Here is a 55,658-nt window from a genome sequence, read left to right as displayed (position 1 = left end):
GGCTGTGACGCCAATGACACCAGACTTGGCAAAACTCGGCAATTGCCAAATTCTCACCCGGCTCATAACATGGCGTTATGCCCGAGCTGCGCCGGATGCTCCCCTCAAGTAACGCCCTGTTCGTCTTCGACGCAGCGGCGCGCAATGGCAGCTTCACGGCGGCGGCCGCCGAACTGAACGTCACCCAGCCTGCGGTGAGCCGGATGCTCGGTCAGTTCGAGGACCATCTCGGCGTCCGCCTGTTCGATCGCAAGGCAGGACGCGCGGTGCTCACCGAGGAAGGCGAACTGTTGTATCGCCGCGTGCTCGAAGGCTTTCGCAGCATCGAGAGCGGGCTGGTCGAGATCGAGCGGCGCCGCAAGGGCACCGAGACTGTGACGCTGTCGGTCTCCTCCGCCTTCACCACGCATTGGCTGATGCCGCGCATCGACAAGCTGCAGAAGCAATTTCCTCAGGTCGATTTGCGCTTTCAGCTGATCTCCGGCGCGCTGCGCGGACCGGTGGAAAATGTCGATCTCGGCATGCGCTTCCGCGATCGCGAGGAGCCGTCATCCGGCGGCACGCTGGTGATGAAGGAAGTCATGCTGCCGATGTGCAGCCCTGCCTATCTCGGCGAAACCGATCCCGCCGAAGGCAACACCATCATTCGGCTCGCCGAGACGCCGGGCGACTGGGCCGCGGATTACGCATCGCTTCTCACGGGGCGCCGCGGTGCGGCCAAAGCGCTGAGCTTCACGGACTATGCCGTCGTGATGCAGGCCGCCCTGCTCGGCCAGGGCATCGCGCTCGGTTGGCTGACGGTCGCCTCGCACTGGATGCTGACCGGTGCGCTGGTGCCGGCCTCCGACACGCTCACCACCACACGGCGCATCTGCGAATTCCTGCCACCGCGCAACCGGCCGATGCGCCCCATCGCCGCCGAGATTCGCGACTGGATCACCGCGCAGATGAAAAGCGAGATCGCCGCGATCGACCGGCTCTATCCGAAGCTCGGCGCGATGGCGGCTTGCTACTAGAGCGATTTCGAGCGACCTGGATACCGGTTCGCGTGAAGAAAACGCGTCAAAACCGGGGTCTAGGCGGGTGTCAGCGCGGCACAGTAACGATCGGGCAGGTGATCGCCGATCCCCGCCGGCAGCAGCACCGTGAGCCTGCCGACGACATCCGACCGCGTATTCTCGGATACGCCGCTGAGGAGATTGCGGACCTGCTCACCAATTCCAGCATTCGCCATCGGCTCATCCGAACCAACATTCGTCGTGAGCTGGCTGGCGCTGAATTTGGCGCCGCGTGCACAGGCGAGATAACGGCCGACGTGATGAAAGCCGAGCCCGGGCGGAGGCACGGTAGGGACGATGTCGGTGCCGTGCACGAGACGATAGGTCGTCCTGCCGAACGTGCCGTTGTAGAGGGCGACGAAATCGTCGCGGGCCACGCGCGGACAACCGTAAAGATAGATCTGCGCATCCGCGAGCTGGAGCTGCTCCCGCGCGAAGTCCGCCGTTGCCACCGCGATCGCGGCGCCGAGGCTGTGCCCAGTGATGAATATCGGTGATTTTCGCGCCAGCGCTGCCGCCAGTGCGCTCTTCACGTCGTCCCACACGGCCGCCGCCGCATCGACGAACCCCTGGTGCACGGGCGCCTTCGGTCGGCCAAGCGTGAAATCGCTGACCCAGTTCAGGAGATGAAGCGGGTCGGTGCCGGCGAAGGCGACAATGGTTGCGTTGCCCTTGCTCGCGATGATCCCGCGCGTGTCGGTCAGCGGCAGCGTCGAATGCGCCGGCTGGCTCAGCAGCTTGACGCCGGACAGATCCCAGAACGGAGAGACCCTGTTGATCGTGTCCGGCACATGGGTCTCGTACGCGAGTTGCGACATCCACATCATCGCGCGAGCGATGTCGAGATCGAAGCCGGTTGATGTCTCGTTGAATTTTGCAAATGCCCGCCGGTCATATTGATCGGGAGGAAGTTCGACCAGAATGCTCACATCAAGCTCCTAAATGGCTTATTGCTGCAATGCGTCGATCGAAAACGGAATGGCGCTACCTTCGCATACGGCTGGAACCTTGACAATCTGTGCGCGTGCCCGGGACGTATTCTGCCTTCCCGCTTAAGAGGACAAGGTTGAGACGAGGCACCTCTCCCTCCGCGTCATTGCGAGCGTAGCGAAGCAATCCAGAGTCTTTCCGCGGAGGGATTCTGGATTGCTTCGCTGCGCTCGCAATGACGGTGTGGGTAGAGTTTTGGCCTCTATCGATGCTCGATCGCGCGGATTGCGCCGCGGAGCTCGGCGAGACCGCGGAGGCGACCGATCGCGGTGTAGCCCGGATTGGTGCGCTTGGTCGCCGCGAGATCATCGAGCATGCGATGGCCGTGATCGGGCCGGAACACGATTCTTGCGTCGGGCGAACGCCGCGCGTTCTCCTTCAGCAGCACCTTCAGCACCGCGACCATGTCGACGTCACCGTCGAGATGATCGGACTCGTAGAACGACAGGCCATCCGCCTCGCGTTTGGTCGCGCGCAGATGCGCAAAGGCGATGCGCGGACCGAAACGCTCGGCCATCGCGGGGAGATCGTTCTCGGCGCGCACGCCGAGCGACCCCGTGCACAGGCAGATACCATTCGCCTTTGACGGCACCGCATCGAACAACGCCTGATAGTCATCGGCGCTGGACGCGACGCGCGGCAGGCCGAACAGCGGGCGCGGCGGGTCGTCCGGATGCAGTGTCAATGAGACCCCAAGCTGCTCGGCGACGGGTGTGACGCGCCCCAGAAACTCGGCGAGATGCTGCCGCAGGATTTTCGGCGTGATGTCGCGATACGTTTCGAGCCGATCGCGGAATTGCGGGATCGTCATCGGCTCGGTGGTCGAGCCCGGCAGCGCGCTGGCGATGACCATGACGAGATAGTCGATATCGGCCTGGCTCATCCGGTCGAACAGCTTTTTCGCACGCGCCTGCTGCTCCGGCGAATACTCGGCGGCGGCGGCCGGCCGCTTCAGGATATGCAGCTCGAAGGCTGCGAAACGGTCCTGGTCGAAGCGCATGGCACGGGCGCCGTTCGGCAGCTCCCATTCGAGATCGGTGCGGCACCAATCCACGACGGGCATGAAGTTGTAGCAGATGATCTTGATGCCGGCGGCGGCGACCGCCTCCAGGCTGGCGATCCATGTCTCGATCGAGCGCGTTGCCTTGGCCCCGAGACGCTTGACGTCGTCGGGGATCGGAATCGATTCCACCACCGACCAGGTCAGCTGCGAACGGCCGGGTTGGCCGTTCTCGATAAAGTTCTTGCGCTCCTCGACCGCCTTGCGCGTCCAGGCTTCCCCGATCGGCACCTGATGCAGCGCCGAGACGATATCGCTCGCCCCGGCCTGCCTGACATCGTCGAGCGAGACCGGATCATCGGGCCCGTACCAGCGCCATCCCTCGAGCATCATCAAAATTCTCCCGGATCAGTTCGCGGTCAGCACGACCTTGACGCTCTGCGAGCGGTCGAGCGCCAGCCGCAGGGCGTCCGGCGCGGTGGACAGCGGCCGCTCGGCGGTGACCAGCGACAGCACGTCGACGCTGCCGTCCGCAATCAGCTCCACCGCCGTCATGAATTCGAGCCCGAAGCGGAACGAGCCGCGCAGGTCGATCTCCTTGGCCATCACCGCATTGGCCGGCACTGGAATCTGGCCACCCGGCAAATTGCCGATCTGCACCACAACACCGCCGCGCCTGATGATACCGATCGCACTGGCAAGGCCCGCAGCCGTGCCCGAGACTTCGAACGCGACATCGTAGGGGCGCGACGCGGCCTGCGCCTTCAGGCCTTCCTCGCCGGCTGCGACATTCTCGACGTGAGAGGCGCCGAGCCGGGTCGCAAAGGCCAGCGGAGCCGGCGCGATGTCGGCCACCGTGATGTCGGTCATGCCGGCGCGGCGCGCGGCGAGCATGGTCAGAAGCCCGATCGGACCGGCACCGAAAATGATGCCGCGCTTGCCTTCGATGTTGCCGGCACGCGCCACCGCATGCAGGCAGACCGCGAGCGGCTCGGCCAGCGCCGCGGCCTGATAGGAGACGTGATCGGGGATCTTCACGCACTGCGCCGGGATCGCATCGAAGTAATTGGCGAAGCCGCCCTGCATGTGCGGCGTCTTCGAGGCGGAGCCCATGAAGTAGATATTTTCGCAGAGGTTTTGCCGGCCTTCGCGGCAAGCGACGCAATGGCCGCACCAGCGCGACGGGTTGACGGCGACACGATCGCCGAGCTTCAGGTTCGCCGCGGAGCCCGCGATCTCCACCACCTCGCCGGAGATCTCGTGGCCGAGCACCAGCGGCGATTTCACCACGAAATCGCCGGTCCGGGCATGACGGAAATAATGCATGTCCGAGCCGCAGATGCCGCCGGCGCCGAAGCGGAGGCGCACCATGCCTTCGGCGAGCTTGTCGAGCGGATGCTCGATCATGCGCAGATCTTCGGGACCGAACAGGGTTGCGGCGAGAGCTGTGGATGTCATTTGGAAAGTCCCATGTATTTCGGCAGCCAGAGGGTCAATTCGGGGATGTAGGTAATTGCGATCAGCGCAATCATCAGCGGCACCAGCCACGGCAGGATCGCAATCGTCGTGCGCTCGACCGAGAGTTTTGCGACGCGCGCGAGCACGAACAAGACCATGCCGAGCGGCGGATGCAACAGGCCGATCATCAGGTTCAGCGTCATGATCAGACCGAAATGGATCGGGTCGATGCCGAGCTTGAGCACGATCGGCAACAGGATCGGCACCAGAATGGTGATCGCCGCCGTGGTGTCGATGAAGCAGCCGACGAACAGGATCAGGACGTTGGCAAGCGCGAGGAACACCCATTTGTTGTGGGTGATGCTGAGCATCCAGTCCGACAGCATCTGAGCTGCCTGCGACACCGTCAGCAGCCAGGCGAAGATCGACGCTGCGGTGACGATGAAAAGAACCGACGCCGTGGTCTCGATGGTGTCGAACGTCGCTTTCGCGACCGTTTTCATCGTCATGGTGCGGTAGCGTACCAGGCCGAGGAATAGCGACCAGATCACGGCGGCGACCGCGGCTTCCGTCGGGGTGAACCAGCCGAGCGTCATGCCGCCGATCAGGATCACCGGCGCCATCAGCGCCATCACCGCGGAGAAGTCGAAGTACCAGTCGATCGCGAGCAGCGCGAACAGGCCGAGACCAACCGCCCAATTGGTGGAGAGACCGGCGACCGTCAGAAGCCAGACGGCCATCGGGAAGCTCAATACGACGATGATCTCGAGCCCGGCCGATCCCAATTGCGGCCAGGAGAACGGCGTATCGCTGCCCCATTTGTTCTTGTGCGCGAAGTAGGTGACGGTGGCCATCATGAGCAGCGTCAGCACGACGCCTGGAATGACGCCCCCAAGAAACAGCGCGCCGATCGAGACGTTCGCCATCATGCCATAGATCACGAAAGGCAGCGACGGCGGGATGATGGGCCCGAGCGTGGCGGAGGCCGCGGTGACGCCGACGGAGAATTCCGTGGAGTAGCCGTGGTCCTTCATCGCCTTGATCTCGATGGTACCGAGACCCGCGGCATCCGCGATCGCGGTGCCGGACATGCCGGAGAAGATCACCGAGCCGATGATATTGACGTGGCCGAGGCCGCCGCGCATCCAGCCGACCAGCGCGACGGCGAACTTGTAGATGCGCCCGGTGACGCCCGCGATGTTCATGAGATTGCCGGCCAGAATGAAGAACGGCACGGCGAGCAGCGGAAAGCTCTCGACGCCCGCGATCATGCGCTGCGCCAGCGTGACGTCGGGCGTCACGCCGCTGACCAGGATGTAGAGCAGCGACGACGCGGCCATGGCGATCGCCACGGGAACGCCGAGCAGCATCAGGATGAGAAAGCCTCCAAGCAACAGCAGCATGACCTTACCCTTCAAAACCGTCGTAGGCGCCGGGACGTTCGAGGATCGAATAGCCCTGTCGCAAATGTTGTATTGCCACCTGCACCGAGCGCACGAACATCAGCACGAAGCCGGCCAGCACGGCGTAGTAGACGTAGTCCTTGGGCAGATTGATTGTGGTCATGGACTCGTCGCCGATGATCTGGATGTAGACCCAGACCAGCTTGATGGCGTAGCCGAAGAATGCGATCCGGATCAGGTCGATCACCGTCGACAGCGCGCGCGCCACGAGGTGCGGCAGATAGCGGTAGATGAGATCGACCTGGATGTGCCGCGACAGCCGCACGCACATCGAGGAGCCGATGAAGACCACGCCGATCAGGCAGTAGGTCGCGATCTCCTCGGTCCAGGCATAACTGTCGTTGAGCACGTAGCGGGTGAAGAACTGGAGGAAGACGGCGAGCGCCATCACCCAAAAGATCGCCAGCGCGACCCAGTCCTCGAAAGCGTAGATGCCGAGATCGACCTTGGGTGTCGCCTCCTCCTCGAAGGTGTGGGCGATCTCGTCCGCGGTGATCTGCCGGTGCGTTTCGGCGGTGGACATGGGGTTACTCCTCAAACTGGTCACGTCGTTCCGGGATGGTGCGTTAGCACCAGACCCGGAACCTCGAGATTCTCAGGTGCGCAATTGCGCACCGTAGCTCGGTCCTACGGACCGCCCCGGGATGACGACTACGTCGTCACTTCACCGCCTGGATCCGTTCCCAGTCGGCCTTGCGATAGCCGAAGGTCTCGAACGCGACGTTCTTCAGCACGGTGTCGCGGAACTCGTTCTTGTCGACCTCGGTCACGGTCAGGCCCTTCTCCTTGAAGAAAGCGACCAGCTTGGCCTCGTTCTGCTTGATCTCCGCGGTCGCCTTGGCGGCGGCCTCCTGCGCGACGTCGGTGAAGATCTTCTTGTCCTCGTCGCTGAGCTTCTTCCAGAGCGCACCGGCCACCACCGTGTTGAGGTGGTCGACGATGTGGCCGGTCAGCACGATGTGCTTCTGCACCTCGTAGAACTTCTTGGCCTCGATTGTGGTGAGCGGATTCTCCTGGGCCTCGACGGTCCCGTTCTGGAGCGCGAGATAGACTTCGGCGAACGCGATCGGCGCGGTGTTGGCGCCGCAGGCGCGCGGCATCGCCAGATAAGCGGGAACGTCGGGCACGCGCATCTTCAGGCCCTTGAGGTCGGCACAGGTCTTGATCGGCTTGTTCGACGAAGTCTGGCGCACCCCGTAATAGGTCACCGCGACGATGTGATGGCCGCTCTTGTCCTCGTAACCCTTGGTGAGCTCCTTGAAGATGTCGCTCTTGGTGTAGGCGAGCAGATGATCGGCATCGCGGAAGGTGTAGGGATAATAGGTCACGCCGATCGGCGGGAAGCTCTTGGCCGCGAAGCTCGAGCCGGAGATGATGATGTCGACCGAACCGAGGGAAAGGCCCTGGTTGATGTCGGCCTCCTTGCCGAGCTGCGACGCCGGATAGACGTCGATCGCATAGCGCCCGTTGGTGCGCTTGCCGATTTCCTGCGCGGCCCAGACCGAAGCAGTGTGGAACGGCTCGGAGGTCTCGTAGACGTGGGCCCATTTGAGCTTGGTCTGCGCCATGCCGGAACCGGTCGCCGCACACATTGCCGCGGCCGAGACCGCCAGCACCATTGTCATCTTTTTCAACACTGACTTTTCCTCCATTTTTCAAGTCTGCTTCTTTTAAATCTGCGTCTTGTCCGCCCGCCCCCGACGCGGGTGCGGGCCGCACGATCTCATCACCGTCGAGCGCTGCTGCTCGCAGCTCCCTTCTTCTTCGGCGCGCGTTCCGGCTTTAAAGGCTTTGCCGTCGATCGCGTCGCGCGCCCGGAAGACGGGCCTGCCGCCTTCTCGGCGCCGAAGTTCTGCGCAAAGCGCTCCTGGGATCTCGCGAGATGATCGCGCATCGCATCGCGCGCGGCCCCGGCATCGTGCGCCGCGATCGCGTCGCGCACCGCGCGATGCTCGTCGAGCGCAGTGCGCCAGGTGCCCGGGCTCTCGAAATAATGCGCAAGCTGCGCGAAATAGGGATTGAGGCGCTGGTCGAACAACTCGCCGACCACGCGCACCAGAACGGCATTGCCCAGGCTTCCAGCGATCGCGACGTGGAAGGCGCGGTCGTGGACCATTGAGGCTTCACCGGGGTGTTCTACATTCTCCATCGCGACAAGGGACGCATCGATGTGGGCAACGTCGTCCTTCGTCGCCACGCGCGCGGCTTCTTCGGCGATGGCACTTTCCAGGAACTCGCGGGCGCGCAGCAGCTCGAACGGGCCTTCGATGACCGAAGCTGGCGCGGTCGTCGCAACCGCCGCGGGCTCGATCACATAGATGCCGGAACCGACGCGGATGCGGAGGCGGCCCTCGACTTCGAGCGCGATCAGGGCTTCGCGCACCGTCGGCCTGGAAATCTTGAGCTGCTCGGCGAGCTCGCGTTCGGTCGGCAAGCGGCTGCCGACCGCGTACTCGCCGCTGTCGATCAGGTTTCGCAATTGATCGGCGACCTGGCGATAAAGCCGTCTCGCCTCCACAGCTTCCAGCGGCACGCTGGTCCTCCCGAAAGGGTCATGCCGGCAGCTCTTGCCGCCAGCGGCCCGCCAATTTTGGAAAATTGGTCTTACCAATTGACCGCAGCATTGACCGAGGACAGGTGCCATGTCAAGCAGCGGCAAAGCAAAGGGAGACGTCCATGCGCCCTGGTTCGACGCGCCTTGGCCGCGCCAATCTCGACCGGCTGCCACCCGGCATCCGCCGCCCCGCCTACGACCGTTCGCGCGTCACCTCCGGCATCGTGCATCTCGGCCTTGGCGCGTTTCATCGCGCCCACCAGGCCGTCGTCATCGACGATTGCCTTGCCGCCGGCGCCACATCCTGGGGCATCATCGGCGCCAGCCTGCGCAGCCCGGACACGCGCGACGCCCTCGCCCCGCAGGATCATCTCTATACGGTTGCCATTCGTGCGGCCGAAGGCACCGAGCACCGCATCCTCGGCGCGCTGCTCGACAGCGTGGTCGCGCGTGAGAACCCGGCACGATTGGTCGAGCGGATGGCCGATCCTGCCATTCGCATCGTCTCCCTCACCGTCACCGAGAAGGGCTATTGCCATACGCCGCAGACCGGCGATCTCGACGAGCGCCATCCTGACGTCGTGCACGATCTCAACAATTTCGACGCGCCGCGCTCGGCACCCGGTTTCATCGTGGCTGCGCTGGCGAGGCGGCGGGCGCAGGGTCTTGCCCCCTTCACCGTGCTGAGCTGCGACAACCTCGCCGCCAACGGCCACACCGTGCAGCGGATCGTGACGCAATTCGCCGCGCTGCGGTCGAAGGATCTCGGCAAGTGGATCGCGGATACGGTGGCCTTCCCCTCGACCATGGTCGACCGCATCGTGCCGGAGACGACGGATGGAGACCGCGCTGCGGTTTCATCGGCGCTCGGTTTGCGCGACGCATGGCCCGTCATGACCGAGCCGTTCACGCAATGCGTGGTCGAGGATCGCTTTACGGCGGGCCGGCCCGACCTTGCCGCCGCCGGCGTCGAACTGGTGAACGACGTCAAGCCGTTCGAGCTGATGAAGCTGCGGCTGCTCAACGCCAGCCATTCGGCGCTGGCCTATCTCGGCTATCTCGCCGGCTACGAGACCATCGCCGACACCATGCGGGATCCGCATTTCGCGCGCCTCGCCGCGCAGGTGATGGAAGAGGCCGCGGTGACGCTGACGATGCCTGCCGGCGCAGATCTGGCTGCCTATCGCGCCTCGCTGCTCAAGCGCTTCGCGAATCCGGCACTGCATCACCGCACTTGGCAGATCGCGATGGACGGTTCGCAAAAGCTGCCGCAGCGCCTGCTTGGCGCGACCCAGGATCGTCTCGCCAGGAACCTGCCGATCGCGACGCATGCGCTCGCGGTGGCCGGCTGGATGCGCTACGTCACCGGCCTCGACGAGAAGGGCCGCACCATCGACGTGCGCGATCCGCTCGCCGCCGAGTTCGCTGCGCTGGCGCGCGAGGCGGGTCCCGTCGCCGAACGATTGGCGCCCGCGCTGCTCGGCGTCGGAAAAGTGTTCGGGCCGCTGGGCGCCGAGCCGCGCCTGTGCGAGGCCGTGACCGCGGCGCTCGGCCGGCTCTACAAGGATGGCGCGCGGCGTGCGGTGGAGACGCTGGTCTCGGCTTGACCACAAAACGGGCAGCAATGCTGCATTGCGGTCCAGGTCGAACGGAAAGTCGACGGAAGTCGCGCTTGATTTTTTCGTGTCATTGCCCCACCCGAGAGGCATGGCAAAGGACAGCAAGGTGATCGCCGCGAACGCAGCGTTCTACGCCGCCTTTTCGACCGGCGATTTCGACGGAATGGAGCGGATGTGGGCGGACGATGACGCCATTTCCTGCATCCATCCCGGCTGGCCGGCCATCATCGGCCGGGCCACGGTGATCGGAAGCTGGCGCGACATCCTGCAGAGTCCGGAACGGCCGCAGATCGTCTGCGCGGAACCGCAGGCCATCGTCGATGGCGACAGCGCCCGCGTGCTCTGCATCGAGATCGTCGACGGCACGGCATTGGCCGCTGCCAACCATTTTCGGCGCGTCGGCGACGACTGGCGCCTGGTGCACCACCAGTCGAGCCCGATCGCGCAGATTGTCGAGCAAGCTGAGGATGATAGAGCGAGCCACCGCGTCCATTGAGGCCGGCCGGCCCGCAGCCACATTCTACTGTGCATGGGGTTGTTTTTCAGTTTTTTTGTTTTGCCGCCTCATCCGAGCCCCGACAGATCATCCAGCACGACCCGCGCCCGGCTAAAATCATCATCCCGGAAAAATATGCTTCTGGTGATGAGCACGGGAATGTTCGCCCGTGAGGCTGCGATCAGGCCGTTGGCGGAATCCTCGATCGCGACGCAGTCGGACGCGTTGAGCTTCAGCCGCGCCAGGATCTCGAAATAGACATCCGGCGCAGGCTTTTTATGCCGCACGTCATCCCCGGCGGCGATCGCATCAAAATCCGCGGCCCAGCGCTTTCCCAGAGCCCGCGACAGCAGCGCATCGATATTGCCGTGCGACGTGGTCGTCGCGATCGCGAGCCGCTGGCCGCGCGCCTTGGCGGCGACGAGGAGATCCGCCACCCCGGGCCGTAAGGGACAGCAGCCGGTCTCGACCAGTTCGGCATAATGCGCAGTCTTGATGCGGTGCAGTTCCGCGATGTCCACATCCGACAGTGGCGGAGCGACCCGCAGCCTTTCATGGTGGGCGCGGATCCGTTCCTTGCCACCTGTGACCCGAAGTAGCTCCTTGTAGACGGCCCGGTCCCACTGCCAGTCGAGACCGTGGCGGGTGAAGGCATGGTTGAAGGCCTGCCTATGCAGCTCCTCGGTCTCGGCCAAGGTGCCGTCGACATCGAAAATCAGCGCGGCGGCGCGGCGGACCAGCTGAGCCGCGTCAGACAGCATGATGGCGGGCGCTTCTGCCTGCATGATTGATGCGTCCCTCCCGACGAGCGACCATCGCCTGCACAGGCGGGCGAGACAAATCGCAATATCTTTTGCCGGACCCAAAAATTGCTTATGAGCGGAGGACGCGCCGCGGCGCGAACGGGAACTCCGACCTGCAAGGAAGACGTATGCGGCTCTTTATCCTTGGCCTCGGCTACAGTGCCCGGCATTTCGTCCGCCTATTCGGTGGCGGCTTCTCGCATATCGCCGGCACGGTGCGCGATCCCGCGCAGCGGGGCGATCTCGCCGGCGTCGAGGTACACGCCTTCTTCGGAAACAGTCCTGCACGCGAGACGGTCGAACGCATCAGAGACGCGGATGTCCTTCTCGTCTCGATCCCGCCCGGCAGCGCCGGCGATCCCGTCATCACGGCCTTCTCTGGCCTGCTGGCGGCGGGCGGGGGCCGCAAGACCGTCTATTTGTCCACGATCGGCGTGTATGGTGATCACGCCGGCGGCTGGGTCGACGAGAGCACGCTGCCGCAGGCCGGCCTCGACCGCACACGCTTGCGGGTCGCGGCGGAACAGGCCTGGACCGACACGACCGGCGGCAACGCCGCGATCCTGCGGCTTGCAGGTATCTACGGCCCCGGCCGTAACGCGCTGGTGACGCTGCGCGCTGGAACGGCCCGGCGCATCATCAAGCCGGGACAGGTGTTCAACCGCATCCACGTCGACGACATTGCGAGCGCGATCATGGCCGCGGTGAATCGCCGGAGCGGCGGCATCTGGAATGTCTGCGACGACGAACCGGCACCGCCGCAGGATGTGATTGCTTACGCGGCGAAGCTGATGAATGTGGCACCGCCGCCCGAAGAGGCGTTCGAGACCGCGGAGATGTCGGCGATGGCCCGCAGCTTCTATGCCAGCAGCGCCCGTGTTTCCAACGCGAAACTGAAGCGCGAGCTCGGCGTCACGCTTGCTTATCCTACCTACCGTCACGCCCTGGATGCGTTGTGGCAAGCTGGAGAAGGGCGATAGGGTTCCGGCATTCCCGGCGTTGCAGACATGCCCTGCCCGCGCTTGACTTCCCGCCGGTGCGGTCGTGATCTAACCACCGAGCGGGCCACTGCATAACGAGCTCGCGCTTGGGAGGATTCAATGAAGAAGATCGCCACGATCGCGGCGGCGGCTGCCGTCATCACGTTCGGCGTAGCGCGCGCCGCGCCGCTGCCCGAAACCAATCCCGACGATGTGGGCTTCTCCAGACAAGGCCTTGTCCGGCTCGACGATTTCTTCGCCCGCGAGATCGCCGCCAAGCGCGTGCCCGGCGCCGTCGTGGCGGTGGCGCGGGACGGCAAGCTCGTGCACTACAAGGCCTATGGCATGCTCGATCCGGACAAGGGCACGCCGATGCCTGTTGACGCGATCTTCGCATTGGCCTCGATGACCAAGCCGATGGCCGCGGTCGCGGGCCTGACGTTGATGGAACAGGGCAAGCTGCCGCTCCAGGCCAAACTGTCCGACTATTATCCCGGCTTTGCCGACATGAAAGTGGGCGTTCAGCAGGGCGACGGTTCATTGAAACTCGAACCGCAGGCATCGCCGATCTTCATTCACGATCTGTATCGACACACGTCCGGCCTGATGTATGGCGGTCGCCCGGACAGCGCGAGCCCGGTGGCACGGCAATATCCGGAAGGCACCGCGCCGGCGATCGAAGGCGACACCCAGGCCTTCATCGATCGCATCACCAAACTGCCGCTGGCGCATCAGCCCTCGACGGAGTTCGAATACGGCTTCTCGATCGACGTGCTCGGCGCCGTCGTCGAGAAGGTGAGCGAGCAGAAGCTAGGCGACTATCTCGCTGCCAATGTCTGGCAGCCGCTCGGCATGAATGACGCGACCTTCCATCCGACCGACGCACAGCGCCCTCGCCTCGCCCGCCCGTTCGCCAATGATCCGCTGACCGGCAAGCCGCAAGCCATCAAGCTGTTGGACACGCCGACAAAATCCGACTGCGGCGGCGCCTGCTCGTTTGCGACCGTCGGCGACTATATCCGCTTCGGGCAGATGCTGCTCAACGGCGGCGAGCTCGATGGCCAGCGCATCCTCGGTCCCAAGACCGTGCATCACATGACGACCAATCATCTCGGCCCGGAGATCAAGAACAACGTGGCGAACATCGAGCCGCATCGCGCCGGCTTCGGCTTTGGCCTCTCGGTCGCGGTCCGCACCAGCGAGGGATTGTCGTCGGTCCCCGGCAATCCCGGCGAGTTCACCTGGAACGGCGCCTACGGGACGCAGTTCTTCTGCGACCCCAAGGAGCGTCTCGTGGTGGTGGTGGGAACGGCCGCGCCGGGCGACCTGCGCAAATATTATCGCGAGCAGGTGCAGGACATCGTCTATGGCGCGATGGTGAAGTGAGATCGACGCCGTGGAATAAAAAGGGCGGCCGCTCGGGCCGCCCTTCTAAATCAGCGTCAGCTCAACACGCCATACATCTTGAACCAGGCTTGGGCTTGCTTCCAGGCATCTTCTGCGGCGTCCTTGCGATAGCTGCCGCGGTAGTCGGCATGGAAGCCGTGCGGCGCTTCCGGATAAATCTTGAATTCGGCCGTCTTCTTGTTCTGCTCGAGCGCGGCTTTCATCTGCTCGACCTGAGTGACGGGAATACCAGTATCGGCGCCGCCATAGAGGCCGAGCACCGGCGCCTTCATCTCGGGCGCGAGCTGCATCGGGCTCTTCGGCCACAGCGGATTGGCGGGATCGACCACTGTGCCGTAGAACGCAACACCAGCCTTGAGGCTGCCGCTATGAGCGGCATATTCCCAGACGGTGCGTCCGCCGCGGCAGAAGCCGATGATGCCGAGCTTCGCGGTGTCTCCGCCCTGCGATCCCGCCCAAGCCACCGTCGCATCCAGATCGGACAGCAGTTCGCCGTCCGGCTTGGCATTGACGATCGGCAGCAGGTCCTTGATCTCGGCGACCTTGGTCAAATCGACGCCCTTGCGGAAATAATAGTCGGGCGCGATCGCGAATGCGCCGAGCTTGGCGAGGCGCCGCGTCACGTCCTTGATGTATTCGTGCAGGCCGAAAATCTCCATCGCCACGATGATCACCGGCGCCTTGGTGTTGCCGGCGGGGCGAGCGAAATACGCAGGCATCTCCTCGGAGCCGACCTTGATCTTGACGTCGCCGGTCTGGAGGCCGCCGGTATCAGTGGTGATCGCCTCGGCGCGCACGGGCCCTGCCGCAAGCGTGTAGCCGGCCGCAACCGCCGCGGTGGCGCTCATGAATCCGCGGCGCGAGACCGGGGCGACCTTGGTCAGCCCGACGACGTCGGATGTCATGGTGGTTTCGATACTCATCGGTTCGTCCTTCCTGATGCGCGCCCCTGATCCTTCAGGCGACGCATTCGCCAACAATTGCCGGTGAAACGCAAATCACCAGCCTGCGAGCGCGCCGCTTTCAGGCCTTGCTTTCAGGTCTTGTTCTGACGCTGTTTCACCGGCGCGGTTTCGGGCATCAGGCTCATCGCGACAAGTCCGACGATCGCCGCAAGCAGCAGGTACCAGGCCGGCGCCAGCGGATTGCCGGTGACGTGGAGGAGCCAGGTCACCACGAGCTGCGCCGTCCCGCCGAAGCTGGCGATCGCGACCGCATAGACGGTCGCGAACACACCGCCGCGGATGTTCTGGGGCAGCGCCTCGGTGAAGGTCGCGTAGAACGCAGTGAACGGCAGCGAACCGATGACGGACAGGACGCCGAAACCAACCAGGAGCGACAACGCGCCGGGCGCACGGACGATCCACAGGAAGGTCGGGTAGGTCAGCAGCAGCGTTGCGAGCTGCGGCCAGATCATCACCGGCTTGCGACCGAGACGATCTGCCAGCCAGCCCCCGACCAGCGCGCCGAGAAACTGGATGCCGTTGCTGACCAACGACACGGTGAAAGCCAGGGTCGACGACACATGCAGCGTGTTCTGCGCATAGGTCGTCATATACTGGGTGACGTAGGTCGAGATCGTGCCGCTTGCCAGGATCATCAGCGCAAGTCCGATGATGCCAAGGTGCCGTCTCGCCTGCGAAAAATGACTGGTGTGCTCGGCTGTGCGGGCACCGGCTTCGGCCTGCGGGATCGTCTCGGGCAGCGTTCGACGCATCCAGAAGCCGAACGGCAGGCACACCGCCCCGATCAGGAACGCCACCCGCCAGCCATAGGCGTCGAGCATCTCCGGCGCCATCGTCCTGCTCAGGATGACGCCAACGAGCGCGCCCGCGGTCGCGGCGATCTCCTGGCTCGCCGGTTGCCAGGCCACCACCAGCGCGCGATGCTCGGGCGGAGCGATCTCGATCAGATAGGCGGTGGTCGGTCCAACCTCCCCGCCCAAGGCAAAGCCTTGCGCCATACGCGCCGCGATCACGATGACGGGCGCGGCAAGGCCGATCGATTGATAGGACGGCGTGAGCGCGATGGTCAGGATCGATAGCCCCATGAGCGCAAAGCTCAGCAGCATGGCAGGCCGCCGGCCGATCCGATCGGAATAGATCCCGAGCATGATTCCGCCGATCGGCCGCGTCACGAAACCCGCGCCGAAGGTCGCCAGCGACAGCATCAGGCTGCGGTACTCGCTCCCCGTCGGGAAGAAGGTATGGCCGATCTGGATGGCGAAGAAGCTGTAGGTGATGAAGTCGTAGAACTCGAGCATGTTGCCGACGGTGGCGGCCAATGCTGCGCGCCTGACGCTGAACGGCTTCACTTGCTCGATCACGGACGACACTCTGGCATTCCCGGGCTCGATCCTATTTCGATTTAACCGCCTGGCCGCATTGCAACGCAACATCCATTAACCGAAAACGGCGGTTCCTCCGTCTCCCTTTCCGCTGCCACGAGTTGCGGCCGATCCGCCTGCTCGCCCAATTCCGAGCGCATGACGCAACAAATGGGCTTTGCGGTGGTCGCAACGACACATCATGTTGCACGCACATCCCGCGCTATCGGAATTTGCGCGTACACCGCGGTCATTTGACTGAAATTTTCAGAAGAGTTGAGCCGGGCGATTTACTCGAACTTTCTTCGTGACGCTCTAGTTCCACGGCCGGAAGGTTCCACCTCCTTCGGGATCTTCATTATCACCCGCCCGGATTGCGCTACCAAAAGCTCAATTGAATTAAGATTTACCGACCTGGAATTGAAATGAACTTGGCTCGCGAATCGATTGAACTGCTGGAACAGGTCGCCCGGATCCTGTGGTTCGAAGGCGCCAAGCACGGCTTGCGCGACCGCGAGTGGATGGCGCTGCGTTTCCTTTCCCGCGCCAACCGGTTTTCCCGGACGCCGTCGGCCCTCGCGAGTTACGTCGGCACCACGCGCGGCACAGCCTCGTTCATCATCGGCGAGCTGGAGCGGCTCGGCTATCTCGAGCGAAAGCGCTCGGCCCAGGACAAGCGGTCCGTGATGCTGAGCGTGACACAACAGGGTAAGAAGTTCCTGGTGCGCGACCCCGTCAACGTCCTCGTCGAGGCCATCACCGTCCTCGAGGACGAGGCGAAGGTCAGCTTCCGCGACGCGCTCCGCCACGTTCTGGATCAGTCGGACGCAGCCGAACAGCGGCACCATACCGACGTCTGCAAGCGATGCATCTTCCTCCGCGAAGATCGCGGCACCACGGACAGCAGGACGACGGCCGAGTTCAGCTGCCGCCTGTTTCGGGCGCCGATCGCGGAGGCGGAGGTCGATCTGCTATGCACCAGCTTCGAGCATCACCGCAAATAGAAGGCGGCCCTCGATCAGGGCGTTGCCTTGCGCGACGAATAGATGACGCCCCCGCTGGACTCAACCACCAGACGTCCGTTCTCGTTTCTGATCTCCTCGATGCGGCCAAGGCCGGGCACCTGTTGTCCCAGCACCGCCTCGACGACGCCGTTGGGGCCTTGCAGGATCGCAATCCCCTCGTAAGCCTGGCGGACCGACCAGCCCTTGACCGTCTTGCGCAACGCCGAAATGCGCTCGGACGGAGCTACGGATCCCGTGATCTCGGGCGTAGCGGCCGAAGCCATCATCGGCATTGGCTGTGAGACGACGGGCGCCGGAGCCTGCGTCTGCGCCTGGGCAAGCTTGTCGAGCTTCACCGTCGAGGACGAGCTCACCCGTTCGATGCGGTCCAGATTCTCGCCAAAACGGCCAAAACGGTCATTGGTCGCCTTGCTCGATTGATCGACCGCGGTGCGCAGGCCGTCGAGATTATCGGACACGCCCGACACCTGCCTGCGCAGTTGCGCCACCGTCTCGCGCAGATTCCTGATCTCAGTATTGGCCGCGACGTTGCTCTGGGCGGGCTGCGTGGTGAGATAGGCGATCACGCCGGTGCAGGCGCAGACCACCAGGATCGCAGCGACCGCCAATGTCGCGAGCGGCGCGACCCATGTCGGACGCGGCGGCGGCGGCTTGGCCACGATCACGGCCGGCTTGATTACGGTCGGCGTAAGCTTGGGGATTGCCATCTTGTCGAGGCGCGCCTTGGCGCGAATGCGCTTCAAACCCTCGAGCGCCTCTTTCGCCAGAGCTTCATCGCTCGCTGCTGCCGACGCAGGCTTGGTGTTCGCAGCAGGCTTGGTAGTCGCAGAAGGCTTGGCAGTCGCAGAAGGATTGGCGGTCGGCGCCGAATTGTCCCTGGCATCGCGCGTCTCCGCAGCCGGCTTCGCCGCTGCGGAAACATCGGCGGTCGCGTTGGGACGAGCTTGTCCATCGGACAACATGCGAGAATGCTCCGTTCGGTTCGATCTGTCGAACGGTGACATTATTTGTCGAAGCTTGTCTGGAACGTGCGCGTCGAAAACTTTTCATCGGGCACGATGCGACGTCACATGAGTCAAACGCGTCACGCACGTGGCGAGAGTGCGACTCGAAAGACACACCCTCGCCAAGATTTCGCCAAGCTGGAGTCGCCTCGCCATACATGAGTCGAATTGTCGCATGTGGAAACTCGCCGAGGAGAGTCAATCCCGGGTTGAAAACCCCTCAATGTGCATGAAGCGCAGCACCACCCAAAATAGCTGTAATCATACGGGGATGCGGAACTTTAGAACCGCCACGGTGCAAAACTAGTTCGAATTCCAAATCAACTGTTGCGATTGAACATACAAAGAAACAACTCGAAACAAACCAACAGCATCAAGCACGTGTAGCAATCGCTTAGTTGCGGACGCTTGATCGGAAATCGGCAATTGTTACGGTCCTACTCAAGTGATTCTCGCCACTTGGCGAGGGGATCGACACAGTACAGCAGCGTTCGGACGCGATGAGCAACTTGGCGCAACTGTTCTAGGTCGCTTTCTCAATCCGCTCCGCGAGGTGATCCGTAAGACACCCGCCGAGCCTCACGCAGTAAGCGTTCAGTATCGAGTCGAAGTAGCAGGCCTGCGAGACGCAGGCACTGAATGCGTAGGGCTGCCCGCGAATATCGAAACCATAACAACGGTTCGCGGGAAGGAATATCGTCAAACAGCACAGTTGCCGAGCCGGGCATCACAACAACGAACCGGCCGCAACAAGTGCGAAACAGGGGCGAAAAACTGATGTATATTATCGTTGATGATCGCGAGAGCGTCACGAACAGCTATGTCGGAGGGCTCGTTCGCGAAGGTGTATCGTCGATCGGCTTCTCCTCCGGAGAATTCTGGGACTGGCTGCAGTCTGCGAGTGAATCGGATCTGGCGGCGGTGGACGCCTTCCTCCTCGGGGATTGCGACACCCGCGGAAGCCTGCCGCGGGCGATGCGCAAACGCTCCTCGGCTCCCATCATCGCCATGAGCGGCCAGAAGATGCTCAAGAACACGCTGGAGCTCTTCGAGTCGGGCGTCGATGACGTCGTCCACGTGCCGATTCATCTCCGCGAGATCCTCGCCCGAACGGCCGCAATTGCGCGCCGCCGGGTCGGGGAACTGCCGAGGCCCTGCGAGACCAGGATCCAGGTCTTCTTCAACGGACGTGACCCCGAGATCGCTGGCCACGCTCTCACCCTGCCCCGCCGCGAACTGCGCATTCTCGAATATATGGTCAGCAACCACGGCAAGTGGGTCACCAAGACGCAGATCTTCAACGCGGTCTACGGCATCTTCGAAGCGACATTCGACGAGAGTGTAATCGAGAGCCACGTCAGCAAGCTGCGCAAGAAACTCCGCGACCGCCTCGGCTTCGATGCGATCGTGGCCCGGCGTTATGTCGGGTACCGCCTCGACATCCCGGCCGGCGAAACCATCGACGTGCCGATGCAGGAACTCGACGAGGTCGGCATCCTGTTGAACAGGGCGCATGCCGCTCCGACGGCGTATCCGGCCGGAAACTGATCGGCAGCGCGCTGCCACGAAACCGACAACGGCCTCTGCGAACCACCTTCGCAGAGGCCGTTGTACTTTCAGCGACGTCAACGGCGAACAGAGGCGCGGCAGTACCGACGCTGCGGCTCGCGTCCAAATATGATTCTAGCGCTGCGCTTCTGATCCAATCAGAAGCGGTAATAGCCTAGGGCTTCTGCTGGAATTCTTCCTTCGACACGTAATTGAAGTCCTCGACAAGGACATCCTGGACAACTTCGGCCTGCATTCGCTCGTTGACACGCTGCTTGATGGCCGTCGTGAGGATGGAGAGGTCGTAACGGGCGAGTTTTCTGAAATCGAGTCGGTCGTCGGCATAGATCCTGCGGAAGGCTTCATCGACGACGAACGGCTCGGGCGGAACGTTGAGCTGGTGCATGGTCCGCGCCTCCACGGTGTAGACGAAGCGAGCGACGATGTAGCCCTGCACGTTGCCACTCTCGACCATGGGTACGCTCAGGGCGCGCGTCTTCTGGTACTGCAGCCCGTCGAGATATTCGTCCTTTGCAGGCAGCAGGCTGCCATTTTCCTTCCAATAGGCCACGGCATAACTCGTTCCCGCGGTGAGGATGCATACCCAGAGCCCGGCCAGCACGAGTCTGATCATTTTCCGTCCTGTGCTGCGCGACCGGTATAGGTGCCGTCCGACTCGGCGTCCTTGATGGCCTTGACGATGATGGTCGCGACCTCGCGCACCGCATCGTAATGCATTTCGAGGATGGCACGGTTACGCTCGAGCTTCTCGCGCAGCCGCTGGATCTCCTCGGTGATCTCGACCTCGCCGCCGAGATGCATTCGTGCCCGCATCAGGCGGACGAATTCCAGCATGCTCCGGCTCTTCCGGGCGCTGAACTCGTCGAAGTCGATCTTCTTGCCCGTCGCGAGTGCGGCCGTCTCCTCTTCGACGATGCCTTCGAGCCGGCGGATCGCAGCCAGCAGGCCGCGTACCTCGTCCGATCTCGCCGCGTCCGCGCCGTCGTTCGTCACCTGGCCACCGACATTCGGCAGCAGCACCGGCAACAGGGCATCCCCCGACACGGCCGCCGTCGTCATCGCCTCGGTGTCCACGGCCGGCTGTTCCATCACCATGGCCGCCGCGCCTTCTTGTGCCTGCATAGGAAATTCACCCTTCAACTTCTGTCATCCATTCCCGAATCGTCATCCGGCCTTGCCCGTAGCGTCCGGCCCCGCCGGATGCGCGGCAGCGAGCTGCTTGGCAATGCCAATGCCCTTGCCCTTCGCCAGCTGAGCACCAAGTTGCTCCGCCAGCATCGACTTCCAGACGCCGCCGGCCGTGCCTTTTCCAAAGACCTCCTCCGACTCCTTCGGCAACATCGTCTCGACGAAGGTCTGGAGGATGAAGGCCTCGAACTTGCGGTACACTTCGCCGGATGCCGGCGCCTTGATCACCTGCACCGGCGCCCCGTTCACCGCACCCGACTGCGGTTCCGAGACCTTCGTGGCGGATTGATCGGCAGCCGCCGCCTTGGCCTTGCCGGCCTCCGCATCCATCGTGGCGGCGAAATCCGTGTCCGATGATTTCAGCGCGTCGAGCTTCGCGGTGGCCGCGCGCTGCGTCACGGGATCGGCGGCGTCGAGGACGTCGAGAACGAGGTCGGGTGTCGCTGTCACGATCATGTCTTGTTCCGGTTGGCTGGCCGAGGCGTCCACTCGCGCACGGTGAGGCTTGTTCCCGTCATCTCCTCGAGCGATCGCTTCTCGGCGTCGCGAAGCTTGTCGGCGAGCGCCGCCTTCGCGACCTGCTCGAATTGCTTTACACGCCGGCTCTCCGCGCGAACCTGGTCGAGCTGTTGCGAAGCCTGTGCCTGAATCGCGCGCGCCCCGACGCTGGTGCTAGTCAGGCGTCGCGCGATCGATTCGCTCGATGACCCCGCCGGCGGCTTCCCCTCGTTGAGAGTTCCGACCAGCCATTCCTGCTCGTCCTGCAAGCTGCGCTCCTGCTGCCGCAGATGCGCGAGCTGCCACTCGGACAGCCGGAGCTGGAGCTTCACGAGCGAGACCATCCGGCCGAGCTTGTTCGCGCGCGACGTCATGACCGATCACTCCGCCAGCCACGACGAGACGCCGAGCATGAATTGCGTCAAGAGTTCGTCGCTGGTGAGGTAGAGCAGCAGGAAGCCGCCGAACAGCACGAAGGGAACCGAGATGAAATAGACAGGAATCGCCGGCGTCAGCTTGTTGATCAGGCCGACCGCCAGGTTGACGATGACCGAATAGACGATGAAAGGGCTGGCGATCCGCAGCGTCAGCACGAATGCCTCCGACAGCCGGCCGACGAGCTGGTCGAGCGGCATGCTGCCGCCGAGCCGGTCGCCCGGATGCCAGACGTCGTAGGAATTCATCAGCCCGCGCAGGACCTGCCAATGCTGGTCGGTCATGAAGAACAGCGTGGTGACGGATGTCATGATCAGCGGCACCAGGGCCGGCGCCGGATCGGTGTCGCCGACCGGCGTCCCCGGGATGTTGCTCAGCCCGATGGCACTCGCCATCACGGTGGCCATGGTCTGGAGTGCGAGGAAGAACACGCGACCGCCGAGCCCGATGACGCTGCCGACCACGAGCTCGGAGCAGATCAGGAGCGCGAGCGTCAGCGGCGCCGCGTTATCCGTGAGAGGTTTCAGGACGGCGATCAGGATCGGCGTCAGCGCAAACGTCGTGACGAGCGCGACGAATAAGCGGACCTGGGCCGGAACGTTGATGCTGGAATAGCCGGGCACCAGCATCAGGCAGGCACCAATGCGGCAGAACACGATGAACGTCACCAGCACACTGTCGGTGAGGCCGCTGATCACGATATGGCTCCGAGTGCCCTGATCTCGGTGCTGCGCGCGACTTCGACATGCGACAGGATCGGCAGTGTCGGAAATACCCGCTCCAGGATCATCCGGACGTAGGGCCGCGCTTCCGGGGTCACCGCCAGCACCACGCTGGTGCCGTTCTCGGTGAATTTGCGGATCGCGGCGCTGGCTTCGGTCGCAAACTGCTCGATCAGGCGCGGATCGGCGTCGAATTCGACGACGTCGCCCTTGCCATCGCGCTTCAGGCTCTGGTGGAACGCCAGGTCCCAACGGTTACCGAGACGGACGACGTTGAGCACGCCATTGTCGGAGAGATCGCCGCAAATCTGCTGGGCAAGACGCGTCCGCACATGCTCTGCCACCTGCTCGGAGCGCCGCACGTGGGGCGCGATCTCGGCGATGGCTTCGAGGATCAGATGGAGGTTGCGGATCGACACGCGCTCGGCCAGCAGGATCTTCAGGATCGCCAGCAGCCCCGAATACGATATCTGCGACGGGCAGAGATCCTCGACCAGCCGCTTGTACTCGGGATCGAGCCGGTCAAGCAGGCCGCGCATGTCCTTGTAGGAGAGGAGCTGGGCCAGGTTGGCCCTGATCACTTCGCTCAGATGCGTGAGCAGCACCGACAGATTGTCGACCGGCTTGCAGCCCTGACGCTTGACCTCGTCGGTGAACGCGTCCGTCACCCACAGCGCCTTCATGCCGAAGGCCGGCTCGATCACCTCTTCGCCGGGAACGTCGGGCTTGCCGTCCTTGTCGACGAGCACCAGCACTTCGCCGAGCCTGAGCTCGCCCTGGGCGACGCGGGTGTCGTGGATCCGGATCTGGTATCCCTTGGGATCGATCGACAGATTGTCGGTGAGCTTGATCTCGGGAACCACGAAGCCGTACTGCTTGGCGAACTTCTTGCGGATCTTGGCCACGCGGTGCGCCAGCTCGGTGCGCGACCCCAGCAGATGGACCGAGAGGTGGCCGCCGAGCGCCAGCTCGATTTCCGCGGTCTTGAGCGATTCCTTCACGGATTCCTTGGCTTCGACCTGGGCGCGTTCGTCGGCGTTGCGCGCATCTTCCTTCTTCCTCAGGGCTGCCTGCCGCCTCGGCAGCGAGTACCCGACGAAGGCCATGACGCCGCCGAGCAGCAGGAAAGGCGCCGTCGGCAGCCCCGGCATCAAGGCAAGCACGAACATCATCAGCGCAGCCGCCGACACCGCGCGCGGATAGCCGCCGAGCTGCCGCAACACCGCCTGCTCGGCGGACCCCCTGGTGCCGCCCTTCGAGACGAGCAGGCCCGCCGACAGCGACACGATCAGCGCCGGCATCTGCGTTACCAGACCATCGCCAACGGAGAGCTTGGTGTAGACGTCGGCGGCGCGCGCCAGCGTCAATCCGTGATGTGTCACGCCGATGATGATACCGCCGAAAATATTGATCGCGGTGATGATCAGGCCGGCGACGGCGTCGCCGCGGACGAATTTCGAGGCACCGTCCATGGCGCCGAAGAACGCGCTCTCCTCTTCCAGCTCGCGGCGCCGGCGCTGGGCTTCCTTGTCGTCGATCAGGCCCGCGGACAGATCCGCGTCGATCGCCATCTGCTTGCCGGGGATGGCATCCAGGGTGAAGCGGGCGCCGACTTCGGCGATACGCGTTGCGCCCTTGGTGATCACGACGAAGTTCACCGTGACCAGAATGGCGAAGATGATCAGGCCGATGACGAAGTCACCGCCCATGACGAACTTCGAGAAACCGGCGACGACATGGCCCGCGGCGTTTTCCCCCTCCCCGCCGCGCGACAGGATCAGACGGGTCGTTGCAACGTTGAGCGCAAGCCGCAGGATCGTCGCGATCAGGAGCACGGTCGGGAAGGCCGAGAAATCGAGCGGCCGCTGGATCCACAGCGCGACCATCAGAATCAGCGCCGACAGCGCGATCGAGAATGCGAGGCCGAGATCGATCAGGATCGGCGGTATGGGCAGGAACAGGATCGTGAGCATGGCCACGATGCCGCCTGCGAAAAAGGCGTCGGCGCCCAATCGTCGCGGGGTCGGCAGGCTAGCAGCTAACGTATCGGCCATGGGTCACCGGCAGAGGATCCGGCCCGTAATCTGCCGTGCAAAGCTTACGCGGGGGTGGTGGCAGGGGTGGCAGAGGTGGCCGGGACCGTCCGGATCAGAAGCCGCGCTCGATGTGCGAATAGACCATCTCGGTGAAGGTGGAGAGATGGGCTCCGATGAAGGAGCCGGAGACGGCAACGACCAGGAGAATGACGATGATCTTCGGAACGAAGGTCAGCGTCACCTCCTGGATCTGGGTCAGCGCCTGGATCAGCGCGATGAGGGTGCCGACCAGCATCGCGGCACCGACGGCGGGCCCGGAGGCAACGATGATGGTCCAGATCGCCGCCTGGACGATGTCGAGAGCATCCCGTTCGTTCATGACTGGCTGATCGTGAGACCGGGGCCGATCGCAACTTTCGTACCGTTCTCGAGTGTTGCGACGGAGCCGTCGCTGTTGATGGAAACCGAAGCGACCTTGCCGCTGAAGCTCGCTCCGGTCGAGTCCGTGAAGCTGACGGTCTTTCCGATCAGCCCATTGGCCTGCGACAGCGACTGCGAAGACAGCAGAGCGTCGAGCTTGTTATTGGTCTGCATTGCCTGCTCGACCGACGAGAGCTGCGCAAACTGGCTCATATATTGCGAGGTATCCATCGGATTGGTCGGATCCTGATTCTTCATCTCCGCAATGAGGAGCCGAAGAAACGTGTTGTAGTCGACGCCGGTGCTCGACGTCGACGTCGTCGAGTTGGTCGAACTGGACGACTTGCTGGTGCTGTCGGTCGCGCTGGTGACGTTCATGTATCTCTCCGCTGTCAGGCAGCCTCGAATGGGGACTCGATCTTGGCGCCGGCCAGGATGGCCTGCTCCACTGGAAACAGTGCCCGGATCCGTTTGAGCGCCTCGAAGTAACGGGTCGCTCCGACCAGGTTGTCCACCGCGCCAAGCCCAACCAGCATCTCCTGGCTCTCGCACACCGCGAGCAGGGCCGCGTGATGCTGCCCGTAGAGAGCCGAAGCATCCCGAACGTCGGTCGGATTCATCAGCATGAGCTGGACGATGAAATAGAGCTGCCGCAGCGCCGTGGTGGCGTCGGAGGCCTGCATGATCTGCCCTTCGAGCAGGAACATCACGTCGTTGACGAGCTCGAGGGAGACCTTGCGGTCCACGCGCAACACCGCGCCGTTGATGTAGACTCGTTCGCCCGCTCGCAAGGATATCTTCATCAAAGAGCGTCTCGGATCAGGCGGTTGATTTCGATGAGCTGCATCACGTCATTCGACCTTTCTTCGCGAAGGCGGTCGGCTTCCTTGACGACCCACAGGCCGATCGAGATGATGTCGGCGCGCAGCTTTTCCGGAAGCCCGTTTTCCGGATGCGCGAGATCCTCGATGAAGATCGTCCACAGCCGCCGCACATAGAGCAGGCTCTCGACCAGATCCTCGAGGCTGAAGCGGTCCTTCTGGATCCGCTCGAGCCGGTCGATGCCGAGGCTGAGCGCCTGCCGCTCGCGGCCCCGCGCCTCATAGCCGCTCTCATCGACGACCGATTCATAGGCTTCAAACGTCATCAGGACAACTCTGCGCAGGAGACCGAACAACAAGACAAGGGTTACGAACCTTACGAAGGAGCTGGACTCAGAGATAGTTGATGAGGCTGATCTTCTGGAGCTGCGAGGTGAGTGCAAGTGCCGTCTGGATCTGCGTCTGCAAGGTGTTGACCCTGACCGACGCCTCCGTCGGATCCACCTTCTCTATACCGACGATCTGATTGTTCAGAATGTCCTGCTGTGTCTTGAGCTTGTCGGTTGCCGAGGTGATCCGCTGCTGGACCGTACCGATGTTGCCGCCGAGGGTCGCAAGGTCACTGATTGCGTTTCCGACAAGGCCGATGGCCTTGTCCACGACGACCTGGAACGTCGCTTGATCCAGGCTGGCGTTTCCGAGATCCGCCATCATGGTGTAGGCCTCGGCGAGCTTGCGGAAGCCTGTTTGATTGGCGCTAACGGAAGTATCGGCGATCTCGGTCGTGGAGATACGGCTTTGCATGACCTGGTCGGTCGCCGATGACCAATTGGTGTTCCAGGCCGGGCTCGCGAACTCGGCATCGAAGGTGGTGTCGAGAAAGGTCTGCATCTGGGCCGGAGTGATGCTGCTCACGCTGGGCGATGATTGCGAAAAGCCGAAGGTCGCAAGAAAGTCGGCATCGACCTGGTTCTTGCTGGCCGAGCCCGCGGTGTAGGCCGTGATCGGTGTGTTCTGCGTGTTGATGCCCGAGAAGAGAGACGAGCCGTTATAGGAAACGTTCAGCGCGCCGATCAGATCCTGGAGATTGGAGGACGCAGGCGGCAGGATGATCCGGCCGCCGCCGTCGGTACTGCGAGCCGCGATCAGATCTTTGAGGAAGTCCGCTGCGGTCGAACCAAGCTGGGTGATCCGGCTCTGGGTGATGTCCAGGCGCCCCGAGACCAGCCCGTTGGTATCGACGAGCTGATCGGCGAAGCTCATGTCCGCCCGCAGGCTGACGTCGCTTCCCGTCGTGGCGCCAAGCTCGAGGCCGACATCGGCAAAGCGGCCGGTGGTGGCTTCCTTCGAAGCCTTGGCCAGCGCGGCCTGATTGTTCGTGATCGAGGACCTCAACGACGAAGACAGCATCAAGGTCGAGATGTAGTTCGCGCTCATCATGACTTAATTTCCCACGGCAGCCAGCAGGCTCTGCAGCATTTCGTCGACGGTCGAGATGATCTTCGACGAGGCCGAATAGGTGCGTTCGACCTGGAGCATCAACGACATCTCGTCGTCCATGTTGACGCCGCTGACGTTCGACAGCGCCGCGGTGCTGCGGTCGAGCAGCGTTTTCTGGTAGGTGACGTTGGAGTCCGCGGTCTTGCGCTGGTTTTCGATCCAGCTCGTCGACGACGACGCGAAGTCGATCAAGCTGCCGCTCGGCTTGCCTTGCGTGGTTGCATCGAACGGCTGCGACGCATCCATGGCGCCGATGAGTTGCTGCAGCCGGACCGAGTAACCGCCGTTGCCGGCGGTATTGTATTGGTATGCAACGTTGCCGCTGATCGCGCCGTCGCGCAGCAGATTGGGATTGCCGCCCTGGGCCGGATCGACCGATACAGCAACCGAAATCGTACCAGCGAGGCCCACCAAGACGGTGGCGCTCGCCGGCATCGCCGGCGCGCCGGGATAGGTGAAGAGACCGGGGACGTCGGGCAACGTCGGAACAGGCGACTGGTCACTTTCCTTGAAGGCATTGACTAGGCCGCGCGCGATTTCGTCGAGCTGGCTCTGATAGGTGACTGTGTCCTGGTCACGCAGTTGAGCGAGGCCCGCGAGCTTGCCTGATTTCAGCGGCATCACTGAATTGGCGCCGGTCACCGGCACGCCGTCGACATAGACCGCATTGCCGGTCGTACCGGCTGTATAAGCGTTGGTGGGCGCGAAACTCACCGTACGCGCCGACTTGTCGAACAGGACGGCGCCGCTGTCAGTATAGAGCGCCGCGTCTCCGTTGGGACGGGTCGACATCGTGACGCCGAGCTCTTGCGATAGCTGCGAGACGATGCTGTCGCGCTGGTCGAGGTAGTCGGTGATGTCGTCGCCGGAGATCGTCCCCTTCACGATCGCGGTGTTCACGGTCTGGAACTGAGAGAGCAACCGATTGATGTTTTGAACCGACGTATTCATGTCGGCGTCCGCGCCCTCCCGGACCGACTGCACGGTCTGGGTCGCCTGGTTGAGCGTGACCGCCATGTCCTTGGCGGAGGTCACCGCCGCCTGCGCCAGCGTGGTGTTGTCCGGGGCGTTGGCATATTGCTGCAGCGCCTTCTTCAGCGCATTGAGCTGCGCCGTCGGCGACTGGTCGAGCTCCGGATCGTCCACCGTGGCAGATGCGATCTTCTGGAGACCGTCAAGGATCGCGCTCTGCTTGGCCGACGTCGAGGTTGCGGTCAGCACGTTGGTGTAGAGACCCGAGCTCGCGGCGCGCTGGATCGCCGCCACGTAGACGCCGGTTCCCGGGAGGTTGTCCAGCACGGCAATCTTGCGCGAATAACCCGCGGAGCTGGCACCGGCTATGTTGCGCGAGATGACCGACGACTGGATGCCCGACGCCATTAACGAGGAGCGGGCGGATTCGAGAGCGGCGGTAAGGTTCATGATCTGCTCTTGCCGGGGACGAGCGCTGAAGAAATCAGCGCTTCAGGTTGACGACGACGTCCAGCAGATCGGCGCCGGTCTGGAATGATTTCGAGTTTGCGGTGAAACCTCGCTGCGCCTCGATCATCGAGGTCAACTCGTCCGCGAGATCGACGTTGGAATCTTCCAGGGCACCCGACTGGATGGTGCCGAGCCCGCCCTGGCCGGCGAGGCCGACCTGCACGTTTCCGGAATCCAGGTTCGGCGAGTAGACGTTGCCGACTTCGGGCGTCAGATGGTCCGGGCTCGGAACGGTCGCGAGCGCGATCTGAAAGCTCGGCAGCTCGGTGCCGTTCTTGAGCACCGCGGTGACCACGCCCTTGTCGTTGATGTTCACCTTCTCGACCGCGGATGGAGCGTTACCATCGACCGTCGCCTTGAAGTCGAAGCTGGAGGCGACCTGGGTCATGGCCGACAGGTCCATATTGAAGGACGAGCCGCCGGGGATGGTCACAGTGAGCGATGTCGGGCTTGCGGCGGCCAGCTTGCCCTTGCCCGCCGCGGTGACGTCAAAGGTGAATGTATTGAGACCGCCCGCCAGCGCGGTGCCTGTCGATGAATCGTAGAGCTGGATCTGCCAGGTGTTCGCGGCGGTTTTCGCTGCATACACGTCGACCGTCACGGCGTTGCCGATGTTGTCGTACGTGACGACCGAGGTCTTCGACGTATAGGCGCCGGGACCGGGCGGGCCCGCGATGATCGCAGCGCTCGGATCGAGATTGGCAGCGACAGTCGCCTTGGTCGATGGCGCGGCCTGCAGCGCCAATTGGTTGACGTTGATGACCTGGAGACCGCCGAAGCCATTGGCGGCGACGGTGGGCGTGGCGCCGTTTGCGATGTTGTAGCCCATCAGCTGGAAGCCGGCGGAATTGACGAGATTGCCCGTGCTGTCGGGCACGAACGCGCCGGCGCGCGTCAGGAAACTGTTGCCGTTCGGATCCTGCACGACGAAGAAGCCGTTGCCCTGGACCGCGAGATCCGTCGCCGAGGTCGTGAACTGGTAATTGCCGGCGTCGGAGATGGCGTAACGCACCGTGGTCTCGACCGCGCCGGAATCGTAATTGCCCGAACCGCTCTTCAGGATCAGCGAGGAGAACTCGGTCGAAGCCCGCTTGTAGCCGGTGGTGTTGACGTTGGCGATGTTGTCCGAAACCGTCGACAGCTTATTGGACTGCGCGTTCATCCCGGAAACGCCGGTGCGCATAACACCATACAGGCTCATGAATTGGGCTCCTTTGGTAGGTTGCAGTTACAATGGAGGTTGTTGCTTGCGCGGGGCTGATGATTGGGAGCGATACACAACTTGCTGTCGGCCCTTCATGTCGTTTTGGGCTGACAGAACGAGCGCGCCTTGTCGGTCCACGCGCCGAAGCCGCTGGAGACGAGATGCGCGACGATGTGACAGACGTAGCGCTTCTGCGCCGGCTGGTTGTTGGGGCCCGCATTGTAGCGGGCGACTGCCATGGTCCAGCTGCCTTCGCGCTGCTTCAGCTCCTTCAGGAAGCGCGCCGCGTAGTCGACGTTCCGAGCCGGATCGAACATCGCCCGGACCGAGGCGAATTTGTCGCCGTGATAGTAGTGGTTGATCTGCATGCAGCCGAGGTCGATCAGCTTGACGCCCTTGGCTCGCATGGCTTCGAAGTTCGCGATCGCGTCGTTCATGTCCTTGGCGAACACGGTCTGTCCGTCGGCGCCGAGCGCGTAGGGATGAAGCGCGCCGCGCCGCCCGGTCTCGGTCAGGCCGACTGCGTAGAGAATGCCGAGCGGAATTCCGTGCTGCTGGGACGCACGCGCCATCTCGCGCTCGCACGGGCGCGCATTGTCGGTCGTCGCGGCTGCGGCGCCGGCGTTACAGATAAACAGGGCCGCGACGAATCTGCGGCGCCACGTCCTGGTCATGACGCGTCTCCTGGTTGGACTGGCGCTCCTGTCGGGCCTGCTTCGCGCCGCCGTCCGCTTGTCCCGACGAATTGCTCGTACCGTCGAACGTGCCTTGCGACTGCGGCGATGGCTGTTGCTGGCCCGAGAGCTGCGGCTGCGACTGCCCGGAGCCGCTCTGGAATCCATCCAACGAGCCGTGCTGGACGGGCGCAATTTCGGCGACGTAGCCCGCCGACTGCATCAGGTCGCGGATCGAATCGCGCTGCTGGTCCAGCATCTGGCTCGTGTCCTTCCGCTCGGCGGCGAGGTGGACGGACACTTCATTGCCGACGAGACGAAGGCGCACGGTGACGTTGCCGAGCGACGGCGGCTCGAGATTGATGGTCAGGATCTTGAGCGGCTGATCCGGCGCGTTGGCTTGGGAGGCTGCAAGATCTGGAGCCGCGGACGCCGCCGCTGCCGGAGATTCCTGCAGCTCGACGACAACGGCGTTGGCAACCTGTTGCGGAGCGTTGAACTGCGCCGGCGGCAGATGGGTCTCTTGCTGGACCACGGTGACCTTGGTCGTCTCGGGCAATGCGTCCCGCGCCGAAGCCTTGGCAGCACGCTCGACATTGGCCGCGACGGCCTCGAAGCCGGGTGCTGTTGGCTTCGGCGATGGCTCACTGCCTTGCGGCGACGTCGCCTGGTCGGTAGCCGTCGCGTGCGACGCCGCGGACTGCGAATGCGCGGTGGTTGGAGCCTCGAGAGATGGGGGCTCGGCTGTCGTCGCCTTCGCCATGCCCAAGGCCGGAACGTCGCGCTTCGTTGTGGCAGACCGCTCGTCACGCCCGGACGCATCCTTCTTGTCGCCGGCCGGTGCTTGCATCTGCGGCATCACGACCGGCGGGCCGGCGACGATCTCCTGTCCGATGATCCCAGCGATGCTCGATCGGCTCTGGCCGTCGGCCTGCTCGGTGTGACCGACGGATTTTTCGGAAGATTTCTCGGTGGAGGTCTCGCTGGCTCTGGGCTCCTCGGTACGCTCGTGTACCGTCTCGTCGTTCGCGTTACCCTTCCCGCTCTGGTGCGCCAGGCGCGTCCGCAGCGTTCCGGCTTTTACGGCCGTCTCGCTGCCCTCGTCGTTGAGCGCCCGCTTCGCAAGATTCGAGACGGTGTGCAGCAGATCGTTGAAGGACGAGTCCGCCTGCGCTTTCGCCCCGGCGCTCTTGCCGGAGCGCGATGTGCCCCGCATGTTGAGGCTTTCGGCGAGACTCGAAAAGACCTGACCGGAGGTTCCACTGAGCTTCGTCATGGACGGCGATCCCTGGTGAGAAGTTCGAGCTCGCCGAGCTGCTTCCGCGCGCGAGCAAGCGTTGCGGTCGACGACGCGAGATCGAGACGCACCGGCGTGACCGGAGGCTTGTCGGTTGCGGCGGCGGATCCGCCAGCGAACGGCTTGCGAACGTCGAGTGCTAGCTGCACCGTTGCATTGAGAAAGGGAATGTCGCGCTCGGGCAGCTTCGACCGGTCGAGCGCCTTCAACTCGGCGAGACCGCCGTCATATTCGTCGGCGAGCGCCCGCGACACGCCGCGGAATAAATGCGCCCGTTCGCGCTCCGCCGAGGCATCGGCGCTGAGCGTCAGCGCGCGTTCGCCGGCAAGCCGGGTCACGGCCAGCCCTCCGCGCACCATCGCGGTGCGCGCGATCACGAGATAGAGCTTGAGGCGGCTCGCGCGGTCGATCTGCTCCAGCAGGGTGGCGATCCGCGCAAACCGACGCTCGTCGAGCGCGAGGCTCGACTGCGTCAGGCCGTTGGCAAAGCGTTGCCAGAAGTCCCCGGCATAGACCGAGTTGTGGTAGTGCCGGATATAGGCCAGCGTCAGGAACTCGAACTTGTCGAAATCCTCGGCCTGCCCGACCAACAGGATCTCGCGCCGCAGCGCGGCCTCCTCCACCAATGTGCCGGGCAGGAGCAGGCGCGCGTCGTCCAGACGCTCGATCGCGAGCGATGCCTCGGCGCGTGCGAACAGGGCGCCCTGGACCAGCGCGAGCTGTCCGCCCAGGCCCGACGGAACCGTCCGCGGCTTGACGTCCTTGAGCAGTTCGCGCGCTTCGTCCTGACGACCCTCGACATAGGCGAGCGCGCCATCGAACAGCCGTCCGTCGACGTTCAGCTTGTCGCGCGGCAGCTTGCGGATGATTTGCGGCGCGCCGCCGCTGAGCAGGTAGATGACGGCGGCCTGGCCGTTCTGCGGGTTGCTCCACACGCCCGGATCGGCGGCGAGAAATTTTTCGCCGATCTGGCGGATCAGTGCGCTGTGGCTGCCGTGCGCCGCGGTATCCCCATTGGCGATGCCGTCCTGCACAGTCTGCAACGCGCGAACGAGCTCGTATGGCTCGCCCGATGTCGATGCCGCCGGGGCCGGCGTCGGTGCCGGCTCGGCGAATGCGCCTGCCGCCGTGAACGGCAGCAGCATCAGCAGCGCGGCGCGGAGAACAGGCCTGATCAAGGACGCTTCTCCCGGACCATGATCTCGATCCGGCGATTCTGCGCGGCCGCGGGATCGTTTTGAAGTTTCGGCCGCCGATCGGCGTAACCCTCGACATGCTCGATGCGCTGCGCATCGACGCCGGAGCGGACCAGCATGTAATAGGCCATCTGCGCACGGGCCGTCGACAGCCGCCAATTATCGTAGGTCTCCGAACGGTACGGCCGATTATCGGTGTGGCCGCGGACGATGATCACGCCGGGACGCTTCGTCAGCAGCGGGCCGATCTTGTCGATCACACGGATGAGTTCGGGCCGCGGCTCAGCCGAGCCGACCGCGAACATGCCGAAGTTGGCATCGTCGGTCAGGCTGATCAGCAGGCCTTCCTCGACCTGACGCACCTCGGCCACGGGTCCCGCGCCGGCCTTGACGTCCGACAGCGCATCCGCGATCGCCGATTGAAGCTGTTTGACCGTTAGTTGCTGGGCCTGAGCCGCGTCGCGCGGCTCGGACTCCTTCGTCGTGTCGTTGGGACGCGGCTGCGCGGCGGCATTGGCTTGATTACCAGCCTGGGCACCCGGCTGCGCGCTCCCTTCGCGTGAGGACTGCGACGGCGCGGGGCCTGGCGGCAGCAAGGGCGACAGGCTTGCGGACGACGCATCGGCGTTCGGCGCCACGCTTCCGCCGGCATCGTCCTGCCTGGCTCGGCGTGCTTGCGGCTCGCCCTGGCCCGCGACGGACGCAGTGTCGCGCGCGGACGCATTCGGCTTGGGCTCGGGCCTGGGTTCGCCCTCGATGATGCGATCGGCATCCTTGGCTGCCTGCGGCGCAAGCTTCCAATAGCCGGGATCGAACGGATCGCGGTAGGCGTCGCCTCCCTTGAGGCCATCCTCTTCGGCGGACGTCAGAGCGCCGGCGCGCCGCTGGCCCGAGGCCTGGTTCGCGCTGCTGGCGATCTCGGCGAGTGTCGTATAGGGATCGCGGAACAGGACCTTCTCCTCGTAGAAGGGCGGCTTCTCGGCCGTCGGAGAGTCACCACGACGCTCCTCGCTCGGTCCTCCCGGCTGGCGCCTGCCGTCCTGGCCGTCGAACGACGACGGCTCCTTCTTGGAGAGATCCTTGAGCCCCTTCGGGGCAGGTGCGTTCTCCGCGAGCTTGATTGGATTGAAATAGCTCGCGACCACCTGCTTCTGATCCTGGTTGAGCGCATTGATCAGCCACATCACCAGGAAGAACGCCATCATCGCGGTCATGAAGTCCGCATAGGCGATCTTCCAGACGCCGCCGTGCGGCTTCTCGTCGTCGAAGGCGCTCCGCCGGCGGATGATGACGAGTTCTGACTTGACCTCATTCATGACGGACTACCGGCGCGCCTCTTTCAGGCGCTCGCTCCAGGCCGTGATCTGCGTCTCGATCACGGTCTGGTCGGCCACGACGCGAACCTCAAAAGTATCGGCGGCCTCATACTCGAAGCCCGTTCGCCGAGCCGTCCCGAGCTGCGTCTTCACCAGGTCGAGCAGTTCGCTCGGGCCCGTGACTTTGAACACCGGCACCGGCGAATTGCCGGTCAGCGCCGCAATCTGCTCGACCAGCGACCCGATCGCCTTGTCGCGGACCGCATCGGCGAGGAACGGCAGCAATATCCGCGCAACGGAGCTCGCGATGTTGGTCTCGATTTCGCGGCAAGCCGTCTCGAAGCCGCTGACGACCGCAACCGCCTGCTGGTCAGACCACTTGGCCCGCTCTTCGCCGAGCCGGATCGCGCTGCGAACTCTTTCCTCGGCGATCCTGGACTCGCCCTCCGCTACGCCGGCCGCATGGCCGCGCCGAAAGGCATCGTCCAGGAGATTGGCCGCCGGGGCTTCCGCCTTCGGCGCCGGAGGCGGCGACTGAAGCTGCGGCTGCAACTGCGGTTGCGAATGGGTCTGGGGCTGCGGCTGAGGCTCCCGCCGGCCTTCCTTCGGCCTCGTCAGCACATCCTGGATTTTGGGCGGCGGTGGTGGCGGAGGCGATTTGACTCGCCCGTTCGCGTCGAACTGCGTCAGGAGCTTTCCGATTGCCGCGTTCATGCCGCCTCCTCGCGTCGCATCCAGTCTTTAAGGATCGCTGCCGCCTGCATCTGATCGAGACGGACGATCTGCTCCAACCGCTTCTGCGGCGTTCGCTGCATCTTGCCTTCGAGGTCTTCGACCAGGTTGAGCTCGGCCTCCTCGCTGTCCGCCAATGCAAGGGCGCCTGCGGCCGCCTCGAGCTGGGCAGCTTCCGCCGCATCGGTCTGCTCCTGCGCCGCACGATGGGTCAAAATGCCGTTGACCGCAGGACGAAGTCCGAACCACACCAGCATCGAAGCGACCGCCAGGATCGTGACCGCGTTGATGACGCTGCCGAGCTGCTTGTTGATCATCTCGACGAAGCTGATCGGCGGCACCGGCGCCAGTTCACGCGAGCCTTCGATGAAATCGACGGCCGTCACCTGGATCTGGTCGCCGCGCGCCTTGTCCAGCCCGCCGGCCGTGGCCGCGAGTTGGCTGATCTCGGCGAGCTTGCTGTCGACGATGGCCTGGTTGCTCTTGTCCCCGAGGTCGGCAATGAGCCGTGCGCGATTGACCAGCACGGCAATGAACAGCTTCTTCACCGAATAGCCGTCGCTCACCGTCGTCGTGGTCTTGGACGAGACCTCGAAATTGGTGACGTCCTCGCGGCGGGTCTTGTCCTCGCTGGAATTCTTGGTGCCGCCGGCATTCACCTGCTGGTCGGGAAGGTTCTGCTGCACCGTGGTCGGCTGCGAACGGTCTGCGTTCTGGGACTTCTCGTTCTCGCGGACGTTCCGGACCGAACGCTCGGCGCGGCTTTCGGGATCGTAGACGGTTTCGTTGATCTGCCGCTTGTCGGTGGAGAGCTGCGATGCAACGCTCACTTCGAAATTGTCGAGGCCCAGATACGGCGTCAGCGCCTTGCGGATGTTCTCTTGCACCATCCCGCCGACCGTCTTCTGCAGGCTCGCCATCTTGGTCGGAGCAGCAGTCGCCTCGTCCTCCTCGGCAAGCAGCATCGAACCGTCGGCGTCCAGCACCGTGACCTTGTCGCGACTCATGCCCGGAATGGCCGCCGCGACGAGATGACGGATCGACTGCGCCGTGCGTGCCTCGATCGCGCCGTCGGTGCGCAGCACGACCGATGCCGAAGGCGGCTGCTGCGTCGCGCGGAACGACCCCCGCACCGGCATCACGATATGCACCCGCGCCGCCTTCACGCCCTTCATCAACTGCACTGTGCGGGCGATTTCGCCTTCCAGCGCCCGGAGCTTGGTGACCTCCTGCATGAATGAGGTCAAACCGAGCGAGCCGATCTTGTCGAATAGCTCGTAGCCGGAATTGGCGCTGGTCGGCAGCCCCTTCTCGGCGAGCAGCATCCGCGCTTGCATGGTCTGGCTCGGACGCACGGAGACCGCGTCGCCGGCTGTATTGACGTCGAAGGTAATGTTCTGCTCGCGCAGCGCGGCACCCATGCGCGTCACGTCTTCGCGGGAAAGGCCCGTATAGAGCGTCTCAAACTCGGGACGGCTCAGATAATAGGCGCCGCCGACGACGGTGACGAGAACGGCGAAACCGATCAATCCTAAGGCCATCAGGCGTCGCGGCCCAAGCTCCAGCAGATTGTTGAGCAGTTGTTGTACCTGCGCACGACTGAGCAGCATGTGACCTCGTACCAATGCGAACGTAGAGGACACTCTGCTGCCAACCTTGTCTGAAGGTTGCGCGAGACAACGAATGTGTCGGTTCGCCGGCGAGGCGTTGCAATTTTACAAGAGACTGAGTGACGCAATCGCGCGCGTCGGCAACAACCGGACGGCCGGTCGCATCGCGGTGCGATCGGCGACGGCGTGTTGCCTGGAATGTGGCGTCAGGAGATCGATATGGACACGTCGTGTGCCGTCAGATCCGCCGTTCATGGCGGAGACCGTGCTCCCCGAGGAGCACGGTCGTTTTCGAAGCCGCGGCTTAGCGGAACAGCGACAGGATGCTCTGGCTGTTCTGGTTGGCGATCGAGAGCGCCTGAACACCGAGCTGCTGCTGGGTCTGGAGCGCCTGAAGGCGGGTCGATTCCGCGTTCATGTCGGCGTCGACGAGCTGCCCGACACCGCGGTCCACGGAGTCCATCAGGGTCTTGACGAACTCAGTGTTGGTCGCGAGGCGGTTCTTGACGGCACCGAGATTGGCCGCGGCCGAGGCCACCGAGTTGATGCCGGCGGTGACCTGCGCGATGTAGCCATCGAGCGTGGTCTGGTCAGCCGCCGAGTCGGTCAGCGCGGAGATGCTCATCGTGTTGATCGACGGAGAGGTCGTGCTGGCCGCCGTGTCCAGAATACCGGTCTGCGTTGAGGTGTAGAGCGAGTAGTTCGCGGTCGTCACGGTGATGGAGCCGATGGTGGGCGTACCGCCGACACGCGAGTACGACGACACCAGGTTGAAGGTCGTCGGCGTGGTGGCGGTCGTGCTCAGCCAGTTGATGCCGTTGAAGGTCGCCGAGTTGGCCTTGAGCTTCATGTCCTGCTGGATCTGGGTGATGTCGGCCTGGATCTTGGTCCGGTCGATACCGGCGGTCTTGGCTTCGACCAGCAGCGCCTGGAGCTTGGTCAGGCCGGAGTCTTTGTCGCCGATGACCGAGGTCAGAGCGGTATATTCGGTGTCGACGGTCGCAGCCGACAGACCGAGCGAGTCGGAGACCGCGGAAAGCGCGGCGTTGTCGGAGCGCATCGACGTCGCGATCGACCAGTAGGCAGCGTTGTCCGAGGCCGTAGACACGCGCATGCCGGTCGAGATCCGGTTCTGCGTGGTCGCGAGCTGCGAGCTGACGTTGCGAAGGGTCTGCAGCGCGGTCATTGCAGACGAGTTGGTGAGGAGGCTAGAACCCATTTTGATGTCCCTTTGGAGATTGAATTAAATTTGGGGACATACCGGACTTGCACCGGTACGGCAGGGCGGCGTCATGCCTTTGGGCGGCGTAAAGCGGGCCCAACCTGTCGTAACGGTGACGATAGCCCGCGAAGCTTGTGCGAGGCTTGTGGCTCTGTGTCTTGGCCGCAACAGGACGGCCGCAATTATGGCGCGCGCGACGTCACGCCAAAATGAAAGGGCCGCGCCTCGTGAGAAGCGCGGCCCTCCCCAAGATCGTTTGAGGCTTACCGGAACAGCGACAGGATGCTCTGGCTGCTGTTGTTGGCGATCGAGAGCGCCTGCACACCGAGCTGCTGCTGGACCTGGAGGGCCGACAGGCGCGTGGACTCCTGGTTCATGTCGGCGTCGACGAGCTGGCCGATACCGCGGTCCACGGAGTCCATCAGCGACTTCACGAAGTCGGTGTTGGTCGAGAGGCGGTTCTTGACGGCACCGAGATTGGCGGCGGCCGAGGCCACCGAGTTGATGCCGGCGGTGACCTGCGCGATGTAGCCATCGAGCGTGGTCTGGTCAGCTGCCGAGTCGGTCAGCGCGGAGATGCTCATCGTGTTGATCGACGGAGAGCTCGAACCGGCCGTGTCGAGAATGCCGGTCTGCGTCGAGGTATAGAGCGAGTAGTTGGCGGTCGTCACGGTGATGGAGCCGATGGTGGGCGTACCGCCGACGCGCGAGTACGACGACACCAGGCTGAAGGTCGTCGGCGTCGTGGCGGACGTGCTCAGCCAGTTGATGCCGTTGAAGGTCGCCGCACTGGCTGTCGCTTTCATCTGCTGCTGGATCTGGGTGACGTCGGCCTGGATCTTGCTGCGGTCGATACCGGCGGTCTTGGCTTCGACCAGCAGGGACTGGAGCTTGGTCAGGCCGGAGTCCTTGTCGCCGATGACCGTGGTGAGAGCGGTATATTCGGTGTCGACGGTCGCGGCCGACAGACCGAGCGAGTCGGAAACCGCCGAGAGCGCGGCGTTGTCGGCGCGCATCGAGGTCGCGATCGACCAGTAGGCAGCGTTGTCCGAAGCGGTCGAGACGCGCTGGCCGGTGGAGATGCGGGTCTGCGTGGTGGAGAGCTGCGAGCTCACAGACCGCAAGGTCTGGAGTGCGGTCATGGCGGTCGAGTTCGTAAGCAGGCTTGACATTGCGAATGTCCCTTTATGTACGCGTTACATTTTCACGAGGGGACATACCGGGCTTTCACCGGTACGGAGGGGCGGCATCATGCCTTTGGACTGACGTGGGTGGGGTCCAACCCGCCGTGCCGCATTGCTAACACGCCGAATCTTGCGCGCAGATTAAGATCGCCTTGAATTACGTTGTAAAATCAGATGGTTAACAGTACCTATTGCTAACCATAGACCGGTACTTCTCGCTAACCATAACCATCCCACTGGCGATCGTTGCCGTTACGAGAACGACCGCACCAGCCCCGAAGCGAGCAGGTTCCAGCCGTCGATCAGTACGAAGAACAGCATCTTGAACGGCAGTGCGAGGATCGTCGGCGGCATCATCATCATGCCCATCGACATGGTCAGCGTCGCCACGATCATGTCGATGACGAGGAACGGCAGGATGATGAGAAATCCGATCTCGAACGAACGCCTGAGCTCGGAAATCATGAAGGCCGGAATGATAACGCGCATGTCGACGCGCTTGTCGTCGAACTTCCTGCGGAAGCTCTCCGCGGCCAGCGATTCGAAGGTCTGCAGATCCTTGTCGCGAACATGGGCCAGCATGAATTCGCGGAACGGATCGGTGATCTTCAGATAGGCCTCTTCCTCCGAGATCTCGTTCTTCATCAGCGGCTGGATGCCGGTTTCCCAGGCGCGGTCGAAAGTCGGCGCCATCACGTAGAAGGTCATGAACAGCGCGAGGCTGATCAGCACCAGGTTGGCCGGCGTGGTCTGGAGGCCGAGACCGGCGCGCAGGAACGACAGCGCCACCGCAAATCGCGTGAAGCTCGTCACCATGATGAGCAGTCCCGGCGCCACCGACAGCACCGTGATCACCGCCATCAACTGGATGATCCGGGCGCTGGTCGAGCCGTTGCCCGGCGGCAGCAGCGAATTGAGGTCCGGAATCTGGGCCAGTGCCACTTCGGGCAGCACGACCAGGAGCAACGCAAGCAGCAGGACACTCAGTTTCACTGAATCACCAACGTCTCAATGATCAATTCGCGGATCTTGCCCGAGGAGCGGATATTGGCGCGTTCGGTCAGGTCGTCGCGCAGATGCTGAAGCCCGCGCGATCCCTCGAACTGCGCAACCGTCGCCGACCGAAGATAGGTGACGATGTCCTCGCTGATATGGGCCGCCAGGATGCCGGCATCCTCGTCGCTCATGCTCTCGGTCACCATGGAGGCTTCGATGCGGGCCCAGTTGTTGGCCGGCGCGCCAAGATTGGTCACGATCGGGGACAGCTTCCTAAGCCGCGCGCTGCCGGCGTAGCTGGAGGCAAGAGGTGGCGGCGTGGCGGTTTTCTTCGCATCGGCGACGCGCTCGGCGGCCGCAAACAGATGCAGGCCGGCAAGCGCGCCCGCGCCTATCGCGATCAGGGTCAGCACCACGATGGCCGCAATCAGGCGCATGACGTCCCCTGCCCTCGTGACGCCGCCCGACGGCCGCGCATCTCAGAACGGTGCCACGGCGTCATAAATCCGATGTCCCCATCCAGGCTGTTGCACGTCAGACAGATTTCCGCGACCGCCATAGGCCACGCGCGCCTCGGCGATCTTCTCGTAGGAGATCGTGTTGGTTCGCGAGATATCGCGTGGACGCACGATGCCGCCGACGTTGAGCACGCGCATTTCCGTGTTGACCTTGAATTCCTGCGAGCCGCTGATCATCATATTGCCGTTCGGCAACACGTCGGTGACGATGGCTGCGATCGACAGCTTGATGTCCTCGGTGCGATCGATCTGGCCGTTGCCCTTGATCTGGGTGTTGGTGTTGAGGTTGGCGCTCGTCGAGCCCTTGTCCTGCCATCCCGCGACGTCCATCAGCCAATCGAGGCCGAACTTGATCTGTGAATCGCGCGAGCGGTCGGTCTTGTTGTCGAGTTTGGCTTTGTCTTGCATCGAGATGATGACTGTCACGACGTCGCCGGTGCGCCGGGCACGGGGATCGCGGTAGAGATCGGTGCCATCGTCCCAGGTCGAGCGATAGCTGACGGGTGAGCGCATGCGGGGCGTCACCGGAATCGGATCGGCCTGCGTCCTCAGGCCGCTCCCGACCGGCGACAATCGCGGGCCGGTCAGGACTTCGGCCGGATCGGTGACGCATCCGCCAAGCGATAACAGCGACAGGATGAGGATCAGATTTTTCATCTATTTGGTCTTTCCGTCATCCACGCGACGCATCCCGCCGAGCAGATCGGCGAGGTGCGCCGCGCGCCCCGTCTCCATCTCGTTGAAGATTGCGCTCGAGCTCCTCGGGCTGAGCTTTGCGAGCACGGCCGCAGCCGTCTCGTCCGCCATCCCGGCGATCTGGGTTGCCGCGGCGTCCGGCTTCATGCGCGAGTAGATCTCGACCACGCTCGCTTCGGCCTTCTTCAGGAAGTCGTCGCGCAACGCCATCCACTTCTCATATTCCGCGCGCTTGGCCTCGACCTCGGCGATCCGCTCGCGCAGCTGGTTCTCGGCCTTCTCCAGCTCCTTGAGCTGCCAAGCCAGCCTTGCATCGGCGGCGGGGTCGGCGACATTGCTGCAGAACAGGGCGACTTCGTTGTCCGCGGTTGCAGCGGCCTGGGGTGGCACCGGCTTCGGCGGCGCCGTGACGCTGCCGGGCTTGGCCGGTCGCGGCGCGGCTGTGGGTGCTGGCACCGGCTTCTCGGGGGCCGGTACGGCTCCCGTGGTCGCAGGTCCCGAATCTTCGGCTGCCCACGCCGTCGCCCGCATCGATGCATTGTCGCTCGGGATTGATGAGATCGGCTTCTGCGGGCCAGGCGCACGGGCGCGCGCGAAGGACAACAGGTTGAGCGGCTTCGACGGCTTCGCCTCATCCAGCGCCAGAACGGGCGAAGCGCTCGCGAGCGCGGAAGCCGCGACCAGGAGGAGGAGTTTGGCTTTATGATCCAGCTTCAACATCGGCCCGCGCGATTCTCGTCGAGACCAGAGCATTGAGCGACCAAGCTTGCACGGCGCTTACGCGTCATTGCACGATGACATCAGCCTGGAGCGCGCCGGCCGTCTTGATCGCCTGGAGGATCGCGATGATGCCGGATGGTTTCAGGCCGATCTGGTTCAGCCCGCGCACCAGGCGCTGGAGATCGACGCCGCTCAGGATCGCCACCTGCGATCCGGCCTCGTTGGCCTCGACCACGGTCTGCGGCACGACCACCGTCTGCCCTTGCGAGAACGGCGCCGGCTGCGACACCACGGGAAGCTCGGTGACGCGGACCGTCAGATTGCCGTGCGTCACGGCAACGGTCGATATCCGTACGTCGCGTCCGATCACCACCGTGCCGGTACGCTCGTTGATCACGACCCGCGCCGGCGTGTCCGGCTCGACCGTCAGCTCACCGATTTCGGCAAGGAAGCGGACCGGTCCGATGTGGCGCGGCTTCGACAGCACGATCGTGCGGTAGTCGCGCTCGAAGGCGATCTGCGCGCGGTAGCGCCCGCCCGCGTAGCGATTGATGGCGTCGAGGATTCGCGTTGCGGTGACGAAGTCGGGGTTCTTGAGCTCCAGCACAAGATACTCCATTTCATGGAGACTACCCTGCACCTCGCGCTCGACCAGCGCGCCGTTCGGGATGCGGCCGGCGGTCGGCGTGCCCTGGCTGACGCTCTGGGCCTGGCCTCCGACGCTGTAACCGGCGACCGTGACCGCGCCTTGCGCCACTGCATAGACCGCGCCGTCCGCCGCTCGCAGCGACGTCATCACCAGGGTGCCGCCGAGCAGCGAGGTCGCATCGCCGAGCGACGACACGGTCACGTCCATGCGCTCGCCCGCACCGATCGAGGGCTGCAGGTCCGCGGTCACCATCACGGCCGCGACGTTGCGCGTGCGCAGCGTCGTCGGACGCGGGGGATTGTTGGTGCTGGTGGTCTCGTTCCTGACATTGATGCCCATGTTCTCGAGCATCGATTGCAGGGACTGCTCCGTGAACGGCGCATTGCGGAGTGTGTCGCCGGTGCCGTTCAGGCCGATGACCAGGCCGTAGCCGACGATCTGGTTCTCGCGCAATCCCTTGATGTCCGCAATGTCCTTGATGCGGACGGCGGCCTGGGCGCTGACGGCGGAAACGAGCAGGACGAGCGCAAGCAGGACTCTGGTCATGACCCGTCCACGACCTTGACGGTGCCGTCCGGCTGGACGACGCCCCTGATGATCACACCCGTATCGGTGTTTCGTATCGGAATGAGCGCGCCGGGCGCGCCCGACTGCATCGCAGAGCCGTAGGTCACGATCGACAGGCCGCTGTCTTCGACCACGACCTTGACCATCGCGCCGCGGGCGACCGTCCAGGGATCCTCCACCGAGTTGGTCGGGATCGGTTGGCCGGGCAGCAGCGCGCGGCGCGCCATGCGGCCGACCAGGACTTGGCGGCCTTCGATGAACATGGCGACGCCGAGCACGTTCGGCGCAAAGGCGCGCTCGGTGATCATATCGTCCCGGATCAGCTCACCGGCGCGGATCGAGACGGCCGGCACCGGAAGCCGCTTCTCCTCGGCCGCGGCGAGACGCGCCGAGACGAGAACCAGCAGCACGGCGGCCAACCCGCGCACGATCGAGCCCATCCTGTTCAACATGGATACACCGGAACTAGCGCATGCCCTTCGAGACCGTCTGGGCCATTTCATCCGAGGCCTGGATGACCTTGGCATTCATTTCGTAGGCGCGCTGGGCAGAGATCAACTCGGTGATTTCCTTGACCGGGTCGACGTTCGAGGCTTCGAGATATTGCTGGTTGATCTTGCCGTAGCCGGAATCGCCGGGCAGCCCGACGACCGGCGTGCCGGACGCCGTGGTCTCGCGATAGAGATTGCTGCCCAGCGGTTCGAGGCCGGCCTCGTTGGCGAAATTGGCGAGATTGAGCTGGCCGATTTGCCTCGGGTTCACTTCCGTATCGAGCTTCGCAAACACTTGTCCGGTCTGGTTGACCGTGACCTGGACCGTTCCCTGCGGCACCGTGATCGCCGGATCCAGCAAATAGCCGTCGGTCGTGACGAGCTGGCTGTTGGCATTGGTGTTGAACGAGCCCGCGCGGGTATACTGCACCTCGTTGTTCGGGCCGAGCACCTGAAACCAGCCGCGTCCGTTGATCGCCATGTCGTAGGGATTGCCGGTCTGGGTGAGCGCACCCTGGATGTGCAGCTTGCGGATCGCCGCCGACTTGACGCCGAGGCCGAGATTGGCGCCTTCCGGGATCGGCGAGGAGCCGCTGGTGTTCGCAACGCCCTGCATGCGGTCCATCTGGTAGAACAGATCGGTGAACTCGGCACGCGCCCGCTTGTACGACGTCGAGTTGATGTTGGCGATGTTATTCGCGATGACTTCGATGTTGGTCTGCTGGGCGTTCATGCCCGTGGCCGCGATAGCAAGCGATTTCACAGCGTCACTCCTTGATCAGATCGACATCCGAACGACTTCCTGGTAGGCCTGCACGACCTTGTCGCGAACTGCGACCGCCGTCTGCAAGGCCTGCTCGGCCGACATCAGCGCCTCCACGACGCGCCGCGTCGATTCCTTGCCCTGCATCGCCGAGATCGAAGCCGCCTCGCCCGCCTTCAGCGTCCCGATCGCGTCCGTCGTCACCTGCTTCATGACCGACTCGAATCCGACGTCGCCGCCGGACTGGATCGCGGGCGTCGCCGCCGGCGAGATGGCCTGCGTCTCGGTCGCGCGGCTTGCCGCCTGCCCGGCCGAAATCGCAGTGGATGAAATTGCTTCAAGCATTGTCAGCTCCTCAGCAGGTCGATGGTCATGCCCAGCATCGATCTCACCTGTTTCACGACCTGGAGATTGGCTTCATAGGACCGGTTGACTTCCCGCATATCCGCCATCTCGATCATCATGTTGACGTTCGGCAGCTTGACGTAGCCGGCCTTGTCGGCAGCGGGATGCCCCGGCTCGTACTCCACGCGGTACGGCGTGGTGTCGACCCCGATTTCCTTGACCTTCGCCAGCTGCGCGCCCGAGGCGCGGTCCATCGCGGCATCGAAGGTGATCGTCTTGCGTTGATAGGGATCGGCGCCGGCGGTGCGCCCCGTCGCCGTCGCGTTGGCGAGATTCTCCGAGACGATGCGCATGCGCGTCGACTGCGCTTCGAGCCCGGAGCTCGCGACCGTCAACGAGGATTGGAGTGAGTCCAGCATGTCAGTTCACCTCAGGTCTTTGCGCTCGACAGCAGCATGCGGTGAAACGACCGTACGACCGCCGAGTTCATCGAGTAGTCGCGACTGACGTCGCTACCCTTGATCATTTCCTGCTCGAGACTGACGGAGTTGCCGGAGTGAACCACATCCCAGCTGTCCTTCTTCGCGGTCGCCCGCGTGTTGCTCTCGGCAGCGGAGAGCTGCATGTGCGACGGCGACGTCGTCGCGAGCCTCACCGGCATGCCGTCCAGCACCTTGTTGAAGGGCTCGACGTCGCGCGCCTTGAAGCCCGGCGTGTTGGCGTTGGCCACGTTGGTGGCGATCGTCGATTGGCGGAGCTCGAGGTATCGCGCCTGCGACGATGCGAGTTCGAAGAGATAGAGCGGTCCCACGGCAGCACCATTCTGGTTCAGACGGTGTAACCTTAGGGTCGCAAGCTTTCGTCAGGCTGATGGAACAGACGTCGTCCTCGGAATTCTACTGGACCTTCTCGGACCGCGGCGTCTGCTTCGACTGCAGGAAGTAGATGATCTCGGCGACCGGCCGGAAGAACTCCGCCGGAATCACCTGGTCGACCTGAACCGCCTCGTAGAGCGCGCGCGCCAGCACCTTGTTCTCGATCACCGGAATCCGGTTCTGCTCGGCGACTTCGCGGATCTTCAGCGCAATCACGTCCATGCCCTTGGCCACGACGATCGGCGCAGGGTTTTCCTCGCGATTGTAGCGCAACGCGATCGCGAAATGCGTCGGGTTCGCAATCACCAGCGTCGCGCGCGATGCGGAAGCGATCATGCGCTGGCGCGAGCGGTCGCGCGCCAGCGAGCGCAGGCGCGCCTTGATCAGCGGATCGCCTTCGGCCTGCTTGTGCTCGTCCTTGATCTCCTGCCGCGTCATGCGCAGTTCGCGCCGCCAGTGGAAGCGCGCCCAAGCCAGATCGACCGCGACCAGGACGATGGTTGCGATGCAGATCGCCGAGACGATTCGCATGGCGATGTTGAGTATCATCTCCGGCAGCGCAACGGGATCGGTGTACATCGCCTCGAACGCCTTCGCTTCCGACGAGCGCAGCACGAACGCGACGACGATAGTCACGGCGGCGAGCTTGAACAGCGACTTGGCGAACTCGACGAGGCCCTGCGATCCGAACAGCCGGCTCCAGCCGCTGAGCGGAGAGATTCGCGAAAGGTCCGGCGTGATGCGCTGGAGCACCAGGCTGGGAGCATTTTGCAACAGCGAGGCTGCGAGCCCGAACGCCGCCAGGGTGACGACCAGCGGCGTCAGGAACCGAAGTGCCTGAAGCCCGACCACGATGAGGAGATTCTGGGCGTCGGCCCCGGTGCTGAGAGGGAAGCCGTCGGGATCGTCGAGGAAGCCCGTCAGCATCGGCGTCAATTGCTGCACGCCCTGACCGATCAGGAACGCCTGAATCACCATCAGCGCGGCCATCGAGGCGAAGATGGAAGCCTCCCGAGAGACCGGGATTTTGCCCTGTTCGAGCGCATCGCGGACTTTCTTCTCAGTCGGCTCTTCTGTCTTGCTCTCCTGATCGGTTGTTTCTGCCATGCCGGTTCAGCGGTCAGCGGAAGACCAGCTCATCCTCCTGCTCGGGGTTGAGCTCGATTTCGCCCTTTTCCGCGAGGTCGAGCGCCAGGTCGGTGATCACGCGCCGCGCCTCCAGCACGTCGCGCTGGTTCGACGGTTCGCCAATGGCGAGTTCGTGCTCGACGACCCGGCGGACGCGCGAGGCCACCGAGGACAGGATCATCTCGCGGAAGTGTTTGTCGGTGCCCTTCAGCGCGACGACGATGCGATCGGTCGGCACCTGGTCGAAGATCATGGTGCGCGCCTTCGGCGTCAGGTTGGTCACGTCGTCGAAGGTGAAGAGTAATTCCTTCAACACTTCGGCCGACTTCGGCCGCTTCTCCGACAGGCTCTTCAGCATGTCCTCGATGTGTCCGCGCTCCATCTTGTTGATGATGTCGGCGACGCGGGCATAGGTGTCCGCGCCGAGGTTGCGGGCGAAGTTCAGCGTCAAATCCTCATGCAGCGTCTTCTCGAGGACCCTCATGGCGTCGTCGACGATCGGCTTGAGGCTGAGCACGCGCCGCATCAGCTCGTTGCGCAGGCTCGACGGCAGCTGGCTCATGACCTTGGCGGCGCAGGACGGCTTGACCTTGGACAGGATGAGCGCGGCGGTCTGCGGATGCTCCTTGGAGAGGTAGCTTGCCAGCGAGTTTTCCGACACGGACGAGACGCGGTCCCACACGGACCGGCTCGAATTGCCGAGCAGGTCCGACATGATGGCGGAGACCTGGTCGGCCGGAAGCACGTCGCCGAGCACGGCTTCGAGGCCACCAAGGGTACCGAGAATGTTGGCGCCCATCGAGAATTGCTGGGCGAACTCCTCGACGATCGCTTCGAGTTCCTGCGCCGTGATCGGCCGCAGCTCGGCCGCGGCCTTCGTAACGGTGCGGATATCCTGCGGCTCGAACTGCGCGAGCACGCTCGCGGCCGCCTGCCGGCCCATGGCGAGCAGGAGTGCCGCGACCTTCTCCGTTCCACCCAGCGTGGCAACGCCGCGCTGCTTGATGGGAGCCATGCCGACCTGTGCCGCCATGGTCAGGTATCACCCTGCCCCAACGGCCCGACAATCTCGGTGAGCGAGACGCCGAAGCGGGAATTGTCTTCTTCGACCACGACCACCTCGCCGCGGGCGACGACGCGGCCGTTGACGACGACGTCGACGGGTTCGCCGACCCGATGGTCGAGCGGAACCACCGCGCCGCGGCCGAGCTTCATCAGGTTTGCCACCGGAATGGTCGCCGATCCCAGCACCACCTGCATGGTCACGGGAATGCGCAGGATGGCATCGACATTGGCGAACTTGCCGGTCTCCTCCGCGGTGCGCGCGGCGATCTCCGCCAGCCGCTCCAGCGGAGATGTCTCGGCATGCCCGTCGTCGGACGCCGATGCTGACTCATAGTCGAAGGATTGCGCCATCTGGTATCGCCTCTTGGTATTTCCGCTCCCGGAGCGCCGTGACGTTCCGGTCGTATTTATTCCGCCGGCTTCGACTTCAATGCTTGTTCACGTCGGCGCCGCCCGCGGTCGCCGCGGATGCGAGCCCGCTCCTCGCATCCAGCGCCGCGATCGCCTCGTGGGCCTGATCGATCTTCGTGCTCAGCACGTTGGCGAGCCGTCCGAGATTTGCGGTGGAATCATGCGCCGCGGTGATGACCGTGTCGAAGGCGCCCGCGGTCTCCTGGACGATGGTCGAGAACTCGCCCTGGTAGCTGCGCAACCGCGCCAGCTCGCGATGCATCCGGGTCACCCGCATGCTGGTGAAGGCGAGCGCGATCAGCAGCACGGCATCAACGAGATAGGATATCATCGACGAACTCCCGTTTCTGATCGACGGGATCTGCCACCTGCATGGCGTAATAGCCATCAAGCTGGCCGATCTGACACCAGAACAGCACCTGGTTGTTGCTCTCGAGCCGAGCCAGCGTGCGCGGCGTGGCTTCGAGTTCGAGCACCTGCCCGACCTGGAACTTCACGACGTCGCCGAGCGAAATCATCTTTTCGTCCAGCACGGCGCTCAGCGTCACCTCGGTGCGGTGAACCTCGGTCTCCATCTGCTCGCGCCAGCGCGGATCGGCCGCGCGGCCGTCGCTGACGACGACGGTCGCGAGCTTCTGCCTCAGCGGGTTGAGCGCGGAGTGCGGAATGATGAGGAACATCTGGCCGCCGCGGTAGAGTGCCTGCAGCATGATGTTCGCGCAGATCGACATGTTGCCGCTCCGCCCGATCGCCAGCGAGGCCATGGCGGTCTCGACCCGCTCCACGCGGAAGGTGACGTTGGAGGTGCCGGCGAAAGCGGATTGCAGCGCCTTGGCGAACCGCTCGAACAACGCCTGGACCAGGCGGATCTCGATGTTCGAGAAGCTGCGCTCGACGTCGAGCGGCGGTTCGGCGCCATCGGAGCCGAACATCGCCTCGACCATGGTGAACACGAAGTCGCGGTCGAGCATGATGATGATGCGGGAGTCCCACTGCTCGGCATAGAGCACAGCCGCAACCGCGTTGGCCTCGTAGTCCTTGATGATGTCGCCGACACGATCGTTGGTGATGCCGTTGACCGAGAAATAGCACGGCGTTCCCGCTATCGGCTGCAGGCTGTCCGTGCACGATGCCGCCATGCGATCGAAGATCACATTGAGCATCGGCATGCGCTCGATCGAGATGCCGGCGGCGTCCAGCAGATAGTTCGGCAGCGGCTTGCGCTGATCGACGTCGAGGGCTTCCATCATGATGCGCGCGCAGCCTTCGGTTCAACCTCGGTCATGACCGCCTTGGGGCCCGCGATCGTCTCGTTCTCGACGACGTCGATCGAGGGCCGCTCGGGACTCGCGATCATCTTGCGGCCGTGCTCGACGGCGATCTGCGGCATGGCGCCGTTCATGAACGCCAGCAGCGTCTGCTTGACGATGATGTAGGGCCGGCAACGCTTCTCGCGCGTCATCTTCACCTTCATCGCGAAGGGCGAAATGATGCCGTAGGACAGGAAAATACCGGCAAACGTACCGACGAGAGCGGCGCCGATGAAGCCGCCCAGCAGCTTTGGCGACTGGTCGAGCGCGCCCATGGCCTTGATGACGCCGAGCACCGCGGCGACGATGCCGAGCGCAGGCAGCGCTTCCGAGACCACCACCAGCGCGTGGTAGGGCGCCAACTTGCTCTTCACGATGGTGTGGATCTCCTCGTCCATCAGCGCTTCGATCTCGTGAGTTCGCGCGTTGCCCATGATGATGAGGCGGACGTAGTCGCAGATGAACTGGAGCAGCGACGGATCTCCGAGCACGCTCGGGAACGCCTTGAAGATCTCGGAGGACGCGGGATCGTCGATATGCGCCTCGACCTCGTTGCGGCCCTTGCCCCGCAGTTCCCGCATCAGCGCGTGCAACGCACCGAGCAGATCGAGATAGTAGCGCTGGCCGGGCACCGCCCCCGTCACTGCCTGCACGCAGGCAAGCCCGGTATCCGCGACCGTCTTCCAGGGATTGGCCATGATGAAGGTGCCGGCCGCGGTGCCCATGATGATCACGAACTCCCACGGCTGCATCAGCACGCCCAGATGCCCGCCCATGGCGGCGAATCCGCCCAGCAGTGCCGCTACCGTGATGACGATCCCCACGAAACTGCCCAACGCGCCGCTCCATCACCGATCCATCGGGAATATCTAGTCGGCGAGCCTTGCGCGAGGCTGGCTTCCCCCTCGCCAGCCTCGCGCAAGCGATTCACGGCAGCTTGGGACGACGTCGCGAGAGCGGCCAGAGGGGCGCGTGTCATGCTATCCACCATCGCGGACTACACCAGACTGACCAAGGACATGGGAAAGTCGCTGACACAGGTCGCGACGCAGCCTGACGTTAGCCGCGACACCGATTATTTCCTCAGCCACATCGGCAACGTGAAGACCATCGACGACTTCCTGAAGGACTATCGTCTCTACTCCTACGCGATGAAGGCGTATGGCCTCAGCGACATGGCCTATGCCAAGGCGTTCATGCGCAAGGTGCTGACCGAGGGTATCGCCGACAACAAGACCTTCGCCAACAAGCTGACCGACACCCGCTACCGGCAATTCGCGGCCGCCTTCAATTTTGCCGCCCTCGGCGACAAGGCGACCCAAACCGCGGCGGCCACGACCGGCACGGCGACCCAATACGTCACGCAGACGATGGAGGAGAAGGCCGGCGACCAGAACGAGGGCCTGCGGCTGGCGCTCTATTTCACGCGCAAGGCCTCCACGATCACCAATTCCTACCAGATCCTCGCGGACAAGGCGATTACGCAAGTGGTCCAGACGGCGCTCGGCCTGCCGTCGACAATCAGCTCGGCTGATATCGATGCCCAGGCCAAGATGATCACGAGCAAGATCGAGCTCACCGATTTCCAGGATCCGGCCAAGGTCACCAAATTCGTGCAGCGCTTCGCGGCGATGTGGGATGCGACCCAGGCCCAGAGCGACAACTCGACCAACCCGGCGCTGGTCCTGATCGGCGGCGCCACAACGTCGGTCGGCATGGATACCAACGTGCTCGCGACACTTCAGAACATCAAGTTCAACAGGTAAGTCATGCAATCGGCCCTCTACGTAGGATTGTCGGCGCAGGTCGCCCTCGAAAAACGCCTCCAGACGATCGCCAACAACGTCGCCAACGTCAACACGGCGGCGTTCCGCACCGACGTGGTGAAGTTCGAGACCGTGCTGTCCAAGGCGGGCGCGAACCCGGTCGCCTTCTCCTCGCCCGGCGACAACATCATCTCGCGCGAGATGGGCAGCATCACCGAGAGCGGCAACCCGCTCGACGTCGCCGTGGTCGGACAGGGCTGGATCGCCTTCGCCGGTCCGAACGGCACGGTCTATACGCGCGACGGCCGTCTCCAGATCGCCGCCAATGGCGACCTTCAGACCGTGTCCGGCTTCCCCGTCATCGATTCCGGCGGCGCGCAGATCACCCTCGATCCGAACGGCGGACCGGTCTCGATCGCGCGCAGCGGCGCGATCACCCAGGACAACAACGAGATCGGCACCATCGGCCTGTTCAACATTCCCGCCGACGCCAGTCTCGACCGCTACGGCAATTCGGGCGTCACGCCCAACCGGCCTGCGACCGCCATCGCCGACTTCTCTCGCGACGGCTTCAAGCAGGGCTATGTCGAGGGCTCGGGCGCCAATCCGATGATGGAATTGACGAAGCTGATCGCGGCCTCGCGCGCCTTCGACGGCACCAATTCGATGATCGAGGGCACCGAGAGCTCGCTTCAGAACGCAATCCGGACGCTGGGCGAGCCCGGCAAATAGACTGCGCCCCGCGCGCAATGAGGTTGGACGGTTTCCTTGAACGCTCTTCGGCAACTTGAGTGGGCGCTGCTGGAGCTTCAGCAGAGCACTCCCCTGGCAAGCGTCAGCGGCGCGATCTCCGAGATCGCGTCGACGCATTTTCGCGTCTCCGGCCTGTCGCGCTTCGTCAGGCTCGGCGAACTGATCGGCGTCAACTCCGGCGGCAAGCCCCAGATCGGCGAGGTGGTGCGGATCGACAGCGAGGGCATCATCGCCAAGCCGTTCGACCGGCAGTTCGCCGGCGGCCTCGGCTCGGTCGCCTATCGGATGCCCCCCCTGTCCTTCGCGCCGGATCCGAGCTGGAAGGGCCGCGTCATCAATGCGCTCGGGGCGCCGCTGGACGGACAGGGCCCTCTCACCCCCGGGTCGCGTCCGGTCTCGGCCGAGGCGGAGGCGCCTTCGGCCATGAAGCGCGCGCGGGTCCACAAGCCGCTGCGCACCGGCGTACGCGTCATCGACCTGTTCGCCCCGATCTGCGCGGGCCAGCGTGTCGGCATCTTTGCCGGCTCCGGCGTCGGTAAATCTACGCTGCTTGCGATGCTCGCCCGCAGTCAGGGTTTTGACACCGTCGTGCTGGCCCTGGTCGGCGAGCGCGGCCGCGAGGTGCGCGAATTCATCGAGGACGTGCTCGGCGCCGATCGTCACCGTGCCGTCACGATCGTATCGACGGGCGACGAGAGCCCGATGATGCGGCGACTGGCGCCGAAGACGGCCATGGCGGTCGCCGAATATTTCCGAGACCGGGGCGAATCGGTCCTGCTCATGGTCGATTCGATCACCCGCTTCGCCCACGCCGCCCGGGAAGTCGCGCTCGCCGCCGGTGAGCCCGCGGTCGCGCGCGGCTACGCACCCACCGTCTTCACCGATCTGCCGCGCCTTCTGGAGCGCGCCGGACCCGGCGAGGAGGGATCCGGAACGATCACCGGGATTTTCTCCGTGCTGGTGGACGGCGACGATCACAACGAACCGATCGCCGATACCATCCGCAGCACACTCGATGGGCACATCGTGCTCTCCAGGCACATCGCCGACCAGGCGCGTTACCCGGCGGTAGATGTTCTGGGTTCGGTCTCCCGCCTCGCGCATAACGTCTGGGACCCCGAAGAGCGCGAATTGGTGAGCAAGCTGCGCGCCATGATCGCCAAATACGAGGACACGCGCGACCTTCGCCTCATGGGCGGATACCAGACGGGACGTGATTCGGGTCTCGATCAGGCCGTCGACATGGTTCCGAGAATCTACGGCGCGATGCGGCAGGACGCCTCGGCTCCGCCGAGCGCCGATCCGTTTCGCGAACTGCGGGATATGCTCAAGGGCGACTAGCAAGTCTCAGATTGAGTCGTCCCGCGATCGGACCTTGCTCGTTGTTTTCGACAGGCGATTGCGCATGCCGCCACACTTCCAGCGCATGCCTGCGCGGCCATCTCCGGTTTTCCGCCGTGATCGCCTCCACCGTTCGGCTGAGGCAACCGCCCCGAAAGCGGCTGAACCGGCGATTCTTCGATCCAGACCGGACAACCGACGCGTGTATTTCCTGTGAGTTCCCTCGAGCGATTCTTGGCAGAACGCACAAGTTGTGGATGACATGCCGACGCACATCGTCGTCATGCACAAGCTTCGATCAGCTTGCATCAACGGCAGCCGGCAACGTGCCGTGCAATGAAACTGTCGCATAGTCGCGTGCATGTTGCTGGTGGGACAGCGTATTGTGTTCACCATCATGTGTCCCCGAAGAGCGAGATTGTCTTGAACGTTACATTCGCCTGCGACGACATCCTGTCTCCGAGAGGGTCTCTACTTGATTTTGTTGAGAAGCTCATTCATCGTTTCGTCGAAGATAAGAAACGTCTGCGTGTGACTTGAACCTTAGGGGCTTCGGTTGAACTACTCCGATCCATCGTCTGCTGGCGACGGCTACTCGGGCTCCCGTGCGACGACGCCGCGAATGGCATACCATCAGCAACACCGCTTCCCGCGTCATAACCCGCAGTGCCCATCGGTCCCGGTCGGGCGCCGGGCGGCCCGTGTCTTCACGCGGGAGCAGAGCACGGGGCATGTGTCGGACATTGCGGGTGGCGCGGCTTCTCGCAAACGGCCCGTTCGCGATGACGGAAGGCGGCTCCGGGGCGCCGCAGACGTTATTCCCCGGGCAAGGTAGGAATTCATGCCATTGGCAAGAGAAGCCGTCGAGCTGCTGGTTCAGGCGGCGAGGGCTTGGTATTTCGAAGGCAATCAGCATGGGTTGCGCGACCGGGAATGGATGGCGCTGCGCTTTCTCGGCCGTGCCAACAGGTTTTCGCGCACGCCATCCGCGCTCGCCGGCTTCATCGGCGCCACCAGGGCGACTGCATCGCAGATCGTGAAGACGCTGGAGGGCAAGTCCTTCCTGGTGCGAAAGCCGTCGCACGAAGACAAGCGTTCTGTCGTGCTGCACGTCACTGCGCAGGGCGAGAAGTGCCTGAGCCAGCACGATCCGATCAATCACGTGCTGAACGCAGTCACGGCTCTCGGACCCGACGAGTGCGTCAGGCTGCGCGATTCGCTGCGCGAGATCCTCAATCACCTCGACGCGGCACATCAGCGGCTCGATGCCAGCATCTGCCGGGACTGCATGTTTCTCGCCGAACGCGGGCCGGGTACCGGCAAGGGACGCGCAACGGCCGAATTCATGTGCCGGTTGTATCGCGCCCCGGTCTCGCTCGAGGAGACCGAACTGCTCTGTACCAGTTTCGAGCGCACCCGCGACCGTCCCAAGATCGAGGAACATCTCGACCGCGCGCGCGTCGCGAACCAGGGGTGAGGCACGCGCCATTTCCGCGCGCGGAGCTTGCGCTGAACCTGCGGACAATTTCGTCTCTCATGTCCCGGACAAGCTGCAGCGCGAAGCGTTGCAGCGCAGAGCCGGGATCCAGATGGCGACACGGTCCCATGTCGCGACTTGGGCCCCGGCTCTGCAGCGCACCGCAAGGGCGCTGCGCTGCGTCCGGGGCACGAGAGCGGAGTGTGGCGCACATTCACTCCACATCGTCATTGCGAACGCAGCGACTTGTCCGCCGAAGCTTTAGCGAAGGCGGAAGCAATCCAAAATCCCTCCGCGGCGGCAGACTGGATTGCTTCGCTGCGCTCGCAATGACGGAGTATGAGACGGCTTCGTCCTCCCAGCGCCACTGTCATTCCCCGCGAAAGCGGGGAATCCAGTACGCCGCAGCTTCTCGGTTCAATCATAACTGTCTCGGAATACTGGATCGCCCGGTCAAGCCGGGCGATGACAGGGAGTGTGTAGCCGCAGATACACCTT

General features: G+C 63.9%; 59 protein-coding genes and 1 pseudogene. 11 read left to right on the top strand and 49 right to left on the bottom strand.

From position 1 onward, the window contains the following. Positions 1-77: 77 nt before the first annotated feature. Entirely contained in the window at positions 78-1,016 is a 939-nt protein-coding gene (locus C7G41_RS29445; RefSeq protein ID WP_106945810.1) for a LysR family transcriptional regulator, read from the top strand. Positions 1,017-1,075: 59 nt separating this feature from the next. Here the strand turns inward: C7G41_RS29445 and C7G41_RS29440 are convergent, their stop codons facing one another. From C7G41_RS29440 to C7G41_RS29410, 7 genes are all read right to left on the bottom strand, one after another. After that, the gene (locus C7G41_RS29440) at positions 1,076-1,987 is read right to left on the bottom strand and encodes a lipase family protein (RefSeq protein ID WP_106945809.1); all 912 of its coding nucleotides are present in this window, start codon (positions 1,985-1,987) and stop codon (positions 1,076-1,078) included. 263 nt (positions 1,988-2,250) lie between these two features. Beyond that, a complete protein-coding gene (gene uxuA, locus C7G41_RS29435; protein WP_106945808.1) occupies positions 2,251-3,441 on the bottom strand; it encodes a mannonate dehydratase in 1,191 nt (396 codons plus the stop codon). 15 nt (positions 3,442-3,456) lie between these two features. Continuing rightward, on the bottom strand, positions 3,457-4,506 hold the full coding sequence (locus tag C7G41_RS29430) for an L-idonate 5-dehydrogenase (protein ID WP_106945807.1): 1,050 nt from the start codon (positions 4,504-4,506) through the stop codon (positions 3,457-3,459). Beyond that, positions 4,503-5,909, bottom strand: coding sequence for a TRAP transporter large permease (locus tag C7G41_RS29425; RefSeq protein WP_106945806.1), 1,407 nt, complete (start codon positions 5,907-5,909; stop codon positions 4,503-4,505). Before C7G41_RS29425 ends, C7G41_RS29430 begins: the two co-directional genes overlap by 4 nt. Positions 5,910-5,913: 4 nt before the next feature. Beyond that, positions 5,914-6,492: a TRAP transporter small permease gene (locus C7G41_RS29420; RefSeq protein ID WP_106945805.1), complete on the bottom strand. Its 579-nt coding sequence runs from the start codon at positions 6,490-6,492 to the stop codon at positions 5,914-5,916. 136 nt (positions 6,493-6,628) lie between these two features. After that, a complete protein-coding gene (locus C7G41_RS29415; protein ID WP_199198682.1) occupies positions 6,629-7,588 on the bottom strand; it encodes a sialic acid TRAP transporter substrate-binding protein SiaP in 960 nt (319 codons plus the stop codon). Positions 7,589-7,695: 107 nt separating this feature from the next. After that, positions 7,696-8,502 carry a FadR/GntR family transcriptional regulator gene (locus C7G41_RS29410; RefSeq protein WP_106945803.1) on the bottom strand — a complete coding sequence of 269 codons (807 nt, stop codon included), beginning with the start codon at positions 8,500-8,502 and terminating at the stop codon, positions 7,696-7,698. A 143-nt stretch (positions 8,503-8,645) separates the two neighbouring features. Here C7G41_RS29410 and C7G41_RS29405 point away from each other — a divergent pair, with 143 nt between their 5' ends. Together C7G41_RS29405 and C7G41_RS29400 are read left to right on the top strand one after the other, a co-directional pair. Continuing rightward, a complete protein-coding gene (locus C7G41_RS29405; protein ID WP_106945802.1) occupies positions 8,646-10,130 on the top strand; it encodes a mannitol dehydrogenase family protein in 1,485 nt (494 codons plus the stop codon). A 100-nt stretch (positions 10,131-10,230) separates the two neighbouring features. Further along, on the top strand, positions 10,231-10,638 hold the full coding sequence (locus C7G41_RS29400) for a nuclear transport factor 2 family protein (RefSeq protein WP_106945801.1): 408 nt from the start codon (positions 10,231-10,233) through the stop codon (positions 10,636-10,638). A gap of 68 nt (positions 10,639-10,706) precedes the next feature. On the opposite strand, the gene C7G41_RS29395 is transcribed toward C7G41_RS29400, so the two are convergent. Next, the gene (locus C7G41_RS29395) at positions 10,707-11,423 is read right to left on the bottom strand and encodes an HAD family hydrolase (RefSeq protein ID WP_199198674.1); all 717 of its coding nucleotides are present in this window, start codon (positions 11,421-11,423) and stop codon (positions 10,707-10,709) included. A 146-nt stretch (positions 11,424-11,569) separates the two neighbouring features. Here C7G41_RS29395 and C7G41_RS29390 point away from each other — a divergent pair, with 146 nt between their 5' ends. Together C7G41_RS29390 and C7G41_RS29385 are read left to right on the top strand one after the other, a co-directional pair. Continuing rightward, positions 11,570-12,421, top strand: coding sequence for an SDR family oxidoreductase (locus C7G41_RS29390; protein ID WP_106945800.1), 852 nt, complete (start codon positions 11,570-11,572; stop codon positions 12,419-12,421). Between the two features lie 120 nt (positions 12,422-12,541). Then, on the top strand, positions 12,542-13,807 hold the full coding sequence (locus C7G41_RS29385) for a serine hydrolase (RefSeq protein ID WP_106945799.1): 1,266 nt from the start codon (positions 12,542-12,544) through the stop codon (positions 13,805-13,807). A 56-nt stretch (positions 13,808-13,863) separates the two neighbouring features. On the opposite strand, the gene C7G41_RS29380 is transcribed toward C7G41_RS29385, so the two are convergent. Together C7G41_RS29380 and C7G41_RS29375 are read right to left on the bottom strand one after the other, a co-directional pair. Beyond that, positions 13,864-14,751, bottom strand: a complete 888-nt coding sequence (locus C7G41_RS29380) for a dienelactone hydrolase family protein (RefSeq protein WP_106945798.1) — start codon at positions 14,749-14,751, stop codon at positions 13,864-13,866. A gap of 113 nt (positions 14,752-14,864) precedes the next feature. After that, positions 14,865-16,154, bottom strand: a complete 1,290-nt coding sequence (locus C7G41_RS29375) for an MFS transporter (RefSeq protein WP_106945873.1) — start codon at positions 16,152-16,154, stop codon at positions 14,865-14,867. 425 nt (positions 16,155-16,579) lie between these two features. On the opposite strand from C7G41_RS29375, the gene C7G41_RS29370 reads away from it, so the two are divergent. Beyond that, entirely contained in the window at positions 16,580-17,158 is a 579-nt protein-coding gene (locus C7G41_RS29370; protein WP_106945797.1) for a MarR family winged helix-turn-helix transcriptional regulator, read from the top strand. Between the two features lie 14 nt (positions 17,159-17,172). On the opposite strand, the gene C7G41_RS29365 is transcribed toward C7G41_RS29370, so the two are convergent. Continuing rightward, positions 17,173-18,141 (bottom strand): hypothetical protein, encoded by a 969-nt coding sequence (locus C7G41_RS29365; protein ID WP_106945796.1) that lies wholly within the window; start codon positions 18,139-18,141, stop codon positions 17,173-17,175. A gap of 819 nt (positions 18,142-18,960) precedes the next feature. Here C7G41_RS29365 and C7G41_RS29355 point away from each other — a divergent pair. Next, positions 18,961-19,731, top strand: coding sequence for a response regulator transcription factor (locus C7G41_RS29355; RefSeq protein ID WP_199198673.1), 771 nt, complete (start codon positions 18,961-18,963; stop codon positions 19,729-19,731). A gap of 175 nt (positions 19,732-19,906) precedes the next feature. Here C7G41_RS29355 and C7G41_RS29350 read toward each other — a convergent pair whose 3' ends face one another. From C7G41_RS29350 to motA, 37 genes are all read right to left on the bottom strand, one after another. Beyond that, positions 19,907-20,365: a hypothetical protein gene (locus tag C7G41_RS29350; RefSeq protein ID WP_018453988.1), complete on the bottom strand. Its 459-nt coding sequence runs from the start codon at positions 20,363-20,365 to the stop codon at positions 19,907-19,909. Continuing rightward, positions 20,362-20,874 (bottom strand): flagellar biosynthesis protein FlgN, encoded by a 513-nt coding sequence (locus C7G41_RS29345; protein ID WP_106945794.1) that lies wholly within the window; start codon positions 20,872-20,874, stop codon positions 20,362-20,364. Before C7G41_RS29345 ends, C7G41_RS29350 begins: the two co-directional genes overlap by 4 nt. Before the next feature lie 42 nt (positions 20,875-20,916). Next, entirely contained in the window at positions 20,917-21,396 is a 480-nt protein-coding gene (locus tag C7G41_RS29340) for a rod-binding protein (RefSeq protein ID WP_199198672.1), read from the bottom strand. Beyond that, entirely contained in the window at positions 21,393-21,812 is a 420-nt protein-coding gene (locus C7G41_RS29335; RefSeq protein WP_106945792.1) for a hypothetical protein, read from the bottom strand. The genes C7G41_RS29340 and C7G41_RS29335 overlap by 4 nt, the downstream gene beginning before the upstream one ends. Positions 21,813-21,818: 6 nt before the next feature. Then, the gene (fliR, locus tag C7G41_RS29330) at positions 21,819-22,571 is read right to left on the bottom strand and encodes a flagellar biosynthesis protein FliR (RefSeq protein ID WP_106945791.1); all 753 of its coding nucleotides are present in this window, start codon (positions 22,569-22,571) and stop codon (positions 21,819-21,821) included. Then, positions 22,568-24,649: a flagellar biosynthesis protein FlhA gene (gene flhA / locus C7G41_RS29325; RefSeq protein WP_106945790.1), complete on the bottom strand. Its 2,082-nt coding sequence runs from the start codon at positions 24,647-24,649 to the stop codon at positions 22,568-22,570. Before flhA ends, fliR begins: the two co-directional genes overlap by 4 nt. Positions 24,650-24,743: 94 nt before the next feature. After that, a complete protein-coding gene (fliQ, locus tag C7G41_RS29320; protein WP_106945789.1) occupies positions 24,744-25,010 on the bottom strand; it encodes a flagellar biosynthesis protein FliQ in 267 nt (88 codons plus the stop codon). Then, positions 25,007-25,429, bottom strand: coding sequence for a flagellar hook assembly protein FlgD (gene flgD / locus C7G41_RS29315; RefSeq protein ID WP_106945788.1), 423 nt, complete (start codon positions 25,427-25,429; stop codon positions 25,007-25,009). The genes fliQ and flgD overlap by 4 nt, the downstream gene beginning before the upstream one ends. A 14-nt stretch (positions 25,430-25,443) precedes the next feature. Next, on the bottom strand, positions 25,444-25,854 hold the full coding sequence (gene flbT, locus C7G41_RS29310) for a flagellar biosynthesis repressor FlbT (protein ID WP_106945787.1): 411 nt from the start codon (positions 25,852-25,854) through the stop codon (positions 25,444-25,446). Next, positions 25,854-26,198 (bottom strand): flagellar biosynthesis regulator FlaF, encoded by a 345-nt coding sequence (gene flaF, locus C7G41_RS29305; RefSeq protein WP_106945786.1) that lies wholly within the window; start codon positions 26,196-26,198, stop codon positions 25,854-25,856. The genes flbT and flaF overlap by 1 nt, the downstream gene beginning before the upstream one ends. Positions 26,199-26,265: 67 nt before the next feature. Continuing rightward, the gene (locus tag C7G41_RS29300; protein WP_106945785.1) at positions 26,266-27,312 is read right to left on the bottom strand and encodes a flagellar hook-associated family protein; all 1,047 of its coding nucleotides are present in this window, start codon (positions 27,310-27,312) and stop codon (positions 26,266-26,268) included. 3 nt (positions 27,313-27,315) lie between these two features. Continuing rightward, entirely contained in the window at positions 27,316-28,794 is a 1,479-nt protein-coding gene (gene flgK, locus C7G41_RS29295; RefSeq protein WP_106945784.1) for a flagellar hook-associated protein FlgK, read from the bottom strand. Between the two features lie 34 nt (positions 28,795-28,828). Continuing rightward, on the bottom strand, positions 28,829-30,055 hold the full coding sequence (locus tag C7G41_RS29290; protein ID WP_106945783.1) for a flagellar hook protein FlgE: 1,227 nt from the start codon (positions 30,053-30,055) through the stop codon (positions 28,829-28,831). Between the two features lie 95 nt (positions 30,056-30,150). Next, a complete protein-coding gene (locus C7G41_RS29285; protein WP_106945782.1) occupies positions 30,151-30,732 on the bottom strand; it encodes a transglycosylase SLT domain-containing protein in 582 nt (193 codons plus the stop codon). Next, positions 30,683-32,008, bottom strand: a complete 1,326-nt coding sequence (locus C7G41_RS29280; protein ID WP_106945781.1) for a flagellar hook-length control protein FliK — start codon at positions 32,006-32,008, stop codon at positions 30,683-30,685. Before C7G41_RS29280 ends, C7G41_RS29285 begins: the two co-directional genes overlap by 50 nt. Continuing rightward, positions 32,005-33,207, bottom strand: a complete 1,203-nt coding sequence (locus tag C7G41_RS29275; RefSeq protein ID WP_106945780.1) for a chemotaxis protein — start codon at positions 33,205-33,207, stop codon at positions 32,005-32,007. The genes C7G41_RS29280 and C7G41_RS29275 overlap by 4 nt, the downstream gene beginning before the upstream one ends. Then, positions 33,204-34,541 carry a MotB family protein gene (locus tag C7G41_RS29270; protein WP_106945779.1) on the bottom strand — a complete coding sequence of 446 codons (1,338 nt, stop codon included), beginning with the start codon at positions 34,539-34,541 and terminating at the stop codon, positions 33,204-33,206. Before C7G41_RS29270 ends, C7G41_RS29275 begins: the two co-directional genes overlap by 4 nt. 6 nt (positions 34,542-34,547) lie before the next feature. Next, entirely contained in the window at positions 34,548-35,255 is a 708-nt protein-coding gene (locus tag C7G41_RS29265) for a hypothetical protein (protein ID WP_106945778.1), read from the bottom strand. After that, positions 35,252-36,883, bottom strand: a complete 1,632-nt coding sequence (gene fliF, locus C7G41_RS29260; protein WP_199198671.1) for a flagellar basal-body MS-ring/collar protein FliF — start codon at positions 36,881-36,883, stop codon at positions 35,252-35,254. The genes C7G41_RS29265 and fliF overlap by 4 nt, the downstream gene beginning before the upstream one ends. Positions 36,884-37,187: 304 nt before the next feature. Continuing rightward, positions 37,188-38,102: a flagellin gene (locus C7G41_RS29255; RefSeq protein WP_106945776.1), complete on the bottom strand. Its 915-nt coding sequence runs from the start codon at positions 38,100-38,102 to the stop codon at positions 37,188-37,190. 266 nt (positions 38,103-38,368) lie between these two features. Next, on the bottom strand, positions 38,369-39,277 hold the full coding sequence (locus tag C7G41_RS29250) for a flagellin (protein ID WP_106945775.1): 909 nt from the start codon (positions 39,275-39,277) through the stop codon (positions 38,369-38,371). Positions 39,278-39,541: 264 nt separating this feature from the next. Continuing rightward, positions 39,542-40,282, bottom strand: coding sequence for a flagellar type III secretion system pore protein FliP (fliP, locus tag C7G41_RS29245; protein ID WP_106945774.1), 741 nt, complete (start codon positions 40,280-40,282; stop codon positions 39,542-39,544). After that, the gene (locus C7G41_RS29240; protein ID WP_106945773.1) at positions 40,279-40,722 is read right to left on the bottom strand and encodes a flagellar basal body-associated FliL family protein; all 444 of its coding nucleotides are present in this window, start codon (positions 40,720-40,722) and stop codon (positions 40,279-40,281) included. The genes fliP and C7G41_RS29240 overlap by 4 nt, the downstream gene beginning before the upstream one ends. A 42-nt stretch (positions 40,723-40,764) precedes the next feature. After that, positions 40,765-41,460, bottom strand: a complete 696-nt coding sequence (gene flgH / locus C7G41_RS29235) for a flagellar basal body L-ring protein FlgH (protein ID WP_106945772.1) — start codon at positions 41,458-41,460, stop codon at positions 40,765-40,767. Continuing rightward, a complete protein-coding gene (locus tag C7G41_RS29230; RefSeq protein ID WP_199198670.1) occupies positions 41,461-42,219 on the bottom strand; it encodes a MotE family protein in 759 nt (252 codons plus the stop codon). Between the two features lie 64 nt (positions 42,220-42,283). Beyond that, on the bottom strand, positions 42,284-43,414 hold the full coding sequence (flgI, locus tag C7G41_RS29225; protein ID WP_106945770.1) for a flagellar basal body P-ring protein FlgI: 1,131 nt from the start codon (positions 43,412-43,414) through the stop codon (positions 42,284-42,286). Further along, complete coding sequence (gene flgA / locus C7G41_RS29220) at positions 43,411-43,887, bottom strand: flagellar basal body P-ring formation chaperone FlgA (protein WP_199198669.1); 477 nt, start codon at positions 43,885-43,887, stop codon at positions 43,411-43,413. Before flgA ends, flgI begins: the two co-directional genes overlap by 4 nt. Before the next feature lie 13 nt (positions 43,888-43,900). Next, on the bottom strand, positions 43,901-44,689 hold the full coding sequence (flgG, locus tag C7G41_RS29215; RefSeq protein ID WP_007595892.1) for a flagellar basal-body rod protein FlgG: 789 nt from the start codon (positions 44,687-44,689) through the stop codon (positions 43,901-43,903). Positions 44,690-44,704: 15 nt separating this feature from the next. Continuing rightward, a complete protein-coding gene (locus C7G41_RS29210; protein ID WP_106945768.1) occupies positions 44,705-45,034 on the bottom strand; it encodes a flagellar hook-basal body complex protein FliE in 330 nt (109 codons plus the stop codon). Positions 45,035-45,036: 2 nt separating this feature from the next. After that, the gene (gene flgC, locus C7G41_RS29205) at positions 45,037-45,453 is read right to left on the bottom strand and encodes a flagellar basal body rod protein FlgC (protein WP_106945767.1); all 417 of its coding nucleotides are present in this window, start codon (positions 45,451-45,453) and stop codon (positions 45,037-45,039) included. Between the two features lie 11 nt (positions 45,454-45,464). After that, a complete protein-coding gene (flgB, locus tag C7G41_RS29200; RefSeq protein WP_245446764.1) occupies positions 45,465-45,845 on the bottom strand; it encodes a flagellar basal body rod protein FlgB in 381 nt (126 codons plus the stop codon). Between the two features lie 85 nt (positions 45,846-45,930). Continuing rightward, positions 45,931-47,016, bottom strand: a complete 1,086-nt coding sequence (gene flhB, locus C7G41_RS29195) for a flagellar biosynthesis protein FlhB (RefSeq protein WP_106945765.1) — start codon at positions 47,014-47,016, stop codon at positions 45,931-45,933. 13 nt (positions 47,017-47,029) lie between these two features. Then, positions 47,030-48,070 (bottom strand): flagellar motor switch protein FliG, encoded by a 1,041-nt coding sequence (locus C7G41_RS29190; RefSeq protein WP_106945764.1) that lies wholly within the window; start codon positions 48,068-48,070, stop codon positions 47,030-47,032. 2 nt (positions 48,071-48,072) lie between these two features. After that, complete coding sequence (gene fliN / locus C7G41_RS29185) at positions 48,073-48,453, bottom strand: flagellar motor switch protein FliN (RefSeq protein ID WP_106945763.1); 381 nt, start codon at positions 48,451-48,453, stop codon at positions 48,073-48,075. 76 nt (positions 48,454-48,529) lie between these two features. Further along, positions 48,530-48,844, bottom strand: coding sequence for a hypothetical protein (locus tag C7G41_RS29180; RefSeq protein ID WP_018453958.1), 315 nt, complete (start codon positions 48,842-48,844; stop codon positions 48,530-48,532). Further along, positions 48,825-49,763: a flagellar motor switch protein FliM gene (locus tag C7G41_RS29175; protein WP_245446762.1), complete on the bottom strand. Its 939-nt coding sequence runs from the start codon at positions 49,761-49,763 to the stop codon at positions 48,825-48,827. Before C7G41_RS29175 ends, C7G41_RS29180 begins: the two co-directional genes overlap by 20 nt. Further along, the gene (motA, locus tag C7G41_RS29170; protein ID WP_106945761.1) at positions 49,760-50,659 is read right to left on the bottom strand and encodes a flagellar motor stator protein MotA; all 900 of its coding nucleotides are present in this window, start codon (positions 50,657-50,659) and stop codon (positions 49,760-49,762) included. The genes C7G41_RS29175 and motA overlap by 4 nt, the downstream gene beginning before the upstream one ends. A 141-nt stretch (positions 50,660-50,800) precedes the next feature. On the opposite strand from motA, the gene C7G41_RS29165 reads away from it, so the two are divergent. The 4 genes from C7G41_RS29165 (at position 50,801) to C7G41_RS29150 (ending at position 55,160) form a co-directional block, all read left to right on the top strand. Beyond that, positions 50,801-51,589 carry a DUF1217 domain-containing protein gene (locus C7G41_RS29165; RefSeq protein ID WP_106945760.1) on the top strand — a complete coding sequence of 263 codons (789 nt, stop codon included), beginning with the start codon at positions 50,801-50,803 and terminating at the stop codon, positions 51,587-51,589. Positions 51,590-51,592: 3 nt separating this feature from the next. After that, positions 51,593-52,321, top strand: coding sequence for a flagellar basal-body rod protein FlgF (gene flgF, locus C7G41_RS29160; RefSeq protein ID WP_106945759.1), 729 nt, complete (start codon positions 51,593-51,595; stop codon positions 52,319-52,321). Positions 52,322-52,357: 36 nt separating this feature from the next. Next, entirely contained in the window at positions 52,358-53,683 is a 1,326-nt protein-coding gene (gene fliI / locus C7G41_RS29155) for a flagellar protein export ATPase FliI (protein ID WP_106945758.1), read from the top strand. Between the two features lie 841 nt (positions 53,684-54,524). Beyond that, complete coding sequence (locus C7G41_RS29150; RefSeq protein ID WP_007595918.1) at positions 54,525-55,160, top strand: MarR family winged helix-turn-helix transcriptional regulator; 636 nt, start codon at positions 54,525-54,527, stop codon at positions 55,158-55,160. Positions 55,161-55,387: 227 nt separating this feature from the next. Here C7G41_RS29150 and C7G41_RS38115 read toward each other — a convergent pair. Next, a pseudogene (locus C7G41_RS38115) lies at positions 55,388-55,658 on the bottom strand (hypothetical protein); the annotation flags it as partial.

It is taken from the genome of Bradyrhizobium sp. MOS002 (assembly GCF_003020115.1).
Lineage (GTDB): Bacteria > Pseudomonadota > Alphaproteobacteria > Rhizobiales > Xanthobacteraceae > Bradyrhizobium.
Note: the sequence above shows the minus strand (reverse complement) of the source record. Positions and strands in the feature narration are given on the sequence as shown.

What these genes read in the sequence shown, in the direction of transcription:
- flbT (WP_106945787.1), bottom strand. Translation starts at nt 25,854, where the DNA reads ATGAAGATATCCTTGCGAGCGGGCGAACGAGTCTACATCAACGGCGCG.
- C7G41_RS29335 (WP_106945792.1), bottom strand. Translation starts at nt 21,812, where the DNA reads ATGACGTCGCGCGCGAACAAGCTCGGCCGGATGGTCTCGCTCGTGAAG.
- C7G41_RS29230 (WP_199198670.1), bottom strand. Translation starts at nt 42,219, where the DNA reads ATGTTGAAGCTGGATCATAAAGCCAAACTCCTCCTCCTGGTCGCGGCT.
- C7G41_RS29380 (WP_106945798.1), bottom strand. Translation starts at nt 14,751, where the DNA reads ATGAGTATCGAAACCACCATGACATCCGACGTCGTCGGGCTGACCAAG.
- C7G41_RS29395 (WP_199198674.1), bottom strand. Translation starts at nt 11,423, where the DNA reads ATGCAGGCAGAAGCGCCCGCCATCATGCTGTCTGACGCGGCTCAGCTG.
- C7G41_RS29385 (WP_106945799.1), top strand. Translation starts at nt 12,542, where the DNA reads ATGAAGAAGATCGCCACGATCGCGGCGGCGGCTGCCGTCATCACGTTC.
- fliF (WP_199198671.1), bottom strand. Translation starts at nt 36,883, where the DNA reads ATGCTGCTCAGTCGTGCGCAGGTACAACAACTGCTCAACAATCTGCTG.
- C7G41_RS29175 (WP_245446762.1), bottom strand. Translation starts at nt 49,763, where the DNA reads ATGATGGAAGCCCTCGACGTCGATCAGCGCAAGCCGCTGCCGAACTAT.
- fliN (WP_106945763.1), bottom strand. Translation starts at nt 48,453, where the DNA reads ATGGCGCAATCCTTCGACTATGAGTCAGCATCGGCGTCCGACGACGGG.
- C7G41_RS29290 (WP_106945783.1), bottom strand. Translation starts at nt 30,055, where the DNA reads ATGAGCCTGTATGGTGTTATGCGCACCGGCGTTTCCGGGATGAACGCG.
- flgC (WP_106945767.1), bottom strand. Translation starts at nt 45,453, where the DNA reads ATGCTGGACTCACTCCAATCCTCGTTGACGGTCGCGAGCTCCGGGCTC.
- C7G41_RS29400 (WP_106945801.1), top strand. Translation starts at nt 10,231, where the DNA reads ATGGCAAAGGACAGCAAGGTGATCGCCGCGAACGCAGCGTTCTACGCC.
- flgI (WP_106945770.1), bottom strand. Translation starts at nt 43,414, where the DNA reads ATGACCAGAGTCCTGCTTGCGCTCGTCCTGCTCGTTTCCGCCGTCAGC.
- C7G41_RS29390 (WP_106945800.1), top strand. Translation starts at nt 11,570, where the DNA reads ATGCGGCTCTTTATCCTTGGCCTCGGCTACAGTGCCCGGCATTTCGTC.
- C7G41_RS29445 (WP_106945810.1), top strand. Translation starts at nt 78, where the DNA reads ATGCCCGAGCTGCGCCGGATGCTCCCCTCAAGTAACGCCCTGTTCGTC.
- C7G41_RS29250 (WP_106945775.1), bottom strand. Translation starts at nt 39,277, where the DNA reads ATGTCAAGCCTGCTTACGAACTCGACCGCCATGACCGCACTCCAGACC.
- fliQ (WP_106945789.1), bottom strand. Translation starts at nt 25,010, where the DNA reads ATGAACGAACGGGATGCTCTCGACATCGTCCAGGCGGCGATCTGGACC.
- C7G41_RS29265 (WP_106945778.1), bottom strand. Translation starts at nt 35,255, where the DNA reads ATGAACGCGGCAATCGGAAAGCTCCTGACGCAGTTCGACGCGAACGGG.
- flaF (WP_106945786.1), bottom strand. Translation starts at nt 26,198, where the DNA reads ATGACGTTTGAAGCCTATGAATCGGTCGTCGATGAGAGCGGCTATGAG.
- C7G41_RS29270 (WP_106945779.1), bottom strand. Translation starts at nt 34,541, where the DNA reads ATGAATGAGGTCAAGTCAGAACTCGTCATCATCCGCCGGCGGAGCGCC.
- C7G41_RS29370 (WP_106945797.1), top strand. Translation starts at nt 16,580, where the DNA reads ATGAACTTGGCTCGCGAATCGATTGAACTGCTGGAACAGGTCGCCCGG.
- C7G41_RS29165 (WP_106945760.1), top strand. Translation starts at nt 50,801, where the DNA reads ATGCTATCCACCATCGCGGACTACACCAGACTGACCAAGGACATGGGA.
- C7G41_RS29420 (WP_106945805.1), bottom strand. Translation starts at nt 6,492, where the DNA reads ATGTCCACCGCCGAAACGCACCGGCAGATCACCGCGGACGAGATCGCC.
- flhB (WP_106945765.1), bottom strand. Translation starts at nt 47,016, where the DNA reads ATGGCAGAAACAACCGATCAGGAGAGCAAGACAGAAGAGCCGACTGAG.
- C7G41_RS29415 (WP_199198682.1), bottom strand. Translation starts at nt 7,588, where the DNA reads ATGGTGCTGGCGGTCTCGGCCGCGGCAATGTGTGCGGCGACCGGTTCC.
- uxuA (WP_106945808.1), bottom strand. Translation starts at nt 3,441, where the DNA reads ATGATGCTCGAGGGATGGCGCTGGTACGGGCCCGATGATCCGGTCTCG.
- flgK (WP_106945784.1), bottom strand. Translation starts at nt 28,794, where the DNA reads ATGAACCTTACCGCCGCTCTCGAATCCGCCCGCTCCTCGTTAATGGCG.
- C7G41_RS29180 (WP_018453958.1), bottom strand. Translation starts at nt 48,844, where the DNA reads ATGATATCCTATCTCGTTGATGCCGTGCTGCTGATCGCGCTCGCCTTC.
- C7G41_RS29190 (WP_106945764.1), bottom strand. Translation starts at nt 48,070, where the DNA reads ATGGCGGCACAGGTCGGCATGGCTCCCATCAAGCAGCGCGGCGTTGCC.
- C7G41_RS29280 (WP_106945781.1), bottom strand. Translation starts at nt 32,008, where the DNA reads ATGACGAAGCTCAGTGGAACCTCCGGTCAGGTCTTTTCGAGTCTCGCC.
- C7G41_RS29300 (WP_106945785.1), bottom strand. Translation starts at nt 27,312, where the DNA reads ATGATGAGCGCGAACTACATCTCGACCTTGATGCTGTCTTCGTCGTTG.
- flgH (WP_106945772.1), bottom strand. Translation starts at nt 41,460, where the DNA reads ATGAAAAATCTGATCCTCATCCTGTCGCTGTTATCGCTTGGCGGATGC.
- C7G41_RS29285 (WP_106945782.1), bottom strand. Translation starts at nt 30,732, where the DNA reads ATGACCAGGACGTGGCGCCGCAGATTCGTCGCGGCCCTGTTTATCTGT.
- C7G41_RS29430 (WP_106945807.1), bottom strand. Translation starts at nt 4,506, where the DNA reads ATGACATCCACAGCTCTCGCCGCAACCCTGTTCGGTCCCGAAGATCTG.
- C7G41_RS29405 (WP_106945802.1), top strand. Translation starts at nt 8,646, where the DNA reads ATGCGCCCTGGTTCGACGCGCCTTGGCCGCGCCAATCTCGACCGGCTG.
- C7G41_RS29350 (WP_018453988.1), bottom strand. Translation starts at nt 20,365, where the DNA reads ATGATCAGACTCGTGCTGGCCGGGCTCTGGGTATGCATCCTCACCGCG.
- C7G41_RS29340 (WP_199198672.1), bottom strand. Translation starts at nt 21,396, where the DNA reads ATGATCGTGACAGCGACACCCGACCTCGTTCTCGACGTCCTCGACGCC.
- C7G41_RS29355 (WP_199198673.1), top strand. Translation starts at nt 18,961, where the DNA reads ATGTATATTATCGTTGATGATCGCGAGAGCGTCACGAACAGCTATGTC.
- C7G41_RS29345 (WP_106945794.1), bottom strand. Translation starts at nt 20,874, where the DNA reads ATGCAGGCACAAGAAGGCGCGGCGGCCATGGTGATGGAACAGCCGGCC.
- flgF (WP_106945759.1), top strand. Translation starts at nt 51,593, where the DNA reads ATGCAATCGGCCCTCTACGTAGGATTGTCGGCGCAGGTCGCCCTCGAA.
- C7G41_RS29240 (WP_106945773.1), bottom strand. Translation starts at nt 40,722, where the DNA reads ATGCGCCTGATTGCGGCCATCGTGGTGCTGACCCTGATCGCGATAGGC.
- flhA (WP_106945790.1), bottom strand. Translation starts at nt 24,649, where the DNA reads ATGGCCGATACGTTAGCTGCTAGCCTGCCGACCCCGCGACGATTGGGC.
- flgA (WP_199198669.1), bottom strand. Translation starts at nt 43,887, where the DNA reads ATGTTGAACAGGATGGGCTCGATCGTGCGCGGGTTGGCCGCCGTGCTG.
- flgD (WP_106945788.1), bottom strand. Translation starts at nt 25,429, where the DNA reads ATGAACGTCACCAGCGCGACCGACAGCACCAGCAAGTCGTCCAGTTCG.
- C7G41_RS29150 (WP_007595918.1), top strand. Translation starts at nt 54,525, where the DNA reads ATGCCATTGGCAAGAGAAGCCGTCGAGCTGCTGGTTCAGGCGGCGAGG.
- C7G41_RS29365 (WP_106945796.1), bottom strand. Translation starts at nt 18,141, where the DNA reads ATGTTGTCCGATGGACAAGCTCGTCCCAACGCGACCGCCGATGTTTCC.
- C7G41_RS29255 (WP_106945776.1), bottom strand. Translation starts at nt 38,102, where the DNA reads ATGGGTTCTAGCCTCCTCACCAACTCGTCTGCAATGACCGCGCTGCAG.
- C7G41_RS29210 (WP_106945768.1), bottom strand. Translation starts at nt 45,034, where the DNA reads ATGCTTGAAGCAATTTCATCCACTGCGATTTCGGCCGGGCAGGCGGCA.
- C7G41_RS29425 (WP_106945806.1), bottom strand. Translation starts at nt 5,909, where the DNA reads ATGCTGCTGTTGCTTGGAGGCTTTCTCATCCTGATGCTGCTCGGCGTT.